Origin of the sequence: Actinosynnema sp. NPDC020468 (assembly GCF_040642015.1) — a bacterium.
Taxonomy (GTDB): domain Bacteria; phylum Actinomycetota; class Actinomycetes; order Mycobacteriales; family Pseudonocardiaceae; genus Actinosynnema.
The window spans coordinates 1-55,227 of sequence record NZ_JBFAEO010000035.1 but is presented as its reverse complement, the minus strand read 5'-3'; the positions used below and the strand labels follow the sequence as shown (position 1 = coordinate 55,227).

Sequence of the window (55,227 nt, the reverse complement as noted above, 5' to 3'; positions counted from 1 at the left end):
CCTGGCGCTGGCCGCCGCGGTCGTGGCGTCCACCGCCGGGCACGAGAACAAGGTGTACGAGCTGACCGGACCGCGGGCCTGGAGCTTCGCCGAACTGGCCGAGCTGGCCGGCACCACGCACGTGCCGGTGTCGGCCGCCGAGCGGGAGGCCGCGCTGATCGGGTTCGGGCTGCCGCCGTTCGTGGCCGGGCTGCTGACCGACATCGAGGTCAACATCGGTCGCGGCGCGCTGGCCGCGGTGCGGACGGACCTGGCGTCGTTGATCGGCCGGGCGCCGGTCGGCATCGAGGACGCCGTGAAGGCCGTGCGGGAAGCGGGGTGAGGCCGGGGTCCGGCCGGGTGGACGCGGGGCCACCCGGCCGGAGCCCGCGTCAGCCGTCGGCCAGCAGCAGCGCCGCGTCGATCTCGGCGTGTGCCTCCGGGTGGTGCTCCCACCATTCGGCGTACGCCGGGTTGCGCGGCAGCACGGCCCGGTAGGCCTTGGCCGCCGCCTGGAACACGTCGTGCGCCCGACCCGAGGCCGGACCCTCCCGCCGGGTGGCCAGCAGCAGGTCGACCATCAGCGGCGAGCCCTTGAGCGGCTTGATCACGATGCCGTCGCCGCCGCGGGACTGCGGCAGCGCGAAGGACACCGCGCCGTTGGCGACCAGGCTGCGCGCGGTGGACGCCTCGTTGACGTGGTGGGTGAACTTCGGCACGAACCCGGCCTCCGCGCAGACCGCGAAGATCTGGATGCGGTTGCCGACGAACTCGTCGGCGGGCGACACCCAGTCGCGGTCGGCGAGCGAGGCCAGGTCCACCTCGTCGTCCTGACCCAGCGGGTCCCAGTCGGGCAGGGCGACGAACTGCGGTTCGGACACCAGCCGACGCACCTCGAGGCCGCGGAACTCGCGGCGTTCCATGCCCTCGAAGCGGTCGAGCACGGCCAGCTGGACCTGACCGGACACCAACTGCTCCAGCAGGTCCGAGGCGCCGGGCAGGATCTCGGTGCGGATCTCCGAGCACGGGATGACCTTGCGCAGCTCCTCGACGAAGTGGCCGAAGAACAAGGTGGGCACCCCGCCGACGATCAGCGGGCCGGGCGTGCCGTCGGACGCCGCGGAGCGGGACTTGGCGAGCGACACCAGCTGGCCGACCTCGTCCAGCACCAGCCGGGCGGTGCCGACCACCTGCTTGCCGAGGTCGGTCGGGACGGAGCCGCCCGGGGTGCGGTCGAAGAGCTGACCGCCCACGATGCGTTCGACGGTGCGGAGTTGGGCGCTCATCGCCGGCTGGGTGAGACCCAGCCGGGTGGCGGCCTTCGTGAGACTTCCCTCGTCGGCGATCGCGCAGACCGCTCTGAGGTGGCGGAGTTCGAGCTCGGGCATAACGTCCTTCTATCCCCCTTTTGAATGAGCCGCCACCCCCTCGGGCCGCCATAGTTGGCGGAGCAACCCTGCGAAGAGGAGATCACGAGATGCGCGCGAGCCAGATCTACTGAGGTCGTGGCCGTCGACCGACCTGATCCACCACGTGGTCGAGCGAACCGGAAACCGTTTACGCGGGCGGATTCCTGGGGCGCCGGGGTCGGTCGTACGGGCCAGGGGGGTGTGCGGCGGACGTCCCCACCCCTGTGTGCGGAGCCGCCGGTCGTGACTGCGGAGTAGCGACCGGCGGCTTCGTCGCATTTTCAGTAGCGTCGGGGCCATGTCAGTTGTCGACAGCCCCGTTGGCTGGGTGAACGAGCACATCCGGCAGTACGTCGAGACGGACGGCGCGCAGGGCCACGAGTGGCGTCCGGGCGTGTACACGCTCCTGCTCACCGTCAAGGGCCGCAGGTCCGGCGAGCCGCGCCGCACCGCCCTCATCTACCAGCCCTACGAGGACTCCTACGTGGTCGTCGCCTCGCACGGCGGCGCGCCGCGCGACCCGGCCTGGTACCGCAACCTCCAGGACGACCCGACCGCCGAGGTCCAGGTGGGTGCCGAGCGCTTCCGGGCCACGGCGCGGACGGCCACCGGCGCCGAGCGCGCGCGGCTGTGGGACCTGATGAACGAGGTCTGGCCGGACTACGCCGACTACCAGACCAAAACCGACCGCGAGATCCCGGTGGTAGTCCTGGACCGCACCTGACCCGCCTCGCACCCGACCCGCCTCGGCCTCGTCCCGGCCGAGCCGCGCCGGCCGAGCCACCCTGAGGCCGCTCCGAGCCGCCCTGAGGCCGCTCCGAGCGGCCGGCCCGAAATACCGGCCCGAAATGTCGGCCCCCTCACCCGGCTCTGGTCGAGCCGCTCCGGGGAACCACCGGCTCCACCCCGGCCCTGGCCGAGCCGCTCCGGGGAACCACCCGTCCCACCCGGCCCTTGCCGACCGCTCCGAGAGAGCGACCCGGCTCGCCGGATCCCGGTCCGATTCGACGGAGATCGCTCGGCGGGTGCCGGCAAGGCGCCCGCCGAGCGGGCGTGGACGGCGTGGCTGGTGTGTTCAATTGTAGGCTTGTCGAATCGTAGAACAATCCCACAATCCCCACGATGATGACCCCGACCCCGACCCCGACACCAGCCCCGGGGCTGGCCCGAGCCCGACACCAGTCCCAGTCCCAGTCCCGGCCTGAGCCTCGGCACCGGCTCCGGCCCTGGCTCGAGCCTCGGCACCGGCCCTGAGTCGGGCGCGGCTCGGCCCTATGCGTGGCTCGAGTTCGAGCGTGGCCTGGGCTCGGGGGCGTGGCTCGGGTGCAGCGACCCCGGGGCGGGTTTGTTCAATTGAAGAATTGATGGATTGTTGAATGATTCCACGAATCTACGATCCGATGATCGCGGTTCGGGAGATTTGGCTGCCGCTGCCGCTGCCGCTGCCGCCGCTGCCGCCGCTGCCGCCGCTGCCGCCGCTGCCGCCGCCGCTGCCGCTGACGGCGCCGGCGCGGTTGCGATTGCTGTTGCGGAGGCTTGGCGGGGTTGGGGTGGGTGGCGCTTCGTTTTCGTCGCCCGGGCGGCAGGTTCGGCGGGGTCAGGTCGGCGGGGTCGGCGGGTTGGGGCCGGCGGGGTTCCGGCCGGCGGATTCGGGTCAGGGGGTTCGGGTCAGGGGATCGGCACCGCCGCGCCGGTCACCGTCACGCGCGGGTCGTCGGGGCGCACGTCGATCCGCAGCACGCTCGGCCGTCCCATGTCGACACCTTGGTGCACGGTGATCGCGCGCGGCTCGCGGACGTGGCCCAGGGTGCGCAGGTAGCCGCCGAACGCGGCCGCCGCGGCGCCGGTGGCCGCGTCCTCCACGACACCTCCCACCGGGAACGGGTTGCGGGCGTCCCAGGTGTCGGCGGAGCGGGGGAACAGCAGGTCCGCCGTCACCGCGTCGTGCGAGCGGAGCAGGTCGGCCAGCGCGTCGAAGTCGTAGTCCAGGTCGGCCAGACGCTCGCGGGTGGCGGCCACCAGCACGAGGTGCCACGCGCCGCCGAACGCCCAGCGCGCCGGGTAGGCCGGGTCCAGGTCGGACTCCGCCCAACCCAGGGCGGTCAGCGCGGCGGCGATCTCGGCGGGCGTGGCGTCGGCGGACTCGGTCGGCACGCTCGTCAGGCTCGCCGTGCCGGGCGCCGCGGCCACCTCGACCAGGCCCGCCCGGGTGTGGAAGCGCAGCAACCCCGTGCGGCCGAGGGCGACCGCGGCGGCGACCGTCGCGTGACCGCAGAACGGGATCTCCACCAGCGGGCTGAAGTAGCGCACGTCGAACGCGTCCGGCTCGGCCGTCGGGCGCACGAACGCGGTTTCGGAATATCCCACCGAAGCGGCGACGGCGAGCATCGCGGCGTCGTCCAGCCCGGTAGCGTCGAGCACGACACCGGCGGGGTTCCCGCCCTCCGGGTCGGTGGTGAAGGCGCTGTAGCGGAGCACGTCGGTCATGGCTGCCAGGGTGCGCCCCGATCCGGCATCGAGTCCAACGATTCTCTCCGATGTGATCCATCGCTATTGTCGATGACCATGGACACCCGCCTCCTGCGCACGCTCCTCGTCCTCGCGCGCACCGGCAGCTTCACCGCCGCCGCCACCGAGCAGCACCTGGTGCAGTCCACGGTGACGAGCCAGGTCAAAGCCCTGGAGCGACACCTGGGCGCGCGGTTGTTCGACCGGCTGCCCACCGGCGCGCGGCTCACCGAGGCGGGCCGCCGGGCCGTCGAGCACGCGCGCGAGGTGCTGGCCGCCGAGCAGCGGCTGCGGGACGCGGTCCGGGGCAGCACCGCGGTCGAGGGCGACGTGCGGATCGGCGCGCCCGAGTCGGTGTGCGCCTACCGGTTGCCGCAGCGGATCGCGGACGTCGCGCTGCGCTGGCCGGGCATCACGGTGCACCTCTCGCCGGTGGGCACCCGCGAGGCGCTGGCGGGCGTGCGCAACGGCGGCCTCGACCTCGGGCTGGTGCTGGAGGAGGCGGTGGTGGCCTCCGGGCTGGAGGTGACCGCGCTGGGCGTCGAGCCGATCGAACTGGTGACGGCGCCGGGCGTGGCCGTGGACGAGCGGTACTTCCTGCTGGAGGAGGGCTGCTCGTACACCGACCGGTTCGTCCGCGAGCTGGCCGCGACGCCGAACATCACCCGGTTCGGCAGCATCGAGGCGGTGCGGTCGTGCGTGATGGCCGGGCTCGGGTGGACCGTCCTGCCGCGGGTCGCGGTGGCCGAGCAGCTCGACGCGGGCACCCTGCACACCGTGCGCGACCTGCCCGACAGCACGCTGTTCCTGGTCACCGACCCGCGCCGGAGCAAGTCGGCGGCGGTCCGCGCGGTCGCCGCCGCGCTCACCTGAGCCGCGCTCACCGCAGGCCGAGGCCCGCGACCATGCCCTCGCAGCTGCGCACCACCATCGACGCGGCCCGGCGCTGGGCGTTGTCCAGCGCCGGGTTCACCGTCTGCTCGCGCCACCGGCCCAGCGTGTCCAGCACCGCGTGCCGCAGCTCGGTGTCGCTCGGCTCGTACTCCAGGCCCAGCCTGGCCAGCATGCTGGTGCCCAGCCCGCCGACCAGCCGGGCGGCCTCGTCGTCCAGCTCACCGGGGAACCGCACCCGACCGCCGTGCAACGCGGCCAGCAGGCGCAGTTCGCGGAAGTCGTGCGCCGAGGCCACGAGCTGCTCCATGGCCGCGGTGAGCCCGACGGCGGCCGGTCGAGGCTCGGCGCGCAGCACCACGTCCAGGCCCAGCAACGCGGCCCGGGCCTTCAGCACGTCCTTGCGTTCGGCGAAGTACAACCCGATCGACTCGCGCAGCTCGCCCAACCCGCTGCGCTGCACCAGTTGTGCGGTCAGCTTGACCTGCGTGTCGTAGCCCTGCCGGATCAACGTGGTGGTCAGCCGCACGCCGAAGATCCCAAACCGGTCCACCAGCGCGCGTCGCACGCCGGCGTCCAGCTGGATCGGGAAGTGGTGCGCCACGAACCGGTCCGCGGACAGCAGGTGGTCGTCCAACCCGGTGCGGGGCAACGAGGCCAGCGCGGCGAGGGCGGCGAACTCGTCCTCGCGCAACGTCCGCGCCGCCACCGCGAGCAGCCCGGCGACCGCGACCACGTTCTGGCACACCGGCACCACCTGCGCCTCGCGCCGGTACCGGCGGGCGATCTGCTTGGCCGAGGTCAGCGCGTCGATCCGGCCGGCACCGATCTCGTCGGCCCGCGCGAGCACGACCACCGTGCCCACGGGCGTGGCGCGGGCGAACGGGTGGTCGTGGGCGGCGCGCAGGTACTCCAGGTCGTTGTGGTGCAGGTGCCTCGTCAGGTACAGCACGGCGTCCGCGTCCCGGTACACCTGCTCGACGGCCGCGCCCGCCGGGTTGTCGATCAGGGTGAGGTCGCGCAGCGAGCGCGACGGCCACTCCACGTCGATCCGGTTCGCGCCGGACGCCTCGATCACCACCCGGCCGTCCCGGCGCACCATCGGCACCTCGTGCGGGCCCACGTGCGCGTGCGGCCGCGGGCCGTCGCGGAACCAGGTGACCGCGCCGCCCGTGTCGAACTCGTCGCCGATCAGCGCGCCGGCCAGGGTGGACTTGCCGACCAGCGGCGGTCCGGCGACCCCGATCCGCAGCGGCTCGTCGATCCGGGCCACGTAGCCGCGCAGCCAGGCCGTGGCGCGCGGGCTGTCCCGGTACACCGACAGCGCGTCGTTGAGCAGGTGCCAGACCTCGTCGCCGAGCATCAGGCGCTGATCCCGAGCGGCGCGGGTGTGCCCGCGAGGGCCTGCACGCGCCGGTAGAGCGCGACCAGCCGGTCGAGTTCCTGCCGCGCCTCGTGCGCCCGGCGCTCGCGCTCGGCGGTGTCCGCCTGCACGGCCCGCCGCGCGCCCCGTGCCGACTCCAGCAGGGTTTCCTGGAGTTCCTCGGCCAGCGTGCCGAAGTGGTCGCGCAGGCTGCGCTGGACCTGGCGCGCGGCGTCCCGGCAGTCCTTGCCGAACCGCAGGAAGAAGTCGTCCACGTGCCGCTGCGCCGCGGCCTTCGCCGCCGCCTGCCGCCGCTTGAGCCGCTGGTCGCTTTCGTCGTACACGGCCTTGCCCCCGAACAGCGCGCCCGCGCCGAGCGAGACCGCGTTGATCAGCGGCATCCCGGCGAGGCTCGTGACCAGTCCGAACATGAGGACCCCACCGTAGGACCCGCGAAGCCCGGTGAACAGCTTCTGCGCCACACCGAACTTCTCGATCCGCGGTCGGTCCGGTTTGGACACCCGCTCCAGCACGTCGTCGGGGAACACCGATTCGGGCAGCAGGTCGTCCCGGTGCACCGGGAAGCTCTTGGCCACCTTCTCCGCGACCCACTGCGCGCGGTCGAGCAGCCAGGCGAAGTTCGCGGCGGCGGCCTCGGTCAGGTTGGCCTCCAACCACTCCTCGAACGCCTCCCAGCCGCGTGCCGGGTCGGCGGTCTCGAAGGTCTTGTCGACCTCGCGCAGGATCCGCCTCGTCCGGTCGCGCAGGTCGAACTCCACGTCGGACACCAGGTCGGCCATCTCGTCGGCCAGCACGGTCTGCCAGCGCGCGGACCGGCGGCGCAGCTCGTCGATGCGGCGCTGCGCCTCGTTGAGCGCGGCCACCGCCTCCTCGGCGCCGCGGGCGCCGCGCGCCTCGACCTCCTCCCGCACCGGCGCGACCAGCTGCCGGATCGCGGAACCGGCCGACACCGCGACGACCCGGCTGGTCAGCACGTCGGCGGCGGCCACGATGTCGCGCTGCACGCACTCGAGCAGTTCCGGGAAGCCGGACTCGGCGTTGAGGGCCTGGTCGCCGGTCTTCGCCGCGCGCAGCCGCAGCGCGGACGACACCGGTACCAGCCGTGCCGTCACGCCCGCGCGGGCCAGGTGACCCCGGTTGCGCTCCAGCACGTGCCGCCAGCCGGTGGTGATGTCGATCTTGGTGAGCACCACGACCACGTTCGGGCAGGACGTCATCACCCGTTTGAGGAGGTCCAGTTCGGACCCGGACAGCTCGGCCGTGGCGTCCGAGACCATCAGCACCGCGTCCGCCTGGAGCAGCGCGGCGAACGTGGCGGCGGTGTGCGCGGGCCGCGGCACGCCGACGCCCGGCGTGTCGATCAGCACCAGGCCTGAGGTGAGCAGGGCGCGCGGGATGCCGACCTCGGCCCGCACCAGCTCACCCGCGTGCGGCGTGCTGACCTCGCCCGCCACCGCGTCGATCGGCACCGGGATCCGCTCGGTCGGCGCGTCGGCGGACGTGCGCACGAGCGCGGCCGACGGGGTGTCCGCGTGCTTCACGAACGTGGGCACCGTGGTGGTGACGTCGTCACCGACCGCGCACACCGGCGCGTTGACCAGGGCGTTGACGAGCTGGCTCTTGCCCTGCCTCGACTCGCCGACGACGAGCACCCGCAGCCCGGGCCCGAGCCGCCCGGCGCGCTGTTCGCGCAGCCGTTGGGCCAGGTCGGGGCGGTGGTGCGCGGTGCACGCCCTGATCGTGTCGTCGAGCACGTCGAGCCAAGGCGCGGACATCACTCGGAAGAGTCTGCCGTGTTCAGCCTGTCACGTAAAAGGAGGCCGGCCCCGTCGACTGGACGGGACCGGCCTCCGCGGGAGGGCGGGAGCGCGTCAGAACAGCAGGTCGTCCACCCCGAGGTGGTCGACCACCGGCACGTCCGCGTGGTGCGCCACGTCGGTGACGTTGCTCACGACCGAACCGACACCGGCGACGTCGGCGGTGTGGTGCGCGGAGTCCGCCGCGAAGTCGGCGGCGGTGTGCGCGGGCGTGGTGACGGCGCTCTGGCCCTGGTCGGTGAGACCCGTCGGGTCCAGCGAGGTGGGGAGCTGGGTCGGGAGGTTCGCGGGGAGGTGGCCGGCGAGGCCACCGGTCACGCCGTCGACCGCGCCGTGCAGCGAGTCGAGCGAGCCGAACACGTGGCTGGTCAGGCCGTCCGTGCCGGGCAGCGCGCCGGTGACCCCGCCGGCGGTGGCGACGGCACCGTGCACCGTGCCGTTCGCCGTGGCGGCCAGGTCCGCGGCCTGGCCGGTGGTGTGGGTGGCGACGTCGAGGGAGCCCGCGACGTCGCCCACCGAGGAGAAGTCGCCCGCCACCGCGGCGTCGAACTGGCCCGCGACGGCGTCGGTGGCGCCCCAGCCGACCAGACCGCCGAAGACCTGGAGGCCGTTGGCGTCGGCGCTCAGCGCGCCCGCCGCGGCGAGGTTCACGTCCGAGCCGCCGCCGGAGAGCTGCTGGGCGACGGCCTGGAGCTGGCTGATGGCGCCCGCCGTGCCGGCGTCCGCGGGCAGGTCGTCGACGAGCGTGCTGTCCAGCGCGGGGAGGCTGCCGGACGGCGCGTAGTCGAGGACCAGCGGGATGACCTCCTGCACGTCCAGCGCGCTCACGTCGCTCAGCCCCGCTGCCGCGAGCGCGCCCTCGGCGTCGGCCTGGAAGTCGGCCAGCGCGGTCGGGTCGCTGAGGAGGTCGAGGACGAAGTCGTGCAGCGTGGTGGGGCTGGTGCCCATGGTGGCGTTCTCCTGGGGGGTTTCGGCGGGAGTTCTCGGACGACCCGTGACCGGCAGGGGAGGTCCGGGGCGTCGGTGACCACGCTAGGCAGCGGGGGATCCGCCGCCATCGGGGATCACTCCCCGTATATCCCGCAACCACGGAGGGGTGGTTGTCGTTCACTCCCTAAGGGCTTAGGGGATCGGGTTGAAGGTGCCGGCGCGGCCGTGTAGGCAGTGGGCCGCAACTGCCACCACGAGGAGGGGTCTCGGCTTGCCGTACGTCCTCGGTGTCGACGCGGGCACCACGCGCACCACCGCCGCGCTGTGCCGGCTCGGTGGCGCGGGCCGGGCCGAACCGGAGTTGCCCGCGGTCGGGTTCGCCACGTCGTTGCTGCTCAGGCCCGATGGCACGGTGGTGGTCGGCGAGTTCGGCGACCCGCGGCTGTCGGCGACCGGGTTCACCGGGAGGGTCGGCGACCGGACGCCCGTCGCGCTCGGCGCCGACCTGTGCCCGGCCGAGGAGCTGACCGCGCTCGTGGTGCGGTCGGTGGTCGACCGGGTGACCGCGCAGGAGGGTTCGGGGCCGGCACACGTCGTGCTCACGTCTTCACCTGGTTGGGGGCCGACCACCCGAAAGGGACTGCTGGACGCGTTGGCCGCGGTGGGCGTGCCGGACGTCTCGCTGCTGCCCGAACCGCTCGCCGTGGCGGAGAACCACGCGTTCCTGCACGGTCCGCCCCCCGCGCTCGGGGTGTTCTCGCTGGGCGGTCACGCGTTCCGCGCGGCGGTCGTGCGCGGCCGCGAGGTGGTGCGGTTCGCCGAAGGCGTCGACCAGGCCGCCGGTGTCGACTTCGACGACCTGGTGTTCGGGCACGTCCGCGAGGTGCTCGGGCGCGAGCTGACCGGGTTGCCCGCCGACGACCCGCGCACGTCCGCCCTCTACGCGCGGCTGCGCCGGGACTGCGAGGCGGCCAAGCGGCTGCTGTCCGGGCTGCCGGAGACGCGGTTGCCCGTGCACCTGCCGTCCGGGTCGGTGGAGGTGCCGCTGACCAGGGCGCGGTTCGAGCAGCTGGTGCGGCCGGCGCTGGACCAGGCGCTCGCCGTGTTCGAGCGGACCGCGCGCGGGCTCGGCGTGGAGGTGACCGCGCTGGTCGGCGGCAGCGCCCGGATCCCGTTGCTGGCGGCGTTGGCGCCCGGCCGGGTGGTGTTCGAGGCCGCGCCCGAGACGTCCGCGGTCAAGGGCGCGGCGCTGCACGCCCGGCGGGTGCTCGAGGGCGACGCCGAACCCGAGCCCGTGCCGACGTCCGTGCTGGTCCGCTACGACGACCCGTCGCTGCGCTTCCCGGTGGGGGCGCTGGACTACGTGGACGACGACTTCACCGCGCCGCCGCCGCGCCCGCCGGTCGACATCACTCCGCTCGACCTGCCCGAACGCCGCACGGTCAAGCGCGTGGTGCGCGGACTCGCGGTGACCGGGCGCCGGTCGGCAGACCCCGAGGACGGTCGTTGAGCAACCCCGTGGTGGCGCGCGTCGCCGCCGATCCCCGCGCCCCGCTCCGGCTGGGCGTGCTCGCTCCCGGCGGGTACGGCAAAACCACCCTGCTCGGCGCGCTGTCCCGGGTGCTGGCCGAGGTCGACGTGTCCATTGTGGACGATGCGCACCTGTTGCCGGAGCGGGACCTGCTGGACCTGCGCGACCGGGTCGAACGCGGTGCCGCGCGGGTGGTCGTGGCCTACCGGCCGTGGCCGCGGTCGCGCGCGCTGGCCGGACTCGCCGAGTCGCTGTCCCGGGCCGGGTCGGTGGTCGTGCTGGAGCCGTGGAGCCGGGACGAGGTGCGGTCGGCGCTGGCCGCGCGGGGGTTGGCGGACTTCGTGCACCAGCAGACCGGTGGCGTGCCGCGGTTCGTGCGGCGGCTGGCCGGGGTGACCTCGCCGGAGGTGCCGGGTGACGTGCTGGCGTCGTTCCGGGCGGACCTCGACTGGCTCGACGCGGACGTGCAGAAGTTCCTGCTGGCCGCCGAAGCCGGTGCGGCGCTGCGGTTGGACCTGCTGACCTCGTTGCTGGGCAAGGATTCCGACGCGGTGGGCGAGGTGATCGAGGCGGCTCGGGCGACCGGGCTGCTCGCGCCGGACGGGACGCTGCTGCCCGTGGCGCGGGCCGCGGTGGGCGCGGTGGCGCGGGCGGACCGGCGGGTGGCGGTGCGGCAGCGGCTCGCGCAGCTGGTGCTGGAGTCGGGCGGTCCGGTGCTGGACCTGGTCGCGCCGCTGGTGGACGCGGGTGTCGGCGGGCCCGGCGCGGTGGCGGCGTTCCGGGCCGCGGCGGAGGAGGCGCTGCCGACGGATCCCGCGCTGGCGGCCCGGTTGCTGGCGGCGTGCGCGCCGTCGCCCGGGTTGGCGGTGCGGCGCGCGGCGGCGTCGGCGATGGCGGGTGACCTGGACACCGCGCTGCGGTTGGCGGACCGGGTGATCTCCTCGGGCGACCCGGAGTTGCGCGGTCCGGCGGCGGAGGTCGCGGCGATCGCGTTGGCGCACCGGGGTCAGCTGGCGCGGGGCACCGAGCTGCACCGCTGGTCGCCGACCGCGACGTCCACCGCGTTCGGGGTGATCGGGCAGGTGGGCACCGGTCGGCTGCCGTCCGCGCCGTTGCCGCCCGCACCGCCGACGATGCTCGACGGTGCCGCTTCGCTGATGGCGCAAGGGGTTGTGGAGTCCGTTGTGGACTCACCGGATACCGCATTGTCCACTTTGGTCGGTGCGGTCGGGCTGCTGGAGCCGGCCGGGCGCGGCGTGCTGCTGCCCGACTCGCCGGCCGCGTTGGCCGCGCTGGTGGCGTTGCACGGCGGTGAGCCCGGGGTGGCGGAGTCGGTGCTGGACCGGGCGTTGCGGACCTCGCTCGGCGGCGCGCTGATGGTGGTGCGGCACCGGTTGTTGCGCGGGTGGGTCGCGATGGTGCGCGGTGATCTCGGTGCGGCGCGGGAGGTTCTGGCCGGGTTGCGCCGGGCGGGGCGGGCGTTGGAACCGCGGGACTGGTTGTTCGCGGTGGCGCTGGAGGTGGGGGTGGCGCGGCGGGACAGCGACCTCGGCGCGGTGAAGCGGACGTGGGAGCAGGCTTGCGAGGCCGTGCTGCGGCACCCGGTGGACCTGTTCGCGTTCCTGCCGCTGGGTGAGTTCGCGGTGGCGGCGGCGCGGTTGCGCGACCGGCACCGGTTGGCGCCGCACCTGGCGTCGGCGGCGTTGTTGTGCAAGCAGTTGGGCGATCCGCCGTTGTGGGCGGTGGCGTTGCACTGGAGCGGGTTGCACGCGGCGATCACGGCGGAGGAGACGGCGGCGGCGGAGGAGCACGCGGCGAACCTGGCGGCGTGCGCGCCGCACAGCCGGTACGCGGCGACGGTGTCGGCGGCGGCGGAGAGCTGGTTGGACGTGCTGGCGGGCGAGGTCGACCCGGACCGGGTGGAGGCCGCCGCGAAGGGGTTGCACGGGGCGGGGCAGTGGTGGGACGCGGCGAGGTTGGCGGGCCAGGCGGCCATCCGCACGTCGGACCGCCAGGCGATGGTGAGACTGCTGGACTGCGCCCGCTCCTTGCAGGGCCGGCCCCCGACCGCCCGTCCTGCCACCCCGACCGAACCGACGGGCCGCCTGAGCGACCGCGAACGCGAGGTGGCCGAACTGGTGGTGACGGGCCTGACCTACAAACAGGTGGGCGACCGCCTCTTCATCTCGGCGAAAACGGTGGAACACCACATGGCCCGAATGCGCCAACGCCTGGGCTGCACCAGCCGCCCCGACCTCCTGGACCACCTCCGCCGCCTCGTAGGATCCTAGAATCGTTCAACAACCCCACAATCCACCCTGTCCCACCCCCGCACCTGACCCCGAACTCGCTCCACCACCCGCCGACGCACACCCACCACCCGACTGACCGACCCCGCACCCGCCGCGACCCGCCCGCTGCCCAGCCCTGCCCGCTGCCGAGCCCGCCCTTGTCGAGCCCGCCCTTGGTCGGGTTCCGCTGCTGTCGAGTTCCCGCCGACCGATGCCCACCCGGCCACCCGGCCATCCGCCGGTTGCCGCCTGCTGGTCAACCGGCCAGACCCGCCGGCCGCCAAGCCTCCCCGGCCCCGCCCGCCGACGGGTCGCCACTTGCCGGCCTCCACCTGTCGTACGGTCGAGTCCCGCCGACTCCCGCCCACCCACTGGCTGCCGGCACCGCCGGCTGCCACCCACTCCGCCGATCCTCTGGCGCTCACCACCCGCTGCCGCCTGCAACCCGCTGCCGCTGCCGCTGCCACTTGCCGCCCGCGCCCGCCGCTACCCGCTGGTCATGACCATCCGCCAGCCGCCGCCCGCAGCCATCCGCCGGCCGCGACCATCCGTCCCGCCCAACTGCCGCCCGCTCATCGGTTGCGCGACCTGCCCTCCCGGCCGCCACCGACCGGCTGGTGATCGTCCACCCCCGCTTGCCTCCGCAGGGCCTCGCCGGGGCTGGTGCCTATCCACCCGTCCGCCGCCTGCCGCAACCGATCGCCGGTGTGACCCGCAGGCTGGTGCCCACTGCCCACTGCCCACCGCCTGCCGGCTGCTGCGTCCGCCAACTTCCGCAAGTCGCGGCTGGTGCGATCTGCCGGTCAGGTGTCTGCACGCCTGCTTTCTGCTGCCCCATTGGCATTCACCCGCTGGCCGATACCCGCCCGTCGATACCCGCCCGTCGATACCCGCCCGTCGATACCCGCCCGTCGATACCCGCCCGGCGGCTCGCCGAACGCGTGGCTCCCTCTCCGCCCGCTCCTGCCTCTCCGCCCGCTCCTGCCGCGCCGCCCGCTCCTGCCGCGCCGCCCGCTCCTGCCGCGCCGCCCGCTCCCGCTGCGCCGCCCGCTTCGCCGGTCGCCTGGCTCGCTGCTGCCCGGGTCGCCGCGCTGGGCGTGCATCGGTCGAGCATGTCCCGCTGCCGCTCGGCTTCGGCGGCCGCCCGAAGTGCCGTCGACCGCCGCCTGTCGACCGCCGCTTGTCGGCGGATTGCTCTGGCGTGGGTGCGGGCGGCGAGTCGTTCGGCTGTTGGGGATTGTGGGAAGGTGGGATTGTTGAACGATCCTACGTTGGTTAGGTTGTTGGATTGGGGGATTGTTGAACGATTGGAGGATTGAGTGATCAGGGGGCGAGTTGGGGGGAGGGCTTCGAGGCGTGGAGGAGGATCAGGCCCAGGGTGGCCAGGGTGGTGTTCTGGAAGGCGGGGGTCAGGCCGTTCCAGGTTTTCGACTGCCACATCGCGAACCACTCGCCGCCGATCGCCAGGAAGCCCAGGCCGAACAGCACGGCCTGCAAGACCCAGCCCGTCGACGACAGCGGCCGGGCGGTGGGGTGGCCTCGGAGCCACGACACCACCGCCGCCAGCAGGATCACGGCCGTGAGCGACTCCCACGCGATGATCAGCACGTACGCCGCCGTCACGAGCGACTGGCTGGTGATCGCACGCCACATCAGGTCCGGCGACCGGAACGTCGTGTCCATCGCGAACACGTGCTCCACGAACGCCCGGTTCGTCCCGTAGTCGGTGATGTTCCCGAACGCCACCAGCGTCATGTACGCCGCCGACACCGCCGTCAGCACCGCCGTCGCCACCTGCGGGCTCCCCGCCCGACCAAGAAAACGCATACCCGGAAACTTAGTCACAACACGTGCGCGAACCATGACACCGAGTGGCCGAACCCCGGGAACCCGAAGTGATCACGACGGGCACGGCGGCTCGTAGTCCAGTTGGGGCAGGTGCCGGTGCCACGCGTCCTCCGGCAGCACCCCCTTCGTCTTCGCGCAGATCCGGTCCACCGAGCGCCGCTCGTCCAGGTCCCACAACCGCACCGTCGTGTCGTACCCGGTCGACGCCAACCCCTTGCCGTCCGGGCTGAACTCCAGGTCCCGCAACCCCGCGTCGTGCCCCGTCAACGCCTGCCCGAACGACGTCGGCACGCCGGTGCGCAGGTCCCACAGCCGGATCGTCCGGTCGTCGCTCCCCGACGCGAGCAACCCGCCGTCCGGGCTGAACGCCACCGCCACGACCGCCTCGACGTGCCCGGTCAACGGCTCGCCGAGCGGCGTCACCCGAGCCGGGTTCGTCAAGTCCCACAACCGGATCGTCTTGTCGTCGCTCGCGGTCGCCAACACCCGCCCGTCCGGGCTCACCGCGCCGCCGCGCACCGCGCCCGTGTGCCCGGTCAACGGCTGCCCCAGCGGCTGGGCCACGGCCGGGTCGGCCACGTTCCACAGCCGCACCGTGCGGTCCGCGCTGGCCGTCACGAGCGTCCGCCCGTCGGGCGTGAACCCGACGTAGTGCACGTACCCGGAGTGCCCGACGAGCGGCCGGCCGAGCCGCCGCGGGTGCTCGCGGTCGGAGATGTCCCACAGCTGCACCGACTTGTCCGTCTCGCCGGTCACCAGCACCTTGCCGTCGGGCCGGATCGCGACCGGCGCGCTGTACCGGGTGTTCAGCTCCACCGGCGGCCCGAGGGAGCGCGGCACGTCGGGGTCGGTGAGGTCCCACAGCCGCACCGACTTGTCGCTCACGCTGGCGAGCGTCCGACCGTCGCGGCTCATCGCCAGCGCCCACACGCCCGCGCCGTGCGACGTCACGGGTCCGCTCGAGGGACGCGGTCCGCGCGGGTCGGTCAGGTTCCACACCCGGATGGTCTGGTCCTCGCTCGCGGTCACCAGCCGCTTGCCGTCGGGCAGGTACCGCGGCCCGATGGTGCGCGCCGCGTGACCCACCAGCACCGTGCGCGGCAACGACCACAGGCGCACCGCGGTGTCCTGGCTGCCGGTGGCGAGCCGGTACCCGTCGGGCGAGAACGCGACCGCGTACACCGTGCCGTTGCGCCCGGTCAGCGGTTGGCCGACGGGCGTGGTGTGCGCGGGGTCGGTGACGTTCCACAGCCGCGCGGTGCCGTCCGCGCCGCCGGAGGCGAGCATCGTGCCGGACGGGTTGAACGCCACCGACCACACGCCGCCGCCGTGTTCGGTCAGCGGCCGGCCGAGCGGTGTCGCCGCCGCGGGGTCCGTCACGTCCCACAGCCGCACGCTGTGGTCCTCGCTGCCGGTGGCCAGGATCCGGCTGTCCGGCGAGAACGCGACCGAGTGCACGGTCCCGTCGTACCCGGTCAGCGGCTCGCCGAGGACCTCGGGCCGAGCCGGGTCGGTGACGTTCCACAGCACCACGGTGTGGTCGTCGCCGCCGACCGCGAGCAGCCGCCCGTCCGGGCTGAACGCGACGCTGCGCACCGGGCCGGCGTGGTGCCCGAGCGGCGGTCCGAGGGGTTTGGGCTTCGCCGGGTCGGACACGTCCCACAGCCGCGCGGTGTCGAACTCGTCCGCGGTGGCCAGGGTTCGGCCGTCCGGGCTGAACGCGACCAGGTAGATCGTCCCGGTGTCGGCCTCCAGGGGCAGCCCGAGCGCGCGCGGGGTGGTCGGGTCGGTGACGTTCCACAGCCGCACCGTCCGGTCGTCGCCCGCGGTGGCGAGCACCCGGCCGTCGGGGCTGAACACCGCCGAGCTGACCCACCCCTTGTGCGTGGGCAGGGTGCTGGCCGGTTTCGGGTCGTCGGGGTCGCGCAGGTCCCACAGCCGCACCGTGTTGTCGTAGCTGGCGGTGGCGAGCGTGGTGCCGTCGCGGTTGAACGAGGTCAGGTACACCGCGCCGGTGTGCCCGTTGAGCAGGGTGGCCAGCGGCGCGGCCTGGGTGGAGATCACCCGGGTGTAGACGTCGTGGTCCTCGGGTCGCATCCGGTGCGCGACGAGGTCGAGCTGCGCGGACAGCGACGGATCGGGTTCGCGCAGCCGGTCGGCCTCGGCCACGACCTGGCGGAACACCGCGTCGTCGCGCTGCCGCACGGCGAGCACGGCCGCCGTCACCGCGATCACCGCCAGTACCGCGACCACGACGACGGCCGCGCGCTTGCCGAGCGCGGCCCGCTTGCGGTGCTGGGTGGACACGGTCAGGAAGTCCTGCGCCACGCCGGTGAGCCCCTGCGGTCCAGCGCCGTCGGCCCACAGCCGCGCGGTTTCCAGCCGGGCGCCCCGGTAGAGCAGCGACGGGTCGCGGTGCTGGGCCGCCCAGCCGGCCGCGTCCTCCTCCAGCCGCTGGCGCAGCAGCTGACCCTCGCGGTCCTGGTCGATCCAGCTGCGCAGCCGGGGCCACGCCTGGAGCAGCGCCTCGTGGGTGATCTCGACCGAGCCCGCGTCGAGCGTGACGAGGCGGGCCCGGGCCAGCACCTCCAGCGCCTCCTCGCCCGCGGCCCGGTTCGCGGCCTGACCCACGAGCGCGTGCCGGGTGGAGCGGCGGCGGGTGTCCTGGGTGTCCTCGCCGACCCGGACCAGGCGCAGCAGCAGCGGTCGCGCGGCGGACTGGGCCCGGGGCGCGAGGTCGGCCCAGGCCCGTTCGGCGGTGGCCGCGACCGCGCCCTGGATGCCGCCCGCCTGCCGGTAGCCCGCGATGGTGAGCTTGCCCGCCTGCCGGCGTTGCCAGGTGGCGAGCAGGGCGTGCGAGAGCAGCGGCAGCGCGCCCGCGTCGTACGCCCCCTGCCCGGCCCGTCCCGGCGCGCGACCGCTGCGCACGCCCAGGTCGCGCAACATCAACTCGATCAGCCCCGCCTCGAGCTGGAGCCCCGCCGCGCGGGCCGGCCTGGACACCGCCTCGCGCAGTTCGGCCGACGTCATCGGGCCGAGCACCATCTGGCGCTCCTGGAGCGCGTCGGCGAGTTCGGGGTAGGCCAGGCACCGGCCGTAGAAGTCCGCGCGCACGCCGAGGACGACCAGCGCGGGCGCGGAACCGCCGGGTGTCGCGGGCGTGCACGCGATGTGCAGGGCCTGCACGAAAAGCTGCACGAGCGTTTCGTCGCCGCACAACGTGAACGCTTCCTCGAACTGGTCGACCACGACCACCACGCGTTCGGCGCCGTGCTTTTCGGCGTGCGCGGCGAAAGCGGCCCTGATCCGCGCGGCGAATCGCGGAACGCCCGCGAAGGCCGAATCCGGGAACGGGTTCCCGTCCTCCGCGCCGAGGTCCGGGTTCGACGTCCGGTCGAGCACGTCGGCGAGTTCCGGAACCTGTCCGACGAGTTCGCCGACCGGATCGGCGCCGGGTGTCACCACCACCGCGGGCCACCGCGCCGAGCCGTCGACGCCGAGCGCGCCGGAATTGACCGCCGGAATGACGCCGGCGCGCACCAGGGACGATTTCCCGGCACCCGAGGCGCCGACCAGCATCACTATTCCGCCGGAGTCCACCGCCGCCCCCAGCCGGGTGACGAGGGCGGCGGTGCTGCGTTCCCGGCCGAAGAACCAGCCGGAGTCCTCGGGCTGGAACGCGGCGAGCCCCCGGTAGGGGCACACGCCGATCTCCTCGGTGCTCGGCGGGTCCTCCTCGGCGCCGCCCGCCGGGCTGGACAGCGCCTCCTCCCACAGCGCGCGCCACGCGTCGAGGTCGTACAACTCGGCCGGCTGCGGCTGCGGGCGCGCTTTCCTGGCTTCGCCGATGAGGATTTCCAGGACCACGGAGAGTGCCGAGAACCGGGCGGGCACGTTGCGGCCGCGCCGCCAGTCGCTGACCCGCTGCGCGGTGGCGCGCACCGGCCGGCCCCGTTCGTCGGCGCGCCGGGTGCGGGCGACCGATTCGGTGACCCGCTTGAGCGGCGGGTCGCCCGCTTCCGCGTACAGCAGCGCGAACCGTTCCGCGAAGACCGCCCGGGGTCCCGAAGCGCGATCGGAACTAGGCATCCGCAGCTGGCCTCCTCGGGTCCGGTCTTCCGGACCGGAAAACCGGATGTGAGCGGTGAACTGGAGTTTCTTCGACCGGTGTCGCCCCGGGTGGTCCACCCTAACGACTTGCGCTGCCAAGCTGCCCGGGACGTTCCGCCGACGTCGTCGGGTTGTGCGAAGGGACCGGTCCACGTGGTTTCGCAGTCAACTGGTGCGGGTCGCGAATCGTTCGTCGCTGAGGAGTCCTGGGGGTCTTCTCAGCGGTGTGCGCCCGCGCTGCCCGGTACCTGGAACGGCGCGGCGACGTGCCGCGCCGCCCGTGGTCGACGGTGAGCCGGCCGGCCGGTCGCCGGTAGCGGAGCGTGACCTCCCGGGTGAGCCGCGGGTGTGCCCGATCCTGCGGACCGTGCTGGACGCGCACGGTCGGGACCGGGCCGAGGTGAGACTGGTGCTGCTGGCCAGGCTCGCCGCCCCGCTGCGCGCCTAACCCCGCGCGGCGGGTGCCTCCCGCGGCACGGCGCCGCGCGGCTTCGCCCGGTCGAGCCACCACTGCGAGAGCACCAGCGGCAGCACCCAGCCGAGCCACGAGGTGGTGCCCGCGATGGCCTGGCCGAGCGCGATCTCGCTGCCGCCGAACGCGCTGTCGAGTCGCGGCGTGAAAACGATCGTGGTGACCACGGCCCACACCCGGTTCGAGATGATCGACGCGGTGAGCGCGAAACTGCGCACCATCCACCGCCGGTGCGCGCCGAACCGCCGCTGTTTACCGTTCCACCAGCCGGCGACGGTGAAACCCAGCCACAACGAGCCCATCAGCACGTTCCCGACCTGGTTCACCGGTCCGAACGGGCTCACCGCGCCGACGGACACCGCCGTGATCCCGGCCGGCAGCACCCCGCCGAACACGTAAACGCGTCCGACCCACCGGTGCCACACCGGAAATCGTCGGCGGAACCACGGCCACACCTGGACGACGCAGGTGAGGATCGCTATCGAGCCGAAAAGCACGTGCCCCACCAGCACGGGGTAGTGCCAGGCATTCCCCTCGGGCGCGGGAACCCGGGTGCCGCCGCTCAGGTACGGCGGCACCGAGAACGCCACGAACACCACCACGACGAGCCCGAGCGCCCACGTCCACGCCCCGCGTGCTTTCTTCATGCACCGACTGTCGCGAGCCGCGCTGACCGTTCGCGCACCGTCCGCTGACCGCCGCTCACCGACAAGAAGTCTTGTCTTGACAACTGGAGTTGTCGGTGGCACGGTGGGCCCATGCTCGAAGTGGCGGTGATCGAGGACCCGGCGGCGGCCGAGGTGTCGTTGGACCCGGTGCGGGTCCGACTGCTGGCGGCGTTGGGCGAGCCCAAGTCCGCGACCATGCTGGCGGCCGAGGTGGGGCTGCCCAGGCAGAAGGTCAACTACCACCTCCGGCAGCTCGAGCAGCACGGTCTGGTCGAGCTGGCCGAGGAGCGCCGGCGCGGCAACATGACCGAGCGGGTCATGCGGGCCACCGCGGCCTCCTACGTGATCTCGCCGACCGCGCTCGCCGCCGTGCAGCCGGACCCGGCGCGCTCGCCCGACCGGCTGTCCGCGCGCTGGCTGCTCTCGGTGGCCGCCCGGCTGGTCCGCGACGTCGGCGAGCTGATCGGCGGCGCGTCCAAGGCCGGCAAGAAGGTGGCCACGTTCGCGCTCGACGGCGAGGTCCGCTTCGCCACCGCGGGGGACCGCGCCCGGTTCGCCGAGGAGTTGGCCGGCGCCGTCACGGCCCTGGTCGCCAAGTACCACGACGAGACGGCCGAGGGCGGGCGCCCGCACCGCGTCGTCGTCGCCGTCCACCCCGCAGCACGGAAGGAGCCCTGACGTGGGCCACGCGTTCGAGCACGTCGACGAGGCCGACCTGGCCGTCACCCCGGAACAGGTCTGGGACGCCATCGCGACCGGACCCGGCATCGACTCGTGGTTCATGGGCGCCAACGAGGTCGAGCCCGGCACCGCGGTCCGGGGCGCGTTCCTGGGCTACCGGCCGAGCCACCCGATCACCGCGTGGGAACCCGGCAAGCACCTCGCGTACGGCGGCGAGAAGGCACCGGACGGCCGGTTCGTGGCCTACGAGTTCCTGGTGGAGGCCCGCGATCAGGGCAGCACGGTGCTGCGGGTGGTCACCTCCGGCTTCCTGCCCGGCGACGACTGGGAGGACGAGTTCGAGGCCATGCTGGCGGGCGGCGAGATGTTCCGGCGCACGCTGGTCGAGTACCTGACCCACTTCGCGGGCAGGCACGCCACCCCGCTGACCGCCGCCGGACCGCCGCTGACCCCCGAGGTGTGGGCCCGGCTCGGCGCGGCGCTGGGTCTGGCGGGCGAGCCGAGGCCCGGCGACGCGGTGACGGTCGACGGCGTGCCGGGTGTCGTGTACTGGGCCAACGCGAAGACCGTCGGCATCCGGACCGCCGACGCGCTCTACCGGTTCTTCCACGGCATGCCCGGCGTGCTGCTGGCCATGCACCACGTGTTCGCCGACGACGGCCGGGACGCGGAGTCGTGGTCGCGCTGGATGGGCGGCCTCGGGTGAGCGTGCCATACCGTCCTCTGTGGACGGACAACGCCCCGGCGGCGCCGCGCGCGACCGCCGTCCGGTTCGAACCGCGTGACGAGGTGTGAGGACGATGGGACAGGTCAGGTCGCAGGACGGCACGACGATCGGGTACACCCGCCGGGGCTCCGGGCCCGCGGTGGTCCTGGTGGACGGCGCGATGTGCTACCGCGCCTTCGGGCCGCTGGAGAAGCTCGCGCAGGCCCTGGAGGACCGGTTCACGGTCTACACCTACGACCGGCGCGGACGCGGCGAGAGCGGCGACACGGCGCCGTACGCCAGGGAGCGCGAGGTCGAGGACCTCGCCGCGCTGGTCGAGGAGGCGGGTGGCCGGGCGCACCTGGTCGGTGTCTCCTCCGGCGGCACGCTCGTCGCCGAGGCGGTGAACCTCGGTGTGCCGGCGGAGAAGTTCGTGGTCTACGAGTCGCCGATGGTGGTGGACGCCACCCACCCGCCGATGCCGGCCGACCTGCCCGCGACGCTGCGGGACCTGGTCGACACCGACCGGCGCGGCGACGCGGTGAAGCTGTTCATGCGGTGGGTCGGCACGCCGGGGTTCTTCGTCGCGATCCTGCCGCTGTTGCCGCCGTGGAAGAAGCTCAAGCCGGTGGCGCACACGCTCCCGTACGACGTCGAGTTCGTGCGCGAGTTCCAGCACGGCACGCCGCTGCCCGCCGACCGCTACGCCGGCGCCAAGGCGCCCGGACTGGTCGTCGCGGGCGCCAAGAGCCCCGAGTACATGCGCAACGCCCAGGCCCGGCTCGCCGAGGTGCTGCCGAACGCGGAACTGCTGGTGCTGCCCGGTCAGACGCACCTGGTCAAGGCCGACGCGCTGGCGCCGGCCGTGACCGACTTCCTCACCCGCTGAACACCGACACGAGGACGCGGTGGCGGGTCGGGGCGAACGCCTCGTCCACCACCGCGACCGCGAGGTCCGAATAGGACAGTCCCCCCGCGGGCGCTACCTCACCCCCCGTGAGGTAGCGCCCCGTGCGGACCCCGTCGTAGGCCAGCGCGGCCGGCGGGGTGAGCACCACCCAGTCGACCTCGGTGTCGGCCGCGGCCAGCCGGTCGACGCCCGCGGCGTGCGCGAGCGCGAACTCCTTGAGGGACGGCGGGAACAGCGCCGGGTCGTCGCGCACCCGGCCGCTGGACGGCGTGATCAGGTTCGCGAACAACCCGATCACCACCAGCCGCGGCACCCGGGACGCGAGCAGGGCGTCGGCCGCCTTGACGAAGAACCGCCGGTCCCACGTCGCGGCGGCCAGTTCCGCCGGCGAGGACGCCGGTGTCGCCGCGAGCACCGCCGCGTCGTGCCCCGCGGTCAGGCGGACCACCGCGTCCAGGTCCGTCACGTCGCCCTCGGCGCGCGACAACGCGGTCACCTCGTGCCCGCGGCCCTGTGCCTCCGCCACCACCAGCTTCCCGGCCCGTCCGCCGGCGCCGAACACCACGAGCTTTCCCATGTCCCGGACCGTACGTCGCGCACCACCGGTCACTTCAAGGAAACTGGCGTCGTGCAACTGGACCCGGAGATGTTCGACCCCGTCTGCCCGTCGGGCGCGCTGCCGTTCCGGATCGGCGACAAGTGGACCGCGATGATCGTGCTGTGCCTGGAGAACGGCCCGGCCCGGTTCACCGAACTGCGCGTGCCGCTCAAGCGGATCTCGCCGAAGGTGCTCACCGAGACGTTGAAGGCCATGGAACGCGACGGCCTGGTGACCAGGACCGCGTTCGACGAGAACCCACCCCGGGTGGAATACGAGTTGACCGCGTTGGGCCGCAGTCTGCTGGCGCTGATCGGCGCGGTGCGCGAGTGGAGTTCCGCGCACCTGGCCGATCTGCTGGCACATCGGGAGCGGAGCCCGCTTTCGCACCGCCCAGGCGAAAGCAGGCTCGCCGCGCCCTGATCAGGGTTTGCGGCCGACCGCGCCCGCGATGCAGTAGGACACCGAGTCGAGCTGCTTGAGCCGCGGGCCGTCGGGCCACCAGTCGGCGCAGATCACGAGTCCGGGCTCGACCAGTTCCAACCCCTCGAACAAGCCCCGCAACTCGGGCAGGGTGGCGAACCTGCCGCTGCCCATGGGCGAGTGCAGGAACGTCTCCTCCATGCGCCGCGCGATCGCCGAGTGTTCCTCGGTCTGCGGGTCGAAGAAGTGGCTCAGGCCGACGTAGGAGCCGGACGGGAGGGCCTCGATGTACTCGGCCATGATCTCTTGCGGCGTCGGCGACGTGCCGTTGTAGTGGTGCAACGTGCCCATCTGGAACAGCGCGACGGGCTGGGTGAAGTCGATGTGCCGCCGGACGACCTCGTCCTCCAGGATCTCCCGGGGGTTGAAGATGTCGGCCGCGGAGAAGTGCGTGTGGTCGTTCTCCTCGAGCAGCGCCCGGCCGTGCGCGAGCACCACCGGGTCGTTGTCGACGTAGACGACTCGTACGTCCGGGTTGATTCGCTGGGCCACCTGGTGGGTGTTCTCGGAGGTGGGCAGACCCGAGCCGCAGTCGAGGAACTGGGTGATGCCGGTTTGGCTCGCCACGAAACGAGTAGCCCTGATGAGGAAGTTCCGGTTGTCCACGGCGAGGGTCGCGGCCTCCGGCGCGACCTGCTGCACCTGCCGGAGCACTTCGCGGTCGATCTCGTAGTTGTCCTTGCCGTTGAGGAAAGCGTCGTAGACCCTGGCGATGCTGGCCTTGGTGGTGTCGATGAAGACGGGGACGGTGTCCGAACCCGGACCGGGCATTGTCGACCTCGCAAGATGGAACTTAGGGGGCGGTGTTGGGTGCACCACGGCGCAAGCCACTCAGAGTAAGCGTATGGGTCCTTCGTGTGAGTGAGTGGCATGCGACGGATGGTGGATGATCAGGGGTGTACGTTCAGTGACGATGCGATTTCCGCCCTCTCCGGCACAACCGCTGTTCGGGTGGAGGGGTTTCGTGCGACTGATGACTGTCGGGAGGATCGGCGATGGCCACTGACGACTCCGCGGCCACCGAGCGGGAGAGCGGACCCACCGCGCTGCGCATCGTCCTGGGCGCGCAGCTGCGAAGACTCCGCGAATCCGTCGAGATCACCCGCGCCGACGCCGGGTACAACATCCGGGGATCCGAGTCCAAGATCAGCCGGATGGAGCTGGGCCGCGTCGGGCTGAAGGAGCGCGACGTCGCGGACCTGCTGACCATGTACGGCCTGACGGACCCCGAGGTGCGGGACAAGTTCCTCGCGATGGTCCGCCGGTCCAACGAACCCGGTTGGTGGCACCGGTTCACCGACCTGATGTCGGACTGGTTCCAGGACTACGTCGGCCTGGAGGAGGCGGCGACCCGGATCCTGAGCTACGAGACGCACTTCGTGCCCGGTCTGCTCCAGACCGAGGAGTACGCGATGGCGATCGCGAGCCACGGCAGGCCGGAGCTCGCCGGTCCGGAGATCCGCCGCCGGGTCACGTTGCGGATGCAGCGGCAGAAGATCATGGGCCGGCCGGGCGCGCCCCGGTTGTGGTCGGTGCTCGACGAGTCGGTGCTGCACCGGCCCATCGGCGGTCGCGAGGTGCTGCTGCGGCAGATCGACCACTTGCTCTCCGCGACCAAGGAATTCCCGATCACGCTCCAGATCGTGCCCTACTCGCTGAGCGGCTACGCGGCCGAAGGGCCGTTCACCATGCTGCGGTTCGGCGAGTCGGACCTGCCGGACATCGTCTACCTGGAGCACCTCTCGGGTGCGCTGTACCTCGACAAGCAGGATGAACTGGAGATATACGGTCGAGTCTTCGATCGGCTGACCGTCGACGCGGAGACGCCCGACCGCAGCAGGCAGATCCTGCTGAAGATCCGGGCGGCCCTGTAGGGACTGGTCCGTCCGGGGGAGATTCGCTTTCGGCGCCGGGACGCGCATTTACCGGTCCGGCACCCAGTGCTACCGTCCGTGCACAGCCAGATGCACGTGCAGATGCATCTCCTCCGGTTGGGTAGGTGACGAGTATGGCCATCACGGCCCGCAACGGTATGTCCGCCGCGGCTCTTCCCGGTGTCACGTGGCGCAAGAGCGCCCGCAGTGGCGCGCTGGGCAACTGCGTCGAGCTCGCCGAGCTGTCCGGTGGTGACATCGCGATGCGCAACTCCCGGTTCCCCGACGGCCCCGCGTTGGTCTACACGCGTGCGGAGATCGCCGCCTTCGTCGCCGGGGCCAAGGACGGCGAGTTCGATGACCTCGTCGGGTGACCCCCGGACGACTCTGCAACTGCGCCAACTGATCGCCAGGGGATTCCGGTTCCTCCACCCCCGTGACGCCAGAGGGGAACTCGCGGCGGTGGTGGGAGTGCGGGCGCACGACAAGGTCATCGACGTCGTGCGCCTGCACCACGAGGACGACGCGCTCGCCATGCGGATGCCGGCCGACGAGCAGGACATCCTGTCGCCGCGGCACTTCTGGTGGCGACGTCGCGGTTCGGCGACGCGCGTCCTGGACGAGCTGCTCGAACTGCCCGACGACCGCACGGCCTGACCCACGAGTACTTCCCGCACCACGTCGGCGGGAATCGAGTCCGCCAGGACTCCCTCGACGGACGACCTGGGAATCGACGCCGCGTTCCGGCCCGCGCCCGTGCCGGTTCGCCGCCCAGCGCCGCTCCGCGTCCGTCGACTTCTCGGCGCGGGGGTCGTCAACCCCCAGTGACGGCCCCCGCGCCACACCCCGTGACCTGGGCTTTTTCGGCCTGTCCACAGGGTTGTGCACAGCTGTGGAGCGTTCGAACAGCTGTTCGACGGCATACTCGGCGGATGAACCTGGAGGTTCGGCACCTGCGGTTCGTGGACGCCATCGACCGCGCGGGCAGCCTCACCAGGGCCGCCGCCGAGCTGGGGTTGTCGCAGCCGGCGCTGAGCGCCCAGCTGCGCCGGATCGAGCAGGTGGTGGGCGGCCCGCTGTTCGTCCGCGGCCGGCACGGCGCCACCCCGACACCGCTGGGCGGGCAGTTCCTCGTCCACGCCCGCGCGGTGCTGGCCGGGCTCGACGCGGTGCGCCGCCAGGTCGAGGCGTTCCACGACCGGTCGCCGCTGCGGATCGGCGTGCCGCCGTGCGTGCCGGTCGACGTGGTCGGCGACGCGGTGCCGGGTGCCGCGCGCCCGGTCGTCGTGGGCGACCGGTCGGCCGCGCTCCGCGCGCTGGTGGCCGGCGGGGTGGACCTGGTGTCCTTTGTGGACTTTTCGGGTCGGGAATGTGTTGTGCCACCGAGGGTTGTCCTGGTCGAGGTCGGTGTCGAACCGTACTTCGTGCGGACGCCGGACGGGTCCGGCCGGGCCGGGCTCGCCGACCTGGTGGGACACACGTGGCTGCTGTCCGGGTGCGACGGCGGGTTCGGCCGGCACCTCGTGGACGTGTGCGCGGCGCACGGGATTCGGGCGCCGGTGGTGCGGGTGCCGGAGCGGTCGACCGCGGCCCTGCTGCTGCGGCGCGGCGAGCGGGTCGTGGTGCCGGTGCGGGCGTTGTCCGGCGACGCGCTGCCGGGCGTGGTGGTGGACCTGCCCGGCACGCCGCTGCGGGCCCGACACCTGGTGCTGGGCAAGGATTCCCTGCCCCGGCACCGGGTCCTGGCGGTCCGGGACGGACTGCGCGCCGCCTACCGCGCGCGGTGGCCGACGTGCCCCGTGCCCGGCTGGTTCGAGCGCAACCCGGGGTGGCTCGGCGCGGGCTGACGGCCTTCCGTCCCGGTGGTCACTCCCAGGGATCGCCCCACTCGACGTCGCGCGCCGCGTGGTAGCGCTCGCCGAGCCGCTTCGTCACGTTCACGTCGGCGAGCCCGTCGTCACCGGTGCACAACCGCAGCGCCACGAGCCCCTTGCGCTTCACCGGGTGCCGCAGGACCCGGTTCGCGGCCCGCCCCGACGGTGTCCGCGACGCCACCACGTAGGAGAACTTCTCGTCCTCGAAGTTGAGCGTGCCGCCCTTGATCGTCCGGTGCGCGCCGACCCGGGGCAACCGCGCCGAGAAGTGGCACCAGTCCTTGCCGCGCGGCACCGGGCACTCCCGCTCGTGCGGGCACGGCGCCACCAACGACCACCCGAGCCCGAGCAGCCGGTCCCGTGCCGCCACGATCCGCTCGTAGCCGCCGGGCGTGCCGGGCTCGATCAACGCGACCACGTCGGCCTTGCCCGCCAACCACTCCACGACGTCCGCCCGCACCGCCTCGGGCAGTTCGCCGAGCACGTAGGACAACGTCACCAGGTCCGCCTCGGGCGCGGGCGCGCGGACGTCGATGAGTCCCTGCCGCCACACCGCCTTCCGCACCGAGTCCGCGTGCTCGACCAACCGCCTGCCGAGCGCGACCACCTCGGGCGCCTGCTCCAGCACCCCGAACTCCGCGACCGACCCCCAGGTGTCCCGCGCGGCCCACAACGCGGCCCCCGTGCCACCGCCCACGTCGAGGAGGCTCCGCGGCGCGAACCCGGGCGCGACCCGTGCCACCTCCCCGAACACCGCCCGCACGGCGGCGTAGGTGGCGGGCATCCGGTACCCGGCGTACGCGGCGGCGTCGACGGCCGACCGCAGGATCGCCGAGTCCGCCGCCCGTCCTTCGCGATAACGACCGATGAGCCGCTCGACGGCGGCCGCGAGCTCCCGCCGGTCGAACCCCCGCAGGGTGTCCTCCAACGCGACCCGGAGATCGTCAGGTAGCGGTGCCATGGTCCCCGTATTCTGCCGCGTCCCGCCCACCGGCCCGCGAACCGGGTACGTCCGTCCCCTGTGGACTCACCGGCACCGCGCCGGTCAACCTGCCCAGTGCCGCGACGTGCGCCTCGAACCGCGCCCGCCCGGTGGGCGTCAACCGGAGCCAGGTGCGGGGCCGCCGCCCGGCGCGCCCCTTGCGAATGGCCAGGTATCCGGCTTCCTCCAGGGTTTTCGCGTGCTTGGAGAGCCCCGAGTCGCTGAGCCCGGTGGTGTCGCGCACGACGGAGAACTCACTCCACCCGGGCCCGGCCGCCAGCGCCGCGCACAGCGAGAGCCGAGGCAGCGGGTGGATCGTCGGATCGAGGTCGGACAAGGCTCACCTCCCCGCGAGGACGTCACGTCGGACGGCCTGGTTGACCTTCCACGCCTGCCGGGCCGTCAGCCCACCCGCCGACACCGCGCACCCCAGGGCCGCGTACGGCAGGTGGAGCACCGTCAACCCCCACACCACGACGACACTCCCGACGACCACCGCCGCGGTGGGGACCACCATCCGCCGCAGCCCCGGGTATGCCCTGCTCCGCACCACCAGGTGCAACCCGGACCGCCGCCGGAAATCCGCCAGCACCACGAGCAGCACGGCCGTCGTGAGGAACCAGTAGGGAAACGCGGGCAACCCCAACCGCGCGTGATCCCTGGCCGACAACGGCCCCAGCAACACCCCGGTCCAGGCCACCGCGAACAGCACCCGGTGCCACACCGGCAGCCGCACCCGCGCGCCCATGGCCTCCCGCTGCCGTCGCACCTCGGCGAGCCCGTCCTCCGGATCGTCCATCCGCCCCCTCCTGCTTTCCCTTGAGAAAGTACTTTCCAGGACGAAAACCCACAAGCCTCGGTGTGACCGCGCCGCCGGTGGCCACCCTCCGCTCGGGACTTCACCCCGGTGCCGCGTCATGCCTGGTGACCTGGACAAACGAAGCCGGTTCCGCGGTGGGTCCGGCCGGTCGGCGGCCCGGCTTCGATCTCACCGCCCCGGACTCCCGGCATGTTCGCGCTTGTGGGTGGAGATAGGTGCTGAGCCCGGTTGTCCGTGCATACGGTGGGCCGGTGGATCTGGTTTCTTGGGCGTACGCGGTCGCCGAGCGCCGCCTGGCGGACTCGCTGCCCCGACGCTGGGCACACGCCCGGGGCGTGGCGGAGAAGACGACCTTGGCGAGCGCGCTGTTCGACCCGACCGAACAGGACCTGCTGACCGCGGCGGGCGTCCTGCACGACGTCGGCCACGCCCCGGAACTGGCCACGACGGGCTTCCACCCCCTCGACGGCGCCCGCTACCTCCAGGACACGGGCTTCCCCGAGCGCCTGTGCGCCCTGGTGGCCCACCACTCGTGCGCGTGGCGCGAGGCGGAACTCCGCGGCCTGTCGACGGACCTGGCGACGTGGCCGTGCGAGGAGTCCGCAGTCCGGGACGCCCTGTGGTGGGCCGACATGACCACCACGGCCGACGGCGTCCCGGTAGGAGTCTTCGAACGCTTCAGCGAACTCCAGGAACGCTGCCGCCCGGACGACGTAAGGGTGAAATTCGTCCGCCTGGCCTCGGCGGACCTCTACGCCGCAGTCCAACGCACCGAACACCGCCTGCGCGACCTGACCCGTGTGCCGGGCCGCCCGCGGACCGCGTGGTGATCGGCCCCGGGTTCGTGTGCCTGTGGGTGTGTTCTCGCGGACCGAGCCGCGGTTGCGCGAGCGGGGTCAGGTGGCGAAGTAGGGCCTGGGCCGCTGGTCGAAGCCGTGGTCGACGCGGAGGCGGATCGTCGGGTGGACGTTCAGGCCTGGTAGCTCCTCGCGGGCCACCCAGAGGACCTCGCTGGACTCGGTGCTCGTGCGCAGCTCGCCGCCGAGTGGGCGGGCGCGGAAGCAGATCGAGAATTCCTGGCGGACTTCGCCGTCGGTGTAGGCGATGACGTGGGCGGGGTCGGAGTAGACGCCGATCAGGTCGACGGGTTCGACGTCGAGCCCGGTTTCCTCCTTGACCTCGCGCACGACGGCGTGGCCGATGGTCTCGCCGACGTCCTGGGCTCCGCCGGGGATGGAGTACAGGTCGTTGTCGGTGCGGCGGATCATGAGCAGTCGGCCGCGGGTGTCCTGGACGAACGCGGTCACCGCCACGACGATGTTCGTCGCCCGCGGGGCGTCGGGGTCGTGGTAGTGGTCGGTGCGCGTCATGTCGTCCTGCCTACCACTGGGGCGGGCTTGGCGGTGTCCGAGATGCCTTGGAAGCTCTCGAAGAGGTCGCCGCCCGACCTGGCGAATCCGGATCGGATCGCGCAGTTGCTGACCGCGGTGACCTACGTGGGTAAGCGCAACGCCGGCCGGGGTGCGCACTTGGCGGCGTTCTTCGCGATCGGCTACTACGCGGCTGCCCGACCCGCCGAAGGCTTGGCGCTTCGCGAGGACGATTGCACCCTGCCGGAAGAGGGCTGGGGGTTGCTCATGCTCGGCGAGTCGCGTCCGGCGGCGGGGAAGCGGTGGACGGACTCCGGCGCCGTCCACGACCAGCGTGGGCTCAAACACCGTGGTGTGAAGGACGTGCGGCCGGTGCCGATTCCGCCGGTTTGGTCTGGATCTTGCGGGACCACCTCGACCGGTTCGGGACAGGTCCGGGTGGGCGGCTGTTCCGGTCGCCGCACGGTGGGGTGGTGTCCTCGTCCACCTACTCCCGGGTGTGGGGCGAAGTACGCCGGTATGCCCTGACGCCCGCTCAAGTCGCTTCGCCGCTCGCGAGCCGACCATACGACCTCCGGCACGCGGCGCTGTCGCGGATGCTCAACGGTGGGGTGCCGGCCACCGAGGTGGCGAGGCGGGCCGGTCACTCGGTGGAGGTGCTGTTGAGGGTGTACGCGAAGTGCGTCGACGGTCAGCGCGAAGCGGTGAACCAGAAGATCGAGACCTTGTTCCGCGAGGTATGACAAGCCGAACTCGTGCTGATGGCTCCTAGTGCCTCCCTAGGCGCCATCAGTGCTGTTCGAAGTGATGCCTTTGAGCTGCTGGTAATCGTGTCGGATGATCGAGTTCATGTCCCGGTGGTCCCTGCCGAGTGCTTGCAGGACCGCATCCTGATCCCCACCGGTCAGGCCTGCGATGTCGTACGCGATCTCTGCTTCGATCCAGTCCGGTCGTTCACCGAACGACTGTCCGGAGATCGGCGAGGCGCGATCGAAGATCTTCCACTTGAGGCCCGCGTCCTGTTGTTCGTCAGGACGGAGTCGTGCCGCGCTGGCCTTGTCGAGAGGCACGTGCATGGTGTGACTCAACCCCAGGGATGGCCGCAAGATCACCCCGAGATGGCCCGGAAGCTGAAGCAGGATGGACTTCGCCCGGTGCGCGTCCCCTCCGGTTGGCATACCGCCGTGCGCGATGCTCAGCTCAAGTAGCTCGGCCAGGAGTGCGGCTTGCCGGATGTTCTTGTCGTGCTGTCGATCTTCCTCGTCGCGTTGATCTTGTCGCTTCCATCCTCTGGTAGCGATGAACAGCGCTACCCCTGAGGCAAGTAGCGGCCCTAGCAGGCTGAGCAGTTCCATGGTCGGACAGTAGTGACGAAGGGCACACCGGGTCTGGGAGGCGCGCTGTCGTGATCGGCGACGACGGGTGCGATCCGTTTCGTGGTGGCTTCGCGAACCCCGGCAGGTTCCAGCCGATGGGCACTGACGTAAAAGATCAGGCACCGAGCGCGTTGCCGCTGCTCAGTGCCTGATTCACCCGGCGAAAGGTGAGTGCCCCCGGCAGGAATCGAACCTGCGACACACGGTTTAGGAAACCGATGCTCTATCCCCTGAGCTACGAGGGCGCGAGCTCATAGGGTACCGGTAGCGCGGGCGGAGTGGTGGGCCAGGGGGTGTGGGTCGGCGGCTTGTGGGTGCTCGGGGGTGTGCCGAACGTGCGCTTGTACGCCCGGCTGAACGCCGCCTCCGACTGGTAGCCCACCCGGGACGCCGTCGTGGCGACCGTGGTGGTGCCCTCGGCGAGGGTGGCTCGGGCCGTGTGCATGCGCCACCTCGTCAGGTACTGCATCGGCGGGATTCCGGTCAGGGACGCGAATTTTGCCGCGAACGTGGAGCGGGACATGGTGGCTTCCGCGGCCAGGGTGGCCACCGTCCACGGGTGGGACGGGGTTCGGTGCAGGGCTGCCAGGGCCCTGCCCAGGTGGGGGTCGCGGATGGCGGCGAGCCAGCCGGCCGAGGCCTCCGGTGCCCTCGCCAGCCAGGTTCTGATGGCCTGGATCACCAGGACGTCGGCGAGTCTCGTCATGACCGTCTCGCCGCCCGGGCGCAGCGCCCGCGCCTCGTGCGCCATGTAGCGGATCGTGGTGTGGAGCCACGCCTCCGTGTCCTCGTCCCACGCGTCGATCGTCAGCACGTCCGGCAGCTGCGCCAGGAGGTGGTGGGCGGCCGGGTGGGCGAAGTGGACGACGCCGTAGGTCAGCTGGGTCGGTGCGCCCCCGCCGCCGTGGCGCATGATCTCGTAGTGGTCCGACACGCGGTCCACGGGGATGTCGAACAGCGGGGTCGTCGGCAGGCCCGGCCCGCTGCGCAGCACGTGCGGCGCGCCGTGCGGGATCAGGGTCAGGCTGCCCTCGGTCAACGTCCGCGTCTCGCCGCCGACCTCCAGCACGCACCGCCCCGCCGTCACCACCTGGAACGTCAGGTACGAGCCCATCGGCGGCACCGCCACGGCCCACGGCGCGGTCAGCTCGGCGCGGCAGTACAGCGCGCCCGTCAGGTGCAGGTGGTGCAGTGCCTCACCAAGCAGGTCGTCCACCCCGCGCACGGTAGGCCCGGACGATCGGCATCATCAACCGGTCGGATGAGCATTCAGGATCCGGGCACAGGAATCGAGACTGACGGGCATGAAACCTCTGCTCGCGGTGTCCGCCCTGGTGCTCCTGGTGATCGGCGCGGCCCAGTTGCTGTTCCCCGTCCGGTTCCACGCGCTCAACGGTGTGGAGATCGACGACGTCGACCTGCTCAGCGAGGTCCGGGCCGCCGGCGGGCTGCTGGTCGCGCTCGGGCTGGTGGTGGCCCGCGGCGTGGTCCGCGAACCGCGACGGGCCCTGCGGGTCGCGGCGGTCGCCTACCTCGCCTACGGCCTCGCGCGGCTGGTCGCCATCGCCTTCGACGGGCCGCCCGGCGTCGGACTGCTCGGCGCCACCGCCGCGGAACTCGCGCTCGGCGTCGCGTGCGCCGCGGTCCTGCGGCGGACGGCGGTCAAGCCGGCTTCAGGAGTGCCGTCACCCGACCGGACCCCGACGTCGCACCCGCGGTGAGGAACCGACCGGGAGGCCTCCGCTGTTGGGGGGAAGTGGGCGACGCCACCTACTGCGCCCCCGACGTGTGGGGTAAGGAGGAGCGACCTCCCCTTCGGCGAAAGACGTCCCATGAGCGGCAGACCCTGGCCCGACTTCCGACCCGGTCCGCTGGGCGCGTTAGGCGCGTGGTGGCGACGGCGGAGGGAAAGCGCCGTCGTCGACCAGTACACCTACGTGCCCGTGCAGACCACCCACCAGCACCCGTTCGAGACGCCGCTGCCCAGCGCCGTCTACGGGCTCGACTTCCAGGCGAAGTTCGTCGTGTGCTGGCGGATGGACCTCACCACCGGCGCACGCCACCACGCGCCGCGCAGCGCCGCGATCAACGACCTCGTGCAACGGGCCAAGGCGATCACCGAGCGGGCCATGCTGGTGCACCACGCGCCGATCAGGTACCAGCTGGGCGACGAACTGGCCGCCGAGCGCCAGGTCGAGGGCACGCACGTGTGGGCGCGCGCGGAGAACGTCGAGCTGACCGTGGACGAGTCCGACCTGGACATGGCGCGCAAGCACATCGAGCTGCACCAGGCCACCACGGTGCGGCAGGCCGAGCGCGAGGCCGAACGGGCCGAGATCCGTTATCTGCGCGACGAGGTGCTGACCGACCTGTCCACCGCGACGATCTGGTGGCTCTACCGCAACGGCTACCAGGTCGAGCAGGCCGTGCAGCTGTCCGAGCACCTGGCGCGACTGGTCCGGATCGCCTCCGACCGGGGCGACCGGCACTGGGCCGACGCGCTCGTCACGAGCTTCGAGAGCGCGCTGCCGCGGCTGTCCGAGGACCACCGCCAGGACCTGCGCGTGCACCTGGCCAAGGCGCTGGGCGTCTACGGCGGCTCGTCGGTCGCGGGCGAGTTCGCCGACCGGGTCGGCCTGGGCGGCGACCGGCACGTCAACCACGTCAACCCCGCGCTGCCGCACCAGAACGGCGCCACACCCCTGCCGTGATTGCCTAGGGTGGGGAGGGTGACGCAGAACCTGACCGAGGTGCGCGGCGCGGCCGTGGCGGGCGCTCTCCGCGTGCTCGCCCGGCTGACGCCGTACGTGGAACCGGAGTTGCTCGGCTTGCGGGACGTGGTGGCGCCGGGCGACGTGTGCGTGGACGTCGGCGCGGCGCTGGGGCTCTACACCGTGTCGCTGTCCCGCCTGGTCGGTCCACAGGGGACGGTGCACAGCGTGGAGCCGCTGGTGTTCGCCCACCCCGCGCTGTCCTACCTGCTGCGCCCGCGCGAGGCCGCGAACGTCGTCCGGCACCCGGTCGCGCTGGGCACCCGGGAGGGTCGGGACGTGATGAGCGTGCCGGTCCGGCACGGGCTGCCGGTGACCGGCCGGTCGTTCCTCACCGCCGGCGCGAACGGGCTCGGCTCGAACGACGAGTTCGCCGAACACCTCGAAGTCGTGGTGCGCACGGACACCCTCGACAGATTCCGCGCGGCCAACGGCATCGACCGACTGGATTTCGTCAAGGCCGATGTGGAAGGCGCGGAACTGCGGGTGCTGCAAGGCGGCGAGGAGACGTTGCGTCGGTTTCGACCAAAACTTCTCCTGGAGATCGAAGAACGGCACGTGCAACGGTTCGGCTATCACGCGCAGGACGTCCCCGACTGGTTGGCCGAACGCGGTTACCGGATGAACGCGTGGCGTCGCGGAGCGTGGACGCCGATCGACCGGATCGTCCCGGGGATCAGGAACTACCTGTTCACGGCCTAGAAAAGGCGGAAGACCCCGGTCCCTGGGGGTGGACCGGGGTCTTCCTGCGGACCGGCCTACGTGCCGTAGGCCTCAAGCTCGTACAGCGAGTATCCGTAATCCGTGGCCCGTTGGATACCCGTCATTCGTACGAATCGTGCCGGACTCGGCGGGAAGACCACGACGTCCTGGCCGCCATCGCCGACGGAGGTGTGGAATACCTCCTGCCACGCAGTGCCATCGTTCGACAACTCTATGCGATACCCGCTGGCATAGGCGCTTTCCCAGGACAACACGACTCGTCCCACCGTTCGACTGGCGCCCAGATCCAGTCGAATCCACTGGTTGTCGCTCCAGTCGCTCGCCCACCTCGTGTCCGGTTTTCCGTCCACCGCGTTCGACGGCGGCGAGTCGTACCAGCCGCGCTCGTGGCTGGACGCCGCGGCGGTGGCCGCCAACCTGGTCACGTCCGTGCCGCGCCGGGCCGGGAACTGCGCGACCTGCTGGTAGGTGGGCCGGTTCTGCCACCCGATCCTGTCCTGCGTGATGCCGCCCATGGCGCGGTGGACGATCGTGTCCGCGCACCACTGGTCGCCCGCCGCGCAGTCCGCGTCACCGGGGTAGACGGCGGTCGCGGGCTTGGCCGCGGCCGAGGCCAGGCTGGTCAGCAGCACCTGGCGGCACGCGGTGAGCACGCCGTCGCCGCAGTACTTCGCGCCCAAGGCGCCGTCGACCCGGTCGCCGAGCACGGCCCGGAGATCCTTGTGCACGTAGCTCCACCAGCCGTACTGGAACGCGGAACCCTTGTGCGGCGCGGCTCCGTGCGCGTCCGACGGCGCCTCGTCCACCGGGAGCGCGCCGGTCACCGCGGTGTACAGCGGGTCGCCGAGCCCGGGCCGGAACTCGGCCTCGACCAGCAGCGGCCACCACGCGTCCAGCACCCGGATCGCCTCGGCGTCCGCGTAGACCTTGCTGCCCCTGGTGGTTTCCTTGCGCAGCCCGCCCGCGGCGACCCAGTTCTTGAGCTTCTGCACGGCCGCGGCGAGCGCGGGATCGGTCACCGGCGCCGAGTCGACCACCCGCAGCAGCACCGGCAGCACCTGTTCCGCGCGCAGGTCCGCGACCGCGGCCGAGGCCATGGCCTGGGTCAACGCGGCCCTGGTCACCTTGCGGCCGCTGCCGACCAGCGCGCGCACCCGGTCGTCGAGCAGGTCGGCGCGGTGCACGGAGCCGTTGCCGTAGCCCGCGGCCGAGTACTCCGCCGCCTGCTTGTTGTTCCAGCTGACGTAGTAGTCCTGGTTCACCGAGTTCGGGTGCTGCGCGAACGGCGTGTAGGTCGTCCGGTTGCCGTCGGGGTTCCAGTCCTGCCACTCGTAGGCCTGCTCGGCCTTGACCGGCAGGTTCGGGTCCACGTCGGGTTGCCGCACCGGGTTCGCGCCGGAGTTGAAGTACGCGATGTCGGAGGCGTCGGCGTAGAACCAGTTGAAGGCGTACCCGACGTGCTCGGCGGCCCGCTGGAAGTCCTGCGCCGACCTGATCGCGTCCGGGTCGTTGAACTCCTGGAACCCGACGATCGAATCCACCTCGTGCAGGTAGGTGGACCGCAACGAGGTGTAGGCGACGAACTTCCCGTCCACCTTCGCGCGGCTCTGCACCAGGCCGTACCTGGTGCGGTACACGACGAGCGTGTACGACCCGGCGGGCGTGCCGTCGGCGACGGTGGGCTTCCACGCGTTCTTCCGCTCGATCCGCTCCATCGGCAGGCACTGGCCGCGGAACCGGTAGTGCAGCGACCCGGCGGTGGGAGCGCCCGCGGGTTCGCACAGCTCCACCGCGTAGGTGTCGGTGATGTCCTGACCGGCCGAGGTGGCGCTCCACGAGTAGTCGACGCCCCGGCCGAGCTGGACGTACATGCTCACGCCCGCGAACGACACGCCGCGCGACCGGATGCCCGGGCCGTTCAACTCCTGGAGCACCAGCAGTTGCGGCGCGAAGTAGCCGGTTTGCGGTCCCCACACGGCGATCGGGTGGCCGGTGTCGGTGTACCGGCCGGAGACGGCGAGCGCGTTGGACATGCCGTGCTTCCCGGTGAGCAGGTCGCGGGGCAGCACGCCGTCGGCGAAGATGCCCCGCACCGCCTCGAGGTCGGCTGGAACGTCCACAGTGGACTGTGCGGCGACCCGCTGGTCCCGGACCATCGGCTCGGGCGTCACCGCGCCGCCGTCGGGCAGCGCCACGCCGCGCGGGTTCGCGGGCGTGACCGCGTACGGGAACCGCTGTCCGTCGTGGAGCGTGAGCACGGACTCGGGGTCGTCCTGCTCGCGGAACGAGCGCCAGACCTGCTCGCCGCGCTCGGCGCCGTACTTGTTCTGCGCGGCCAGCTTGACCAGCGCGTTCTGCACCTCGCCACCGCCGCCCGCGCCGAACAGGCCGCCGACGACGGCCGCGATCGCGACCAGGTCGGTGGTCTTGAAGGGCTGGATGTCGTTCTTGTTGGTGATCGCGTCGGCGTGGCCGGTCAGCACGTACTCGCCGGGGAAGTTCCGCTTCGCGATCGCCTGGGTCAGGTAGGCGTTGACGCCCGCGATGTAGTCGGTGACGTCCTGGAGCGCCTGCCTGCCGCGCGGACCCTGGGTCGCGACCTGGTCGATCTGCTGCTGGAGGTCGGCCTCGGTGTAGGGGATCTGGCCGAAGAAGCTCTGCTCCAGCACCCGGTTGCCCTCGGCGCCGCCCGCGAAGCCGGACAGCTGACCGCGGCCGAGGTGGCGGAACAGGTCCATCAGCCACAGCCGGTCCTGCGCGGCGGCGTAGCCCGCGCCGAACTCGGTGCCGGAGCGCGTGGTGCCGTAGACGTGCGGCATCCCGATGGTCTTGTCGCGGATGATCGTGACGTCCGGGCGCGGCGACACGGTGCTCTCGACCTGGTTCGCGGGCACCCCGAAGGACGCGTCGTCGAAGAACGCGCCCAGCTGGTCGTTGGTCAGGCCGCCGTAACCCGAGGACAGGGAGTCGTACTTGCCGAGCTGGTCGGCGGCGTGCGCGGGTCGGGTGCCGAAAGCCTTGTGCGCCAGGATGTCGGCGAGCGTGGCGTTGCCGTTCTGGCCGGGCGGGACGATGTCGTGGCACTGGCCGAGGCAGTAGTCGTCGGCGGCGAAGGTGGTCGCGCGCGGCGCGGCCGGCGCGGCGGTGGCGGTGGACGTGGTGGTGGCGAGGAGGACGAGCACCACCAGGGAACGGGCGGCTCTCCGCATTGCGCGAAGCTCCTTCCGGGCAGGGTTTCGTGTGATGCACGTTACTGAGAAGTAGGGATTCGCGAAAGACCTTCGCGTTAGCCGCTCGGCCGCGCGGATCGCCGGCGGACGCCCCGGGTGGCCCCGGTGCCGGTGGTGGATTTCCCGCGCGTGGTGGCCGTTCCGCTCAGCGGGTGCTGCGCCGACCGGTCGGACCGGCCGGCCGCCGAACCGGGCACCGCGGTCCACCGGCGGGGAGCGCGACCGCCGGGAGGTCGCGCGGCGGGAGTCGGCGGTGTGGCCGGCGAGATCGGCGGGTGCACGCACGCCGATGCCGAACCCCCTGCGGCGCAAGGGATCCGGCCGTGTCGCGCAACGTCTACGTGCGTGGACGATACGGCAGCGCGGCGCCGCTGCCGACCGCCATCGCGACCACAGCGCCACGGGCTGTCCGGGGTAGGGTCGGTGCCGCCTGTTGCCGACGCCGCACCGGGAAGTCGGGCCCGGACCACCTTGAAGTCTGTGGATTTCCTGGCAACTGTCAACGTGGAGGTTGGCGCATTTCCGTGGTGAGATAACGGTGAATTAACGTCAGCTTGCGTGTTCGTGCGCGATGCTGGGCGGGTACGAACACGAAACGCCAAAGCGGGGAGGCGTCGTGATCAAGGTGATGCTGGCCGACGACGAAGACCTCGTCCGGTCCGGCCTTCGCATGATCCTCAGCAGCAGTGGCGACATCGAGGTAGTGGCGGAATGCGACGACGGGCACCTGGTTGCCGACCTGGCACGCCAGCACCGTCCGCACGTCGTGCTGCTGGACATCAGGATGCGCTCCTCGGACGGGTTGATGGCTCTGCGCCGCCTGCGCGCCATCCCGGACCCGCCGAGGATCGCCATGCTCACCACGTTCGACGTGGACGAGTACGTGTCGGAGGCCCTGCGCCTGGGCGCGTCGGGATTCCTGTTGAAGGACACGGAACCCGAGCAACTGGTCAAGGCCGTCCGTGACCTGGCGCGAGGCGGCGCGGTGCTCGACCCGGGCGTGGCGGCCAGGGTCCTGGCCGCGGTCGCCGACGGCGAGCGCGCGGCCGAACCCGCCCGGAGGCTGCTCGCGTCGCTGTCGGAGCGCGAACGGGAGGTCCTGGTGCTCATCGGCCAGGGCATGTCGAACGCGGAGATCGGCGGCACCCTGCACCTGTCGGAAGCGACGGTGAAGGGTTACGTGTCGTCCGTGCTGGGCAAGATCGGCGCGGTGAACCGGGTCCAGGCGGCCCTGGTCGCCTTCAGGGGCGGCCTCATCGCCTGAAACCCTTGCCGTGGCAAGGAAATCCGGCCGCACCCGGCGGCCGGGCCGCGCCCCGGTCAGCCGACCGGGAGCGTGGGTTCCACTTCGACGCGGTTGCGGCCGTGGCGCTTCGCCCGGTAGAGCGCCATGTCCGCGGCCGTGAACAACCGGTCCAGCGGCGCGGGTCCGGCCGCGACGCCGATGCTCACCGTCGGCCGGCGCACGGTGCCCAGCACCACGGTCCAGTCGTGCGCGTCGACCGCCGCGCGGATCCGCTCGGCCACCACGGGACCGACGTCCCCGCCGCCGTTGTCGCCCAGCAGCACCACGAACTCGTCGCCCGCCCACCGGGCCACCAGGTCCTCGGCCCGGCACTCGCGGCGCAGCAGCGCGGCGATCTCGCGCAGCGCGGCGTCACCCGCGGCGTGCCCGGCGTCGTCGTTCACGCCCTTGAACCAGTCCACGTCGACCAGCACCAGCCACGGCACGCGCCCCTTCGCGGCGGTGCTCTCCAGCAGCGCCGCGGCCGCGCGCTCCAACCCGAGGCGGTTCGCCAGGCCCGTCAACGGGTCCCGCGCCGCGGCCTCCTGCGCCGCCGCGGCCATCCGCTGCGCCTGCACGGCCACCCGCCGCTGCTCGAGGGCCTGGCCGAGCCCCTCCTGCAACGTCTCGGTCGCGGTCCGCCCGGCCGCGAGCGAGCGCCGCAGCGCCGCCGCCTCGCCGACCGGGTCGACCATCCGCGCGCAGATGTCCGCGAGGTCCAGGGAGAACCGCAGCAGCAACGAGGTGTCGTTGATCGCCTCGGCCGCCGCCACCGCGCGCGCCGCCAGCGTGCGCGCCGCCACCAGGTCCGACCGCTCCCGCCGGACCACGGCCAGCACCCAGTTCCCGACCGCGCGCGCCCACTCGTCGCCGACCTCGCCCGCCTCGCGCACCGTCTCCGCCGCGACCTGCTCGGCCCGGTCGAACTCGCCGAGCCCGGCGAGCGATCGGCTGTACGCGCCCAGCAGCGCGCGGCGCATGTACGGCTCCCTGGCCAGTTCCAGCCCTTCGCGCAGGGCCGCCGCCGCCTCGGCGAAGACGCCCGGCGCCACGTCCGGCGGACTGGAGATGGCGCGGAAGTTCAGCGTGCCGCCCAGGCCCTGGAGGCAGTGCCCCAGCACCTCGTCGGCGCCGGCCCTCCGGGCCACCTGCACCGACAGCCGCAGCATGTCCACCGCCGCGCGCCGGTTGCCGATGCCCTCCAGCAGGTACGCCAGCGCGTGCATCGCCTGCGCCGCCGCCGGGTGGTCGGCCGCCTCGGTGTCGAGGTCCGTCCACCCCTCGGCGGCCAGTTCCAGCGCCAGCGGGATCCGACCCAGGCGCCACGCCAGCTTGGCCCGGTTCACCAGCACGGCCGACCGCGTCCACCGGTCGGCGTCCGCCGGCACCCGGCTCACGACCCGGTCGAACAGCGTGTTGGCCTCGGCCAGGCGACCGGCGTTCACCAGCGCCTTGACCTCGAGGTCAAGCGGCGGCGTCCGGTCCGATATCAGCGGGTCGCGTTGCTCCACTCGGGCTGACACTCCATTCCGACTCGGCGCGTCGGGGTACGCGGACCCGACCGCCGCCGGCACGGCACCCGACAGGCTACCGGGACGGACGCGGTGTGTACCGCTCCTCGTGGAGGACGTCCTCCAGCGGCACCCGGTTCCGCCAGCCGTGGCGTTCCAGGTCCGGTACGTCGGGCAGCACCGCGACCGGGCCCACGCACAGCCACGCGACCGGCCGCACCCGCGCCGGGATGTCGAGCAGCCGGCGCAGCGCGTCCTCGCGGTAGAAGCTCACCCAGCCGACGCCCAGGCCCTCGGCGGTGGCCGCGAGCCACAGGTTCTGGATCGCCAGGCACACCGAGTACAGGCCGGCGTCGGCGATCGCGTGCCTGCCCAGCACGGCCGGCGCGCCGTGATCCGGGTCGTAGGTCACCACGACGCCGAGCGAGGACTCGAGGATGCCCTCGACCTTGATCCGCCCGAACACCTCGGCCCGCGCCGCGTCGAGCGAGGCCTCGAAGACGCTGCGCTCGGCCTGCACGTGGTCCCGGAACGCCCGCCGGGTCTCCCGGTCGCGCACGAGCACGAAGTCCCACGGCTGGGTCAGCCCGACGCTCGGCGCCGCGTGCGCCGCGGCCAGCACCCGTCGCAGCACGTCCGGCGGAACCGGGTCGCCGGTGAACTCACCCCTGGTGTCCCTGCGGCGGTGCACGACGTCGTAGAAGCTCATTCGGACGATCGTGCCTCACGCCGTCGGGTGATCCACCCGGCCGGCGCGGTGGCGTGCGTCTCGACCGGACGGTCAGCGACCGGGCGTGGGGTAGGGCAGCAGCGCCATCTCGCGGGCGTTCTTGATCGCGGTCGCGACCTGCCGCTGCTGCTGCGGCGTCAACCCGGTGACCCGCCGGGACCGGATCTTGCCCCGGTCCGAGAGGAACTTGCGCAGCAGCGTGGTGTCCTTCCAGTCCACCACCGTCACGCCCTCCTTGCGCAACAGGTTGACCCGCTTCTTCGGCACGCGCTCGACCTTCGGCACGGACTTCCTCCCCGGTGGAACGACAACGATTGTCGACTCGAGGCTACTGGGTGTCGCCGTCGGGGGACGGGCGCCACTGGGTGAACGGGCGGTCGAGCGACCAGCCGCCGTCCGACCGGGTCAGCACGCGGTGCTCGCAGGTCTCCAGGTTGGACAGCGACTCGAACAGCTCGACGCTCCAGCCGAACAGCCGTCGGCACAGCAGTCGGATGGTCAGGCCGTGCGACACCACCAGCACGGTCCTCGGGTGCGCCGGGTCGGCCGCGCGGGTGTCCAGGTCGGCCAGGAACCCGGCGAGCCGGTCGTCCACGTCCGCGCCGGACTCGCCGTTGGGCAGCCGGAAGAAGAAGTGCCCGAACGCGTGCCGCTGGTGCTTGAGGACCTCCTGCCGCACGGGGTCCTGGAGGTTGCCCCAGTCCTGCTCGCGCAGCCGCGGCTCGGGCACCACGCGTTCGGCCTGCGCGCCGAGCGCCAGCGCGTTCAGGGTCGCCCTGGTGCGCACGTACGGGCTCACGTAGACCGCGACCGGACCCGTCCCGAGCAGGGACTTGACCCGCGGCCCGGCCTCGCGCGCCTGCTGTTCGCCCAGCGGGGTGAGGGGGAGGGCGTGATCGGGTACCCGGGTGTACGCCAGCTCGTCGACGTTGCCCAGCGACTGCCCGTGCCGCAGCAGGATGATCCGCACCCCACCATGGTGCCGGTGTTACATTCCGACAGCGAAACGGACGGAAGGTGTCACATGATCAAGTACGTCGCGCTGTACCGGAAACCCGACGACGTCGAGGCCTTCGACACGGCCTACTTCGAGTCGCACCTGCCGATCGTCGCGAAGACACCGGGGTTGATCCGGGCCGAGGTCTCCCGCGCCACCGACGTGTTCGTGCCCGGCTTCTTCGGCGAGCACGAGCCGCACCTGGTCGCCGAGATGTACTTCGCGGACGCGACCGCCATGAAGCGCGCGTTCGCCTCGCCCGAGTGGCAGGCGGCCGGGGTGAACCTGACCGAGATCGGCGGGATGGACCTCGTCGCCATGTTCGCCGCGGAGGTCGTGGTCGGATGATCACCGTGGTGATCGGCGGCGGCACCATGGGCGCGGGCATCGCGCACCTGCTGCTCGCCGGCGGGCACGAGGTCGTGCTCGCCGAGTCCGGCGCGGAGCGGGTCACCGCGGCCCGCGCGGCGGTGGAGGCGTCCCTGGCCAAGGCGGCCGCGCGCAACCGGCTCGACCGCTCGCCCGAGGACCTGCTGAAGGCCCTGACCGTGGTGGAGCAGCTCGCGGACGTGCCTGCGGAGCTGGTCGTGGAGGCCGTGCCGGAGGACGTCGAGCTCAAGCGGCGCGTGCTGGCCACCGCCGCAAACGCTTGCCCCGACGCCGTGCTGGCGTCCAACACCTCCTCGCTGTCGATCACCGAACTGGCCCGCGGCCTGCCGGGCGAGCGCGTGCTGGGCCTGCACTTCTTCAACCCCGTGCCGGTGCAGCAGCTGGTCGAGCTGGTGCACCACGACGGCCTCGCGCCCGAGGTCGCGGCCAAGGCCCGGGGGTGGGTCGAGGACCTGGGCAAAACCGTGATCGAGGTGCGCGACGCGCCCGGGTTCGCCACGTCGCGGCTCGGTGTCGCGGTGGGCATGGAGGCCATCCGGATGCTGGAGGACGGCGTCGCGTCCGCCGAGGACATCGACACCGGCATGCGCCTCGGCTACGGCTGGCCGATGGGCCCGCTGCGGCTGACCGACCTGGTCGGCCTGGACGTGCGGTTGGCCATCGCCGAGCACCTGGCGGCCGAGCTCGGCCCGCGGTTCGCGCCGCCGGAGCTGTTGCGGGACAAGGTGGCGCGCGGCGAACTGGGCCGCAAGACCGGGCGCGGCTTCTTCACCTGGTAAGCAGGAGGGCGTGTCGATCAGGGATTTCACCGCCGACGACGCGGACGCCGTGCTGCGGTTGCGCCGGGTCGCCTTCGGCGGCACGTCGGACGTCGCGGTCCGGCCGGGTCAGCGGGCGCTCGTCGCCGAGCTCGACGGCCGGCCCGCCGGCGTGCTGACGATCAACTCCTACCACCAGTTCCACGGTGGTGTTCCGGTGCCGACGGGCGGCGTCGGCGGCGTCGCGGTCGACCCGTACGCGCGCGGTCGCGGCGTGGCGTCCGGGCTGCTCGACCGGGCCCTGGAGAGCCTGCGCGAGCAGGGGCAGCCGCTGTCGGTGCTCTACGCGACCGTGCCCTCGCTGTACCGGTCGCGCGGCTGGGAGCGGGCCGGGGTGTACGAGTCGCTGGACCTGACCATGGACCGGCTGCCCGCGGGTGGGCGGGTCCGCGCGCGGGCGGCGACCGAGGCCGACCTCGACGCGCTGCACGCGTGCTACGTCGACCTGGCGTCCACCGTCGGCGGGCTGCTCGACCGCCGCGGGCCCGCGTTCGACGTGGCGGACGTGCTCAAGCTCGACGTGGTGTCGGTCGTGCCCGGTCACGACGGCGAGGTGCGCGGCTACCTGACGGCCCAACGCGACCGCGACGGCCTGCGGGTGCACGACCTGGTCGGCCGGGACCGGGACACCCTGCTCGGGCTGCTGCGCGAGCTGGCCAGTTGGACGGGCGTGCTGGACAAGGTGTCGCTGCGGGTGACCGACCCGGCGGTGACCGGCCTGCTCACCGACCAGGCCATCCGCTACCAGCTCACCCAGTCGACGTGGTTGCTGCGCGTGGTCGACCTCGCGGAGGCGGTGGCCGCGCGGGGGTGGCCCGCGGCGGCCTTCCTCAAGCCCGCCGCGGTGGACCTGGACGTGGTGGACGAGCACGCGCCGTGGAACGCCGGTCCGCACCGGATCGTGGTGGACGGGGGTCGGGTCCGGGTGGAACGGGGCGGCGGCGGCGCGGTCCGGGTGCACGCGCGCGCCCTGGGCCCGTGGTTCGCGGGCACGCAGGACACCCACGCCCTGCGCCGCGCAGGCCTCCTCGACGGTGACGCCGGGTTGCTCGACCTGCTCGTGGGCGCGCCCGGCGTGCCGAGGCTGGCCGACTTCTTCTGACCCCGGGCGCCCGCGATTCGGCTGGTCGCGGGGTCGCGGGCACCGGCCCGAGGTGCCGGCACCGGTCGGCTTCTTCTAGCGTCTGCACTCGTGCTGACCGCGTTGGAGCTGATCGGGATCGCCGTGTTCGCCGCGTCCGGCGCGCTGGCGGCGGTGCGGGCGCGGCTCGACGTGTTCGGGGTGGTCGTGCTGGCGCTGACGACCGCGCTCGGCGGCGGCATCGTGCGGGACGTGCTGCTCGGCGTGCACCCGCCGGCGGCGCTGGTCACGTGGCCGTACCTGGTCGTGGCGGCCGGCACCGGCGTGGTGGTGTTCTGGTTCCACCCGACGGTGGCCAAGCTGCGGCGGTCCGTGCTGCTGCTCGACGCGATCGGGCTCGGGCTGTTCGTCACGGCGGGCACGTCCACCGCGCTCCGGCTCGGCGCGCCGCCCTACGCCGCGTGCCTGGTGGGCGTGACCACGGGCATCGGCGGCGGCGCGCTGCGCGACGTGCTGCTGCGCGAGATCCCGCTGGTGCTGCGCCGGGAGATTTACGCGGTGGCCGCCCTGGCGGGCGCGGTGGTGGTCGTGCTGGGCGACCAGCTGCGCCTCCCCGCAGGCCTGGTGTCGATCACCGGCTCCGCGCTGATCGTCGGTTTGCGCCTGATAGCCCTCTGGCGGCACTGGAATGCGCCCATCGCACCAAAACTTGACGGGTAGCTCACATCCCCTTCTCAGGCGGCTCTCAGGCCCAGGAGCAAGACTGATCCCCATGCGCATCCTCGTTGTCGACGACGACCGGGCCGTGCGTGAGTCGCTTCGCCGCTCACTGCAATTCAACGGCTACCAGGTGGACCTCGCCGGAGACGGTCAGCAGGCCCTCGAGTCGGTCGTCCAGCAACGTCCCGACGCGATGGTGCTGGACGTGATGATGCCCAGGCTCGACGGGCTGGAGGTGTGCCGCCGGCTGCGCAGCACGGGCGACGACCTGCCGATCCTGGTGCTGACCGCGCGGGACGCGGTGAGCGACCGGGTGTCCGGGTTGGACGCCGGCGCCGACGACTACCTGCCCAAGCCGTTCGCCCTGGAGGAGCTGCTCGCCCGGTTGCGCGCGCTGCTGCGCCGGTCGACGGCCGAGGCCGAGGAGCCGCGCGGCGCGGTGTTGAGGTTCGCGGACCTGGAACTCGACCCCGGCACCCGCGACGTGCGCCGCGGTGAACGGCCGATCAGCCTGACGCGCACCGAGTTCGCGCTGCTCGAACTGTTCCTGGGCCACCCGAGGCAGGTGCTGACCCGGAGCCGGATCCTGGAGGACGTGTGGGGGTACGACTTCCCGACATCGGGCAACGCCCTGGAGGTCTACGTCGGCTACTTGCGCCGCAAGACCGAGGCCGAGGGCGAACCGCGGCTGCTCCACACGGTCCGCGGCGTGGGCTACGTGCTCCGGGAGACCCCTCCGTGATCGACGCGCCCGGGCGGTTCCAGCGGGTGTCGCTGCGGGCCCGGGTCACGCTGCTCGCCGCGTTCTGCGTGGCCGGCGCGGTCGCGGTGGTCTCGCTCGGCGCGTACATGACCGTGAGCCAGAACCTGCGCGACCAGTTCGACGAGAACCTCCGGCAGCGCGCGCAGGCCGCCGCGACCGCGCCCAAGGTGACCGACGAGGTCACCCAGATCCCGGGCGCGTTCCTGGCGGCGGGCGACATCCGGATCGGGCTGCTCGACCAGAACGGCCAGATGTTCTACCCGCACGGCACGCTCAGCCCGCCCACCTCCGGCGGTGACCTGGACGTGGCGCGCGGCTCGTCGCTGGAGAACATCTGGACCGACGCGCGGTCGGAGTCCCGGGTGATCTCGGTGCCCTACCCGGACGGGCAGGCGATCGTGATCGCCCAGTCCCTCAAGCCGATGAACACCACGCTGGGCAAGCTCTCCGTGGTGCTGTTCGTGATCAGCGGGCTCGGCGTGCTGGTCGCCGCGGCCGCCGGCACCGCCGTGGCGCGCACCGGGTTGCGGCCCGTGCAGCGGTTGACCGACGCGACCGAACGCGTGGCGTTGCACGGCGACCTGCGACCGATCCCGGTGTCCGGCGACGACGAGCTGGCCCGGCTGACCCAGCGGTTCAACGCGATGCTGGCCGCCGTGGCGGACTCGCAGGAGCGCCAGCGCCGGCTCGTCGCGGACGCGGGCCACGAGCTGCGCACGCCGCTGACGTCCATGCGCACCAACCTGGAACTGCTGCTGGCGTCGGAGAAGCCTGGCTCGCCGACGCTGTCCGACGAGGACAAGGCGGAGATCAACGACGACGTGCGCGCGCAGCTGGACGAGCTGACCACGTTGATCGGCGACCTGGTCGAGCTGGCCCGCGAGGACGCGCCGCAGGTCGTGCAGGAGCCGGTCGACCTGGTCGAGGTCGTGGAGCGGGCGCTGGACCGGGCGCGCCGGCGGGCGGCGGGCGACGTGCGGTTCGACGTGGAGCTCCAGCCGTGGTCGCTGCTCGGCGATTCGAGCGCGCTGGAACGGGCGGTGCTGAACCTGCTGGACAACGCGGTGAAGTTCAGCGCGTCCGGCGGCACGGTCCGGTTGTCCCTGCGCCCGCTGGGCGACGGCAGCGCGGTGGTCGAGGTGGCGGACTCGGGTCCGGGCATCGCGGACGCCGACCTCCCCCACGTCTTCGAACGCTTCTACCGCTCCCAGGAAGCCCGCACCCTGCCGGGTTCGGGCCTGGGCCTGGCGATCGTGAAGCAGGCCGCCGAACGCCACGGCGGCGCGGCCTACGCAGGCCGAGCCCCGGAGGGCGGCGCCCTGTTCACCCTCCGCCTCCCCGGCCGCCCGTTCCCGGAAAGCCACTGATCGAAGCCGCCTCGACCCGGGCGATCTTGGCCAGGGCAGCCTCGACCAGGGCCGTCTCGCCTGGGGCCGTCTCGCCGGGGGCCGCCCTGATCGAGGCGGTCTCGCCTGAGACCGCCCTGACCGAGGCGGTCCCGACACCGGCCGCGTCGACACCGACAACCTCGTCACCGGCCACGTCGACCGAGGCGGCGAGCGCCGGACCGGAGCCGCGGAACATCGGTGCCCGGCGCGAGTCGGGCAACCACAGCGCCAACGGCGACCGGTCCGGGCGATCGCCGAGCCGAGCGCCGGCCGACCGGGCCATGGCTGGCTGGGCCATGGCCGGCGAGAGTGATCGCCGTCCGGGTGCCGCCGCCAGGACGGTCGCCGCCAGGACGGTCGCTGTCCGGATGGTCGCCGGCCGGACGGTCGCCGACCGGAGTGGCTGCGGACTCGGGCGGCCATCGCCCCGGAGACCCACCGTTCCTGTCGGTTGCCGGCCCAGCGCGGGTCGGCAGCTCGGAGTACCCCGGCCTGCGTGACCACCGGTGCGAGCGATCACCTGCCCACCGCGCCCCGCGCCGGCCTCGAGCGTTGCCGCCCCGCCGGCCGAGAGCACCGCCGACCTCAGGTGATCGCCGCCCCTGCGCCATCGCCCATCCGGCAGTCGCCATCCCGAACAATCGCCATCCCGAACAATCCCCAACCCGAATGGTCACCCTCCTGGGTGGCGTCGACCGCGCGGACGACCACCGGCCAGGTGTAGTGCTGAGTGGTTGTGTTCGTTTCTGTTGACTTCTGCGGACCCGCCAGGCCAGGCTGGCCGGTGTGAGTGGTCGGAGGCGGGGTTCAGCTTCGAAGACCGCCCTGTTCTCGTTGGATTGTTCAACAACGGGGCGATCGGACGATTCGACGAGTGAACGTGTCGGCCTGCCGCCGAACGAGCTCGGCCGCAATAGGTCTAGACCAACTTGGGCAGTACCCGCTGGTCGCGGAAGGTGCGCCCGCTCGACCTGTCGGCGTCGGGCCCGTTCGTCGCCGCGGGGGGTGGTGCGGGCCGGTCGTAGGGTGGCGGCTCGCGGTGGCGCTGAGGTGGAGGGGTGCGACGTGCTGGCACGGCAGCGGCAAGCGGTGATCCTGGACGAGGTGCGTCGCGCCGGCGCGGTGCGGGTCGGGGATCTGGTGGTGCGGCTGGGTGTGTCGGACATGACCGTTCGGCGCGACCTCGACGTGCTGGCCGCGCGCGGGCTGGTGGAGAAGGTCTACGGCGGCGCGACGTCGGTGGCCGGGCGCAGCACCGACGAACCCGGCTTCGAGGCCAAGTCCGTGCGGCAGTTGCCGGAGAAGGAGGCCATCGCGGCACGGGCGGCGGCCCTGGTGCGGCCGGGCACGGCCATCGGGCTGTCCGCCGGCACGACCACGTGGACGCTCGCCCGGCACCTGGCCGACGTGCCGGACCTGACCGCGGTCACGAACTCGATCCGGGTCGCGGACGTGTTGCAGCGCAACGGCCGCACCGACCGCACCGTGGTGCTCACCGGCGGCGTGCGCACCCCGTCGGACGCGCTGGTCGGCCCGGTCGCGGTGCAGGCGCTGCGGTCGCTGCACCTGGACGTGGTGTTCCTCGGCGTGCACGGGATGGCCGAGCGGTCCGGTTTCACCACGCCGAACCTGTCGGAGAGCGAGACGAACCGCGCGCTGGTCGACGCGGCCGGCCGGGTCGTCGTGGTCGCGGACCACACGAAATGGGGCACCGTCGGGATTTCCACCATCGCGGCGCTGCACGAGGCGCACGTCGTGGTGAGCGACGAGGGTTTGCCCGAGCAGGCCAGGGCCGCGTTCGGCGAGCACGTCGAGGTGGTCCTGGCGTCGGTGCGGGGAGAGGGATCGGCATGAGGCGCACGGCAGGCAGGCTCGCCGACGGTCGGGAGATCGTCTACTTCGACGACACCCCCGACGCGCCACCGCGCACCGCCGCGGACACCCGCGACCTGCCGGACTCCCGACCGCTCTCGGAGGTCAGGCGCGACCCGCTGACCGGCGAGTGGGTCGCGATGGCCGCGCACCGGCAGACCCGCACCTACAAGCCGCCCGCCGACCTGTGCCCGCTGTGCCCCTCCACGCCGGGCAGGCCGACCGAGGTGCCCGAGTCGGACTACGACGTGGTGGTGTTCGAGAACCGGTTCCCGTCGTTCGCCCAGGGCGTCCCGGACGTCGAGTCCACTGTGGACGGAATGCCGATGGTGGCCCGCGCGCCCGGACGCGGTCGGTGCGAGGTCGTCTGCTTCACTCCGGAGCACACCAGGTCGTTCGGCGAGCTGTCGCCCACCCGGGTGCGCACGATCGTGGAGGCGTGGGCCGATCGGACCGCCGCGCTGGCCCGAACCCCTGGGGTGGAACAGGTTTTCCCGTTCGAGAACCGGGGCGAGGAGATCGGCGTCACGCTTTCCCACCCGCACGGCCAGATCTACGGCTACCCGTTCGTGACGCCGCGCACCGAGCGGGTGCTGGCGGTGGCGGGGGAGTACTTCGCCGCGCACGGCAGGCACGTGCTGGGCGACGTGCTGGCCGCCGAACGCGCCGCCGGCACGCGCGTGGTCGCGGAAAGCGAGCACTGGACGGCTTTCGTGCCCGCCGCCGCCCGCTGGCCGGTCGAGGTGCACGTGGTCCCGCACCGGCGGGTGGTCGACCTCCCGGCGCTCACCGACGCGGAACGTGAGGACTTCGCGCACCTCTACCCCGGCGTGCTGGGCCGGTTGGACGCGCTCTACGACCGTCCACTGCCCTACATCGCGGCGTGGCACCAGGCGCCGGTGCGGGTGGGTCGTGAACTGTCCTGGTTGCGCCTGGAGGTGTTCTCCGTGCTCAGGGCGGCGGACAAGCTGAAGTACCTGGCCGGTTCCGAGTCCGGTATGGGCGTTTGGGTCAACGACGCGACGCCCGAGCGGATCGCGGAGAAACTCCGCCACACTCACAAGTGATGCCCAGTTTCGTTTAAGGCTCCTCTCAGGCGCGTAACCCAGAGTTGTGGGCATGACCGAGAACGAGCCGCAGCCGCAGCAGTCGAACGCTCCGCAGGAGTCGAGCCCGTGGGCTCGGGGCAGCGCGCCCGGTCAGTCGCACGCCGGCTCGCAGCCGCAGGGGGCTGTCGAGTCGGGGTCCGGTGAGGGCGGTGCCGTGCAGGGCGGCGCCGAATCGCCGGGCAACGGCGCGCGGGAGGCCTGGCAGGGTGTCCCCGCGCGTGAGGAGACCGGTTCGCAGAGCGCTGTGCAGGGCAGCGCTCCGCGACCGGAGCAGTCGGTGGCGCAGGGAGCCTGGCAGGGTGCCCCCGCGCTTCCGGACAGCGGTTCGTCCGCGACCGTGCAGGGCGGTCCCGGGCAGCCGACCGGAACGCCGGGCCCTTGGCAGGCCTTCGGCGGTTCCGACCACCACGGTCAGCAGCAGGGCGCCGTGCAGGGCGGCCCCGCGCGACCGGATGTGACCGGTGGGCCGGGCGCACCGCAGGGTGTGCCCGGCCTGCCGGGTCCCTTCTACGCACCGCCCGGCCACGTGCCGCCGCCCGCGCCGCCCAAGGCGAAGGGGCGCGGCAAGGTGGTGGCCGGTGTCGCGGTGCTCGTGCTCGCGGTCGGCGGCGTCGCCGGCGGGGTGGGCGGCTACCTCGGCTACCAGGCCGCGGACAAGTCCGCGCCGGTGAGCAACGCGCTGAACGCCGCGCCTCCCGCGCAGCGGACCCAGAACTCGGCGGACGGCACGATCGAGGCGGTGGCGCAGAAGGTGCTGCCCACGGTCGTGCAGGTGCAGCTCTCCGGCGGCACCGGGTCCGGCATCGTGATCAGCTCCGACGGGCTCGTGCTCACCAACAACCACGTCGTGGAGTCCGCCGCGAACGGCGGCGCGGTGAAGGTCCAGTTCCAGGACGGCAAAACCGCGGACGCGACGATCGTCGGCCGCGACCCGTCCTCGGACCTCGCGGTGATCAAGGCTTCCGGGGTGTCCGGGCTGGCCACGGCCGAGCTCGGCACGTCCGGTGATCTCAAGACCGGCCAGCAGGTGGTCGCGATCGGCTCGCCGTTCGACCTGAACGGCACCGTGACGTCCGGCATCGTCAGCTCGCTCAACCGGCCGGTGCGCGCCGGCGGCGAGCAGGGCAGCCAGTCCACCGTGCTCAACGCCATCCAGACCGACGCCGCGATCAACCCGGGCAACTCGGGCGGACCCCTGGTGAACATGCAGGGTCAGGTCGTCGGCATCAACTCGGCCATCTACAGCCCGAACTCGAGCCAGTCCACGCAGGGCGGCTCGGTCGGCATCGGCTTCGCGATCCCGATCGACCAGGCCCGGCGGACGGCCAAGGAGCTGAGCGAAACCGGCAAGGCCACCCAGACCGTGCTCGGCGTGCAGGTCACCGACGCCCAGCAGGGCGGCGCGCAGGTCCGCGAGGTCACCTCCGGCGGCGCGGCGGCCTCGGCCGGGTTGAAGGCGGGCGACGTGATCACCAAGTTCGGTGATCGGACCATCGACACCTCCGACGCCCTGGTGGCGGCGGTGCGGTCGAAGGCGCCCGGCGACAAGGTTCAGCTGACCGTGGGCGGCAAGACCGTCGAGGTGACGCTGGGCAGCCAGACCGTGGAAACCCGCTAGCGCACCTGGCGGTCGACCGCTCGACCAGGCTTGGGCCCGAGGTGGAACCGCGTGGTTCGCCTTCGGGTCGGGCCCTCCCGAAGACCCCGGCTCGCGTGCCCCGAGTCGGTGCCAGTGGTCGGACTCCGGCGGGAAACCCCTCGCCCGTCGGAGCCCGACCGCTTTTCCGCTGAGGTCGGGTTCCCGGATCCGGTTCGGTCCCGTTCTGGTTCTGCCCGGTCCTGTTCGGGCCGGGAACCCGGGGTTTTCGCGGCAACTCGAACTGCCTCGACCGGTCCTGTCCACTGTGGAGCGTCGTGCCAGGCGCTCCGCGGTGGGCTTCCGCGTTGTTTGAACAGATTTCATGTTTTGTCCCCTGGTGAGTTGGTTGGCGGGTGACGGGCGGGTGGGCGGCCACAAGGGACGGCCGTCCGGTCGGGTCGTTCGCGGACTCCCGTTTCGCCGCCCGGGGTGGTCCTGGCAGGCTTGGCGGTATCCACGCCTGGTTGTTCGATGTCGTGGAACCGCCGCAACTCCTGATTGGCTACGGTGATCCGTATGGAACGCAGCGCGCAGCGCCTGGGACGCGCCCTCGTCGTGATCGTGGACGACCGGGTGGCGCACGGTGAGCACGACGACAGCACGGGGCCGCTGGTCACCGAGCTGCTGGAGGAAGCGGGCTTCATCGTCGACGGCACCGTCGCGGTGGAGGGTGAGGTCGTGGGCATCCGGGCCGCGCTCAACACCGCGGTCATCGGTGGGGTCGACCTGGTGGTGACGGTCGGCGGCACGGGTGTGTCGCCGCGGGACGTCACCCCGGACGCGACGCAGGGTGTGCTCGACCGCCCGATCGCCGGGATCGCCGAGGCACTGCGTGCCTCGGGACTGGCGGCCGGAGCGGTGGACGCCGGGATCTCCCGCGGGCTCGTGGGGGTCTCGGGCAGCACCCTCGTGGTGAACCTCGCGGGGTCGCGGTCGGCCGTCCGCGACGGCATGGCCACGTTGACCGCCCTGGTCCCGTACGTCATCGAGCAGCTCTCCGGGCTGGACGAGGCCTGATCCTCCCGCGGGTGGGTCGCCCCTGGTGGTCCTCCGTTCTCGGTTGGCTGTCGACGGTGAAGTGGTGGACGTGGAGTCGTGTTGGGTGATGAGGCCGGGGTGACCGGGCCGACGGACGGTGACGCCGCCGCCTCTCCGCAGGAGGCGGCTCGGCGTCGTCGGCTCGCGGAGATCTTCGGCGAGGTTCTGCCGGAGTCCTCAGGCGACGAGCCCCGGGCCGAGGGCAGCCCCGACAGTTGGTACGAGGAGAACCGGCCTCCGCATCACGGCGGCTGAGTCGGTTCGTGCGGAGCGTCGCCTCGGGTTCGGGCTGGAGCCCGGCCCGCCGCCGACTGGCCCCTGGACCCGCTGGGGACGGGTCCGGGGGTGGGTCGGTCAGCCCTCTCGGCGTTGGGCGGCCAGGAGGTCGCGGATCTCCTTCAGGAGTTCCACGTCGGTGGGCTCCGAGGGGCCCGGCTCCTCGCCTCGCTTGCGGCGTTCCTTGATCTTGTTCATCGGGAGCACGAAGATGAAGTAGACGACGGCCGCCACGATCACGAAGTTGATGATCGCGGTGAGGATCGCGCCGAAGTCGATGATCGTCTTGTCGTTGTCGCCGAGTTTCACGGCCAGGCCGTCGACGTTGTTGCCGCCGAAGACGGCGATGATCGGGTTGATCAGGTTCGTCGTGAACGCGGTGACGATGGCGTTGAACGCGGCTCCGATGACCACGGCCACGGCCAGGTCGATCACGTTGCCGCGCATCAGGAAGTCCTTGAACCCCTTGATCACAGTGTTCCTCCGTTCGGGGGACGGCATGAGGGCTAGCGGAGGGTAACCGCTTGGCGGCTCTGTCGTGACGTTGGGCTGCTGTGTGTCGGGGTGTGGGGGCGTGGGGGCGCTGGAGTCAGCTCGGGCGGGGGTTGACGTGTTGGACTGCCCAGCTGTTGCCGTCCGGGTCTTCGAAGAAGATGTAGCTGGAGTAGTCGGACTTGTCCGGGTGGGGGCCCGGGGTCATCGCTCCCTCGTGGAAGTGTTGGATTCCGCCGTGGGTGATGCCGGCCTGGGTCAGGTGGCGTTCGGCTTCCTCGATGTTCGGGACCACCAGGTGGCAGTTCTTGACCGTTCCCGGTTGGCCGTCGCCTATGCCCCTGCCGAAGACTATTGAGCAGGCTGAGCCCGGTGGGGTTACCTGGATTACTCGGAAGGTTTCGCTTGCCTGGTGGTCCACGTCCACTGGGAAGCCCAGTTTGTCGGCGTAGAAGGCTTTGGATCGGTCCGGGTCGGAGACGGGGATGATTACTGCTTCCAGTTTCCAATCCATCTTTGGGCTCCTGGGGCTTGAGGTGTGTGGGTGTGGGTGTTTGTGCTGGGCGTGGCTGTCGGGTGGGGTGTGTTTGTCGGGGGTGTGGCTGTGAGTGTGGGGTGTGTTTGTTGAGGGGTGCGTCTGGTGAGGGGTGTCTGGTGGGGTGGGCTGTGGGCGTGGCTCGCGTTTAGGGCGTAAGAGCGTCCTCGCCGGACGGGCAGCGCCTCCGGGGAGGTAGGGCGTCGTGTTCTCCCCGTATGGCCTGCCAGAGGCAACCACATTTGGCACGGGGGCGCCGGCTTTGGAGTGTGGGTGCGGTCCTGAGTTCTCGGCGATCGTGACCTCGTCGGGCGTGGTGCTGATCGCCGCGCTGTCCGGCGCCGTGC

At 72.4% G+C, this 55,227-nt stretch carries 53 protein-coding genes and 1 tRNA gene (1 of these 54 only partly in view); 29 read left to right on the top strand and 25 right to left on the bottom strand.

Annotated features, from left to right (window positions below; all coding sequences use genetic code 11):
- Positions 1 to 322: the 3' end of an NAD(P)H-binding protein gene (locus tag AB0G50_RS23985; RefSeq protein ID WP_360112354.1), read on the top strand. The gene continues 491 nt to the left of window position 1, outside the view; 322 of the gene's 813 nt are visible here — the last part of the coding sequence; its start codon lies beyond the left edge, outside the window; it ends in the stop codon at positions 320 to 322.
- 49 nt (positions 323 to 371) lie between these two features.
- On the opposite strand, the gene AB0G50_RS23980 is transcribed toward AB0G50_RS23985, so the two are convergent.
- Positions 372 to 1,367: a LysR family transcriptional regulator gene (locus tag AB0G50_RS23980; protein ID WP_360112352.1), complete on the bottom strand. Its 996-nt coding sequence runs from the start codon at positions 1,365 to 1,367 to the stop codon at positions 372 to 374.
- A gap of 319 nt (positions 1,368 to 1,686) precedes the next feature.
- Here AB0G50_RS23980 and AB0G50_RS23975 point away from each other — a divergent pair, with 319 nt between their 5' ends.
- Entirely contained in the window at positions 1,687 to 2,112 is a 426-nt protein-coding gene (locus AB0G50_RS23975) for a nitroreductase family deazaflavin-dependent oxidoreductase (RefSeq protein WP_360112350.1), read from the top strand.
- 944 nt (positions 2,113 to 3,056) lie between these two features.
- On the opposite strand, the gene AB0G50_RS23970 is transcribed toward AB0G50_RS23975, so the two are convergent.
- The gene (locus AB0G50_RS23970; protein WP_360112348.1) at positions 3,057 to 3,875 is read right to left on the bottom strand and encodes a PhzF family phenazine biosynthesis isomerase; all 819 of its coding nucleotides are present in this window, start codon (positions 3,873 to 3,875) and stop codon (positions 3,057 to 3,059) included.
- Between the two features lie 78 nt (positions 3,876 to 3,953).
- On the opposite strand from AB0G50_RS23970, the gene AB0G50_RS23965 reads away from it, so the two are divergent.
- A complete protein-coding gene (locus tag AB0G50_RS23965; RefSeq protein WP_360112346.1) occupies positions 3,954 to 4,769 on the top strand; it encodes a LysR family transcriptional regulator in 816 nt (271 codons plus the stop codon).
- A 7-nt stretch (positions 4,770 to 4,776) separates the two neighbouring features.
- Here the strand turns inward: AB0G50_RS23965 and AB0G50_RS23960 are convergent, their stop codons facing one another.
- The 3 genes from AB0G50_RS23960 to AB0G50_RS23950 form a co-directional block, all read right to left on the bottom strand.
- Positions 4,777 to 6,150 (bottom strand): GTPase domain-containing protein, encoded by a 1,374-nt coding sequence (locus AB0G50_RS23960; protein WP_360112344.1) that lies wholly within the window; start codon positions 6,148 to 6,150, stop codon positions 4,777 to 4,779.
- A complete protein-coding gene (locus tag AB0G50_RS23955) occupies positions 6,150 to 7,946 on the bottom strand; it encodes a dynamin family protein (RefSeq protein WP_360112342.1) in 1,797 nt (598 codons plus the stop codon). Before AB0G50_RS23955 ends, AB0G50_RS23960 begins: the two co-directional genes overlap by 1 nt.
- Before the next feature lie 96 nt (positions 7,947 to 8,042).
- Complete coding sequence (locus AB0G50_RS23950; protein ID WP_360112340.1) at positions 8,043 to 8,936, bottom strand: IniB N-terminal domain-containing protein; 894 nt, start codon at positions 8,934 to 8,936, stop codon at positions 8,043 to 8,045.
- 253 nt (positions 8,937 to 9,189) lie between these two features.
- Between AB0G50_RS23950 and AB0G50_RS23945 the strand changes: the two genes are divergently transcribed.
- Positions 9,190 to 10,428 carry an Hsp70 family protein gene (locus tag AB0G50_RS23945; protein ID WP_360112338.1) on the top strand — a complete coding sequence of 413 codons (1,239 nt, stop codon included), beginning with the start codon at positions 9,190 to 9,192 and terminating at the stop codon, positions 10,426 to 10,428.
- Positions 10,425 to 12,740, top strand: a complete 2,316-nt coding sequence (locus tag AB0G50_RS23940) for a helix-turn-helix transcriptional regulator (RefSeq protein WP_360112336.1) — start codon at positions 10,425 to 10,427, stop codon at positions 12,738 to 12,740. Before AB0G50_RS23945 ends, AB0G50_RS23940 begins: the two co-directional genes overlap by 4 nt.
- A 1,323-nt stretch (positions 12,741 to 14,063) precedes the next feature.
- Here the strand turns inward: AB0G50_RS23940 and AB0G50_RS23935 are convergent.
- The 3 genes from AB0G50_RS23935 to AB0G50_RS23925 form a co-directional block, all read right to left on the bottom strand.
- Positions 14,064 to 14,567, bottom strand: a complete 504-nt coding sequence (locus AB0G50_RS23935; protein WP_360112334.1) for a DUF2165 domain-containing protein — start codon at positions 14,565 to 14,567, stop codon at positions 14,064 to 14,066.
- Between the two features lie 72 nt (positions 14,568 to 14,639).
- Complete coding sequence (locus tag AB0G50_RS23930; RefSeq protein WP_360112332.1) at positions 14,640 to 18,677, bottom strand: WD40 repeat domain-containing protein; 4,038 nt, start codon at positions 18,675 to 18,677, stop codon at positions 14,640 to 14,642.
- Between the two features lie 465 nt (positions 18,678 to 19,142).
- Positions 19,143 to 19,817, bottom strand: coding sequence for a DUF2306 domain-containing protein (locus AB0G50_RS23925; RefSeq protein WP_360112330.1), 675 nt, complete (start codon positions 19,815 to 19,817; stop codon positions 19,143 to 19,145).
- Between the two features lie 111 nt (positions 19,818 to 19,928).
- Between AB0G50_RS23925 and AB0G50_RS23920 the strand changes: the two genes are divergently transcribed.
- The 3 genes from AB0G50_RS23920 to AB0G50_RS23910 all read left to right on the top strand — a co-directional run bounded on the left by AB0G50_RS23920 (position 19,929) and on the right by AB0G50_RS23910 (position 22,114).
- Positions 19,929 to 20,516, top strand: coding sequence for a helix-turn-helix domain-containing protein (locus AB0G50_RS23920; protein WP_360112328.1), 588 nt, complete (start codon positions 19,929 to 19,931; stop codon positions 20,514 to 20,516).
- 1 nt (position 20,517) lies between these two features.
- The gene (locus AB0G50_RS23915; RefSeq protein WP_360112326.1) at positions 20,518 to 21,225 is read left to right on the top strand and encodes an SRPBCC domain-containing protein; all 708 of its coding nucleotides are present in this window, start codon (positions 20,518 to 20,520) and stop codon (positions 21,223 to 21,225) included.
- 94 nt (positions 21,226 to 21,319) lie between these two features.
- Positions 21,320 to 22,114 (top strand): alpha/beta hydrolase, encoded by a 795-nt coding sequence (locus AB0G50_RS23910; RefSeq protein WP_360112324.1) that lies wholly within the window; start codon positions 21,320 to 21,322, stop codon positions 22,112 to 22,114.
- Here AB0G50_RS23910 and AB0G50_RS23905 read toward each other — a convergent pair.
- A complete protein-coding gene (locus AB0G50_RS23905) occupies positions 22,104 to 22,712 on the bottom strand; it encodes an NAD(P)H-binding protein (RefSeq protein ID WP_360112322.1) in 609 nt (202 codons plus the stop codon). The two genes, AB0G50_RS23910 and AB0G50_RS23905, sit on opposite strands and share 11 nt — an antisense overlap.
- 51 nt (positions 22,713 to 22,763) lie before the next feature.
- Between AB0G50_RS23905 and AB0G50_RS23900 the strand changes: the two genes are divergently transcribed.
- A complete protein-coding gene (locus AB0G50_RS23900) occupies positions 22,764 to 23,156 on the top strand; it encodes a helix-turn-helix domain-containing protein (RefSeq protein ID WP_360112320.1) in 393 nt (130 codons plus the stop codon).
- Here the strand turns inward: AB0G50_RS23900 and AB0G50_RS23895 are convergent, their stop codons facing one another.
- Positions 23,157 to 23,987 carry an SAM-dependent methyltransferase gene (locus AB0G50_RS23895; RefSeq protein ID WP_360112318.1) on the bottom strand — a complete coding sequence of 277 codons (831 nt, stop codon included), beginning with the start codon at positions 23,985 to 23,987 and terminating at the stop codon, positions 23,157 to 23,159.
- Between the two features lie 224 nt (positions 23,988 to 24,211).
- On the opposite strand from AB0G50_RS23895, the gene AB0G50_RS23890 reads away from it, so the two are divergent.
- The 4 genes from AB0G50_RS23890 to AB0G50_RS23875 all read left to right on the top strand — a co-directional run bounded on the left by AB0G50_RS23890 (position 24,212) and on the right by AB0G50_RS23875 (position 26,937).
- The gene (locus AB0G50_RS23890) at positions 24,212 to 25,090 is read left to right on the top strand and encodes a helix-turn-helix transcriptional regulator (protein WP_360112316.1); all 879 of its coding nucleotides are present in this window, start codon (positions 24,212 to 24,214) and stop codon (positions 25,088 to 25,090) included.
- A gap of 134 nt (positions 25,091 to 25,224) precedes the next feature.
- On the top strand, positions 25,225 to 25,464 hold the full coding sequence (locus AB0G50_RS23885) for a DUF397 domain-containing protein (protein ID WP_360112314.1): 240 nt from the start codon (positions 25,225 to 25,227) through the stop codon (positions 25,462 to 25,464).
- A complete protein-coding gene (locus AB0G50_RS23880; RefSeq protein ID WP_360112312.1) occupies positions 25,448 to 25,747 on the top strand; it encodes a hypothetical protein in 300 nt (99 codons plus the stop codon). Before AB0G50_RS23885 ends, AB0G50_RS23880 begins: the two co-directional genes overlap by 17 nt.
- Before the next feature lie 275 nt (positions 25,748 to 26,022).
- Positions 26,023 to 26,937: a LysR family transcriptional regulator gene (locus AB0G50_RS23875; protein WP_360112310.1), complete on the top strand. Its 915-nt coding sequence runs from the start codon at positions 26,023 to 26,025 to the stop codon at positions 26,935 to 26,937.
- Positions 26,938 to 26,956: 19 nt separating this feature from the next.
- On the opposite strand, the gene AB0G50_RS23870 is transcribed toward AB0G50_RS23875, so the two are convergent.
- The 3 genes from AB0G50_RS23870 to AB0G50_RS23860 are packed head-to-tail and all read right to left on the bottom strand — an operon-like array spanning position 26,957 to position 28,745.
- A complete protein-coding gene (locus AB0G50_RS23870; RefSeq protein ID WP_360112308.1) occupies positions 26,957 to 27,925 on the bottom strand; it encodes a small ribosomal subunit Rsm22 family protein in 969 nt (322 codons plus the stop codon).
- On the bottom strand, positions 27,909 to 28,283 hold the full coding sequence (locus AB0G50_RS23865; RefSeq protein ID WP_360112306.1) for a transcriptional regulator: 375 nt from the start codon (positions 28,281 to 28,283) through the stop codon (positions 27,909 to 27,911). Before AB0G50_RS23865 ends, AB0G50_RS23870 begins: the two co-directional genes overlap by 17 nt.
- Before the next feature lie 3 nt (positions 28,284 to 28,286).
- Complete coding sequence (locus tag AB0G50_RS23860; protein WP_360112304.1) at positions 28,287 to 28,745, bottom strand: hypothetical protein; 459 nt, start codon at positions 28,743 to 28,745, stop codon at positions 28,287 to 28,289.
- A gap of 272 nt (positions 28,746 to 29,017) precedes the next feature.
- Here AB0G50_RS23860 and AB0G50_RS23855 point away from each other — a divergent pair, with 272 nt between their 5' ends.
- Positions 29,018 to 29,596 carry an HD domain-containing protein gene (locus AB0G50_RS23855; RefSeq protein WP_360112302.1) on the top strand — a complete coding sequence of 193 codons (579 nt, stop codon included), beginning with the start codon at positions 29,018 to 29,020 and terminating at the stop codon, positions 29,594 to 29,596.
- 66 nt (positions 29,597 to 29,662) lie between these two features.
- Here the strand turns inward: AB0G50_RS23855 and AB0G50_RS23850 are convergent, their stop codons facing one another.
- Positions 29,663 to 30,136, bottom strand: a complete 474-nt coding sequence (locus tag AB0G50_RS23850) for an NUDIX domain-containing protein (protein WP_360112300.1) — start codon at positions 30,134 to 30,136, stop codon at positions 29,663 to 29,665.
- A gap of 473 nt (positions 30,137 to 30,609) precedes the next feature.
- Between AB0G50_RS23850 and AB0G50_RS23845 the strand changes: the two genes are divergently transcribed.
- Positions 30,610 to 30,879: a hypothetical protein gene (locus AB0G50_RS23845; protein WP_360112298.1), complete on the top strand. Its 270-nt coding sequence runs from the start codon at positions 30,610 to 30,612 to the stop codon at positions 30,877 to 30,879.
- Between the two features lie 36 nt (positions 30,880 to 30,915).
- On the opposite strand, the gene AB0G50_RS23840 is transcribed toward AB0G50_RS23845, so the two are convergent.
- From AB0G50_RS23840 to AB0G50_RS23830, 3 genes are all read right to left on the bottom strand, one after another.
- Positions 30,916 to 31,491, bottom strand: coding sequence for a hypothetical protein (locus tag AB0G50_RS23840; protein ID WP_360112296.1), 576 nt, complete (start codon positions 31,489 to 31,491; stop codon positions 30,916 to 30,918).
- A 193-nt stretch (positions 31,492 to 31,684) separates the two neighbouring features.
- A tRNA-Arg gene (locus tag AB0G50_RS23835) sits at positions 31,685 to 31,757 on the bottom strand.
- Positions 31,748 to 32,728 (bottom strand): AraC family transcriptional regulator, encoded by a 981-nt coding sequence (locus AB0G50_RS23830; protein ID WP_360112294.1) that lies wholly within the window; start codon positions 32,726 to 32,728, stop codon positions 31,748 to 31,750. Before AB0G50_RS23830 ends, AB0G50_RS23835 begins: the two co-directional genes overlap by 10 nt.
- An 88-nt stretch (positions 32,729 to 32,816) precedes the next feature.
- Between AB0G50_RS23830 and AB0G50_RS23825 the strand changes: the two genes are divergently transcribed.
- The 3 genes from AB0G50_RS23825 (at position 32,817) to AB0G50_RS23815 (ending at position 34,985) form a co-directional block, all read left to right on the top strand.
- Positions 32,817 to 33,233 carry a DUF4345 domain-containing protein gene (locus AB0G50_RS23825; protein WP_360112292.1) on the top strand — a complete coding sequence of 139 codons (417 nt, stop codon included), beginning with the start codon at positions 32,817 to 32,819 and terminating at the stop codon, positions 33,231 to 33,233.
- 111 nt (positions 33,234 to 33,344) lie between these two features.
- A complete protein-coding gene (locus AB0G50_RS23820) occupies positions 33,345 to 34,223 on the top strand; it encodes a hypothetical protein (protein WP_360112290.1) in 879 nt (292 codons plus the stop codon).
- 18 nt (positions 34,224 to 34,241) lie between these two features.
- Positions 34,242 to 34,985, top strand: coding sequence for an FkbM family methyltransferase (locus tag AB0G50_RS23815; RefSeq protein ID WP_360112288.1), 744 nt, complete (start codon positions 34,242 to 34,244; stop codon positions 34,983 to 34,985).
- Between the two features lie 56 nt (positions 34,986 to 35,041).
- Here the strand turns inward: AB0G50_RS23815 and AB0G50_RS23810 are convergent, their stop codons facing one another.
- Complete coding sequence (locus AB0G50_RS23810) at positions 35,042 to 38,215, bottom strand: penicillin acylase family protein (protein WP_360112286.1); 3,174 nt, start codon at positions 38,213 to 38,215, stop codon at positions 35,042 to 35,044.
- 637 nt (positions 38,216 to 38,852) lie between these two features.
- On the opposite strand from AB0G50_RS23810, the gene AB0G50_RS23805 reads away from it, so the two are divergent.
- Positions 38,853 to 39,500 carry a response regulator transcription factor gene (locus AB0G50_RS23805; protein WP_184674315.1) on the top strand — a complete coding sequence of 216 codons (648 nt, stop codon included), beginning with the start codon at positions 38,853 to 38,855 and terminating at the stop codon, positions 39,498 to 39,500.
- Between the two features lie 56 nt (positions 39,501 to 39,556).
- Here the strand turns inward: AB0G50_RS23805 and AB0G50_RS23800 are convergent, their stop codons facing one another.
- The 4 genes from AB0G50_RS23800 to AB0G50_RS23785 form a co-directional block, all read right to left on the bottom strand.
- On the bottom strand, positions 39,557 to 41,032 hold the full coding sequence (locus AB0G50_RS23800) for a GGDEF domain-containing protein (RefSeq protein WP_360112283.1): 1,476 nt from the start codon (positions 41,030 to 41,032) through the stop codon (positions 39,557 to 39,559).
- Positions 41,033 to 41,108: 76 nt separating this feature from the next.
- Positions 41,109 to 41,741, bottom strand: a complete 633-nt coding sequence (gene bluB / locus AB0G50_RS23795) for a 5,6-dimethylbenzimidazole synthase (protein WP_360112281.1) — start codon at positions 41,739 to 41,741, stop codon at positions 41,109 to 41,111.
- Between the two features lie 72 nt (positions 41,742 to 41,813).
- Positions 41,814 to 42,047, bottom strand: coding sequence for a 30S ribosomal protein S18 (rpsR, locus tag AB0G50_RS23790; protein WP_360112279.1), 234 nt, complete (start codon positions 42,045 to 42,047; stop codon positions 41,814 to 41,816).
- Between the two features lie 43 nt (positions 42,048 to 42,090).
- Entirely contained in the window at positions 42,091 to 42,732 is a 642-nt protein-coding gene (locus tag AB0G50_RS23785) for a histidine phosphatase family protein (protein ID WP_360112277.1), read from the bottom strand.
- Between the two features lie 54 nt (positions 42,733 to 42,786).
- Here AB0G50_RS23785 and AB0G50_RS23780 point away from each other — a divergent pair, with 54 nt between their 5' ends.
- From AB0G50_RS23780 to AB0G50_RS23755, 6 genes are all read left to right on the top strand, one after another.
- Positions 42,787 to 43,107 (top strand): EthD family reductase, encoded by a 321-nt coding sequence (locus AB0G50_RS23780; RefSeq protein ID WP_360112275.1) that lies wholly within the window; start codon positions 42,787 to 42,789, stop codon positions 43,105 to 43,107.
- A complete protein-coding gene (locus AB0G50_RS23775) occupies positions 43,104 to 43,928 on the top strand; it encodes a 3-hydroxyacyl-CoA dehydrogenase family protein (protein ID WP_360112274.1) in 825 nt (274 codons plus the stop codon). The genes AB0G50_RS23780 and AB0G50_RS23775 overlap by 4 nt, the downstream gene beginning before the upstream one ends.
- Before the next feature lie 10 nt (positions 43,929 to 43,938).
- Positions 43,939 to 45,069, top strand: a complete 1,131-nt coding sequence (locus AB0G50_RS23770) for a GNAT family N-acetyltransferase (protein WP_360112272.1) — start codon at positions 43,939 to 43,941, stop codon at positions 45,067 to 45,069.
- Between the two features lie 90 nt (positions 45,070 to 45,159).
- A complete protein-coding gene (locus tag AB0G50_RS23765; RefSeq protein WP_360112270.1) occupies positions 45,160 to 45,768 on the top strand; it encodes a trimeric intracellular cation channel family protein in 609 nt (202 codons plus the stop codon).
- A gap of 52 nt (positions 45,769 to 45,820) precedes the next feature.
- Positions 45,821 to 46,510, top strand: coding sequence for a response regulator transcription factor (locus AB0G50_RS23760; protein ID WP_360112268.1), 690 nt, complete (start codon positions 45,821 to 45,823; stop codon positions 46,508 to 46,510).
- Positions 46,510 to 47,898 carry a HAMP domain-containing sensor histidine kinase gene (locus AB0G50_RS23755; protein WP_360112421.1) on the top strand — a complete coding sequence of 463 codons (1,389 nt, stop codon included), beginning with the start codon at positions 46,510 to 46,512 and terminating at the stop codon, positions 47,896 to 47,898. Before AB0G50_RS23760 ends, AB0G50_RS23755 begins: the two co-directional genes overlap by 1 nt.
- Here AB0G50_RS23755 and AB0G50_RS23750 read toward each other — a convergent pair.
- Positions 47,855 to 48,217 carry a hypothetical protein gene (locus AB0G50_RS23750; protein ID WP_360112266.1) on the bottom strand — a complete coding sequence of 121 codons (363 nt, stop codon included), beginning with the start codon at positions 48,215 to 48,217 and terminating at the stop codon, positions 47,855 to 47,857. The two genes, AB0G50_RS23755 and AB0G50_RS23750, sit on opposite strands and share 44 nt — an antisense overlap.
- A gap of 767 nt (positions 48,218 to 48,984) precedes the next feature.
- On the opposite strand from AB0G50_RS23750, the gene AB0G50_RS23745 reads away from it, so the two are divergent.
- The 4 genes from AB0G50_RS23745 to AB0G50_RS23730 all read left to right on the top strand — a co-directional run bounded on the left by AB0G50_RS23745 (position 48,985) and on the right by AB0G50_RS23730 (position 53,556).
- Positions 48,985 to 49,773, top strand: coding sequence for a DeoR/GlpR family DNA-binding transcription regulator (locus tag AB0G50_RS23745; RefSeq protein ID WP_360112264.1), 789 nt, complete (start codon positions 48,985 to 48,987; stop codon positions 49,771 to 49,773).
- Positions 49,770 to 50,858, top strand: a complete 1,089-nt coding sequence (galT, locus tag AB0G50_RS23740; RefSeq protein WP_360112262.1) for a galactose-1-phosphate uridylyltransferase — start codon at positions 49,770 to 49,772, stop codon at positions 50,856 to 50,858. Before AB0G50_RS23745 ends, galT begins: the two co-directional genes overlap by 4 nt.
- Before the next feature lie 52 nt (positions 50,859 to 50,910).
- Complete coding sequence (locus tag AB0G50_RS23735; RefSeq protein ID WP_360112260.1) at positions 50,911 to 52,518, top strand: trypsin-like peptidase domain-containing protein; 1,608 nt, start codon at positions 50,911 to 50,913, stop codon at positions 52,516 to 52,518.
- Positions 52,519 to 53,055: 537 nt separating this feature from the next.
- The gene (locus tag AB0G50_RS23730) at positions 53,056 to 53,556 is read left to right on the top strand and encodes a molybdenum cofactor biosynthesis protein B (RefSeq protein ID WP_184674292.1); all 501 of its coding nucleotides are present in this window, start codon (positions 53,056 to 53,058) and stop codon (positions 53,554 to 53,556) included.
- A gap of 375 nt (positions 53,557 to 53,931) precedes the next feature.
- On the opposite strand, the gene mscL is transcribed toward AB0G50_RS23730, so the two are convergent.
- Together mscL and AB0G50_RS23720 are read right to left on the bottom strand one after the other, a co-directional pair.
- A complete protein-coding gene (gene mscL / locus AB0G50_RS23725) occupies positions 53,932 to 54,327 on the bottom strand; it encodes a large-conductance mechanosensitive channel protein MscL (RefSeq protein WP_360112258.1) in 396 nt (131 codons plus the stop codon).
- Positions 54,328 to 54,442: 115 nt separating this feature from the next.
- Entirely contained in the window at positions 54,443 to 54,859 is a 417-nt protein-coding gene (locus tag AB0G50_RS23720; protein WP_360112256.1) for a glyoxalase superfamily protein, read from the bottom strand.
- Between the last annotated feature and the right edge of the window lie 368 nt (positions 54,860 to 55,227).

Coding starts and splice junctions, on each gene's coding strand:
- AB0G50_RS23980 (WP_360112352.1), bottom strand. CDS start 1,367: ATGCCCGAGCTCGAACTCCGCCACCTCAGAGCGGTCTGCGCGATCGCC.
- AB0G50_RS23975 (WP_360112350.1), top strand. CDS start 1,687: ATGTCAGTTGTCGACAGCCCCGTTGGCTGGGTGAACGAGCACATCCGG.
- AB0G50_RS23970 (WP_360112348.1), bottom strand. CDS start 3,875: ATGACCGACGTGCTCCGCTACAGCGCCTTCACCACCGACCCGGAGGGC.
- AB0G50_RS23965 (WP_360112346.1), top strand. CDS start 3,954: ATGGACACCCGCCTCCTGCGCACGCTCCTCGTCCTCGCGCGCACCGGC.
- AB0G50_RS23960 (WP_360112344.1), bottom strand. CDS start 6,150: ATGCTCGGCGACGAGGTCTGGCACCTGCTCAACGACGCGCTGTCGGTG.
- AB0G50_RS23955 (WP_360112342.1), bottom strand. CDS start 7,946: ATGTCCGCGCCTTGGCTCGACGTGCTCGACGACACGATCAGGGCGTGC.
- AB0G50_RS23950 (WP_360112340.1), bottom strand. CDS start 8,936: ATGGGCACCAGCCCCACCACGCTGCACGACTTCGTCCTCGACCTCCTC.
- AB0G50_RS23935 (WP_360112334.1), bottom strand. CDS start 14,567: ATGCGTTTTCTTGGTCGGGCGGGGAGCCCGCAGGTGGCGACGGCGGTG.
- AB0G50_RS23930 (WP_360112332.1), bottom strand. CDS start 18,677: ATGCCTAGTTCCGATCGCGCTTCGGGACCCCGGGCGGTCTTCGCGGAA.
- AB0G50_RS23925 (WP_360112330.1), bottom strand. CDS start 19,817: ATGAAGAAAGCACGCGGGGCGTGGACGTGGGCGCTCGGGCTCGTCGTG.
- AB0G50_RS23920 (WP_360112328.1), top strand. CDS start 19,929: ATGCTCGAAGTGGCGGTGATCGAGGACCCGGCGGCGGCCGAGGTGTCG.
- AB0G50_RS23910 (WP_360112324.1), top strand. CDS start 21,320: ATGGGACAGGTCAGGTCGCAGGACGGCACGACGATCGGGTACACCCGC.
- AB0G50_RS23905 (WP_360112322.1), bottom strand. CDS start 22,712: ATGGGAAAGCTCGTGGTGTTCGGCGCCGGCGGACGGGCCGGGAAGCTG.
- AB0G50_RS23895 (WP_360112318.1), bottom strand. CDS start 23,987: ATGCCCGGTCCGGGTTCGGACACCGTCCCCGTCTTCATCGACACCACC.
- AB0G50_RS23890 (WP_360112316.1), top strand. CDS start 24,212: ATGGCCACTGACGACTCCGCGGCCACCGAGCGGGAGAGCGGACCCACC.
- AB0G50_RS23885 (WP_360112314.1), top strand. CDS start 25,225: ATGGCCATCACGGCCCGCAACGGTATGTCCGCCGCGGCTCTTCCCGGT.
- AB0G50_RS23880 (WP_360112312.1), top strand. CDS start 25,448: ATGACCTCGTCGGGTGACCCCCGGACGACTCTGCAACTGCGCCAACTG.
- AB0G50_RS23875 (WP_360112310.1), top strand. CDS start 26,023: ATGAACCTGGAGGTTCGGCACCTGCGGTTCGTGGACGCCATCGACCGC.
- AB0G50_RS23870 (WP_360112308.1), bottom strand. CDS start 27,925: ATGGCACCGCTACCTGACGATCTCCGGGTCGCGTTGGAGGACACCCTG.
- AB0G50_RS23860 (WP_360112304.1), bottom strand. CDS start 28,745: ATGGACGATCCGGAGGACGGGCTCGCCGAGGTGCGACGGCAGCGGGAG.
- AB0G50_RS23850 (WP_360112300.1), bottom strand. CDS start 30,136: ATGACGCGCACCGACCACTACCACGACCCCGACGCCCCGCGGGCGACG.
- AB0G50_RS23840 (WP_360112296.1), bottom strand. CDS start 31,491: ATGGAACTGCTCAGCCTGCTAGGGCCGCTACTTGCCTCAGGGGTAGCG.
- AB0G50_RS23825 (WP_360112292.1), top strand. CDS start 32,817: ATGAAACCTCTGCTCGCGGTGTCCGCCCTGGTGCTCCTGGTGATCGGC.
- AB0G50_RS23820 (WP_360112290.1), top strand. CDS start 33,345: ATGAGCGGCAGACCCTGGCCCGACTTCCGACCCGGTCCGCTGGGCGCG.
- AB0G50_RS23810 (WP_360112286.1), bottom strand. CDS start 38,215: ATGCGGAGAGCCGCCCGTTCCCTGGTGGTGCTCGTCCTCCTCGCCACC.
- bluB (WP_360112281.1), bottom strand. CDS start 41,741: ATGAGCTTCTACGACGTCGTGCACCGCCGCAGGGACACCAGGGGTGAG.
- AB0G50_RS23780 (WP_360112275.1), top strand. CDS start 42,787: ATGATCAAGTACGTCGCGCTGTACCGGAAACCCGACGACGTCGAGGCC.
- AB0G50_RS23775 (WP_360112274.1), top strand. CDS start 43,104: ATGATCACCGTGGTGATCGGCGGCGGCACCATGGGCGCGGGCATCGCG.
- AB0G50_RS23760 (WP_360112268.1), top strand. CDS start 45,821: ATGCGCATCCTCGTTGTCGACGACGACCGGGCCGTGCGTGAGTCGCTT.
- AB0G50_RS23750 (WP_360112266.1), bottom strand. CDS start 48,217: ATGGCCCAGCCAGCCATGGCCCGGTCGGCCGGCGCTCGGCTCGGCGAT.
- galT (WP_360112262.1), top strand. CDS start 49,770: ATGAGGCGCACGGCAGGCAGGCTCGCCGACGGTCGGGAGATCGTCTAC.
- AB0G50_RS23735 (WP_360112260.1), top strand. CDS start 50,911: ATGACCGAGAACGAGCCGCAGCCGCAGCAGTCGAACGCTCCGCAGGAG.
- AB0G50_RS23730 (WP_184674292.1), top strand. CDS start 53,056: ATGGAACGCAGCGCGCAGCGCCTGGGACGCGCCCTCGTCGTGATCGTG.
- AB0G50_RS23720 (WP_360112256.1), bottom strand. CDS start 54,859: ATGGATTGGAAACTGGAAGCAGTAATCATCCCCGTCTCCGACCCGGAC.